The organism is Metallosphaera sedula DSM 5348 (assembly GCF_000016605.1).
GTDB lineage: Archaea > Thermoproteota > Thermoprotei_A > Sulfolobales > Sulfolobaceae > Metallosphaera > Metallosphaera sedula.
In genome coordinates, this window is the sequence record NC_009440.1 from 847,738 (window position 1) to 903,035 (window position 55,298).

Consider the following 55,298-nt stretch of genomic DNA (forward strand, 5'->3'; position numbering starts at 1 on the left):
AGGAAAAACTCAGTGGTATAGTAGACTACATGCTCTATCATGATAGAGAGATAGTGAACAGGGTGGACGATAGCGTCATTAAATTCGCAGGAAATCGTCTCCATATTCTGAGGAGAGGAAGGGGTTACGCACCTCTCTGGATAAGAATGAAAAGTAAGTTTAAAACCCCCGCAATAGCCCTAGGTGCTGAACTCCAAAATGCTGGCGCACTCATGTTTGACGACAAGGTTATATTAACTCAATATGTGGGCGACACTGATAAACTGGAAAATCTTCAAGAAATGGAGAAAATGCTCAACTTCCTAATGAGCACGTATGATGTAAGGCCTAGGGTAATCCTTGTGGACAAGAACCCTGGATATCAGACTAGATACGTTGCCAATAGGTTATCGGAGAAGTTCTCGGCTGAAATAGTCGAGGTACAACATCATTTTGCCCACGCACTAAGCGTGGCTGCAGATCATGGCTCAGACGAAGGTGTGGCTATCGCCATTGACGGTGTCGGATACGGAGACGATGGTAACGCTTGGGGAGGGGAGATTTTGCTATTTACAGGCAGCGAATACGAAAGGTCCTATCATTTGAAATACGTTCCATATCCTGGGGGTGACGTTAATGCGCTGAGACCTAGGAGAATGTTGGCCATATTCCTTTCTCAGGTAATGACATTAGAGGAGGCCGGGAAAATTGCAGGCCTCAATGAGAATGAGGTAATAATGCTGAGAAGCTCTCTGAGAGGAAATAGAATATACACCTCAAGTACCGGTAGATTCCTGGATGCTGTTTCGGCCTTCCTTGGCGTATGTGATAGGAGGACATACGAGGGAGAGCCTGCGATAAGGTTAGAGGCCTCAGCTAGCAATGGAAAGTTGCTGGACTTGGATATACCTGTAGTAGGTAACGAGATAGACACTCTCAAGGCGTTCGAGTGGCTTATCTCTGAAGAGGGTAAAGTAAACGACATTGCGTTAACAGTTCAGTATAGGCTAGGTGAAGCCTTAGCGAAGGCTGCATTGAAGCTAAATCCTCAAGTTATCCTGGTCTCAGGAGGCGCAGCTGTAAATGAGTATATTTTAAGGGGCTTAAGAGAAAATTCGGAAGGCATAGAGGTGATAACGCCAAGGAGAGTTCCATCTAATGATGGGGGGATTGCATTGGGGCAAGCCCATTATCTACTGCAGCGGGATAGAGCTAATTAATCTTAAAACACCATCATAATTCATGAGAGTGCTCATAGCTGGGGTTGGAAATATTTTCATGGGAGATGATGGATGTGGAAGTATCGTGGCTGAGGCCCTTAAGGGTTGCGTTAGTGGGGCTGAGGTAATTGATATTGGAACGGGTGGACTTCCGCTCACGGATTACTTGGAGAACTTTGACGTTGTTATACTAGTAGACGCTGCCGTAATTGATGAGGATGTTAAAGTTATAGAAGTTACCGATGAGATGAACCCAGATAGTGTAGGGGAAGGAGTTCTGTCCCTTTTATTCGGGGGATCGCATGGTCTGGGGGTAATGGATTTACTTAATTTCTTAAAGATAAGGGAGAGAAAACCCAAGGTCCTAATAGTGGGGTGTAGGCCCATAAGCGTGGAGGTTAGAATGGGTCTTTCGGAGGGTATGACAGCGAACTGTCTTAAGGCGTTGGATGAGATCGCAAGGTTAGGCTCAAAATTTAATGTGGAAATAGACCTGGAAAAAGCTAGGACAAAACTGTTGGGTTTGAAGGGTTAATCTAGATCTCTCTTCAGTTGATTTAGTAGAGATAGAAGGCTTTCTTCTATCTTATCTGGGCTTATCTTTTTAATGGCGTAACCGCCGTGAACTAGTACGAGATCACCTTTCTTAGCATCCACAAGCCCCAACTCTATTTCCCTTCTAATTCCACCGAAGTCAACCACTGCAGTCTCGCCGTTCGCTTCCACTATTAAGCCCACAATAGCCATGTCGTAGGGGTCGTACTCAGACATCTTGAACCACTCTCGCCAATTCTTCCTCATATTTGAGCATCTCTCTAAACTCTTCCTCGCTTATTTTCTCCATTATCATTCCATAACTAACCACGACATAATCTCCCTCTTTAATGTCTTCAAAACCGTTAAGTAAGACAGGTTCAATGACATTGTTTCCATAATCGACGAAAGCTATAGGATCCTCTACCTGTACCACTCTTGCTGGGAAACTTAGACACATTACTTTTTACTTCTAGTTTAAGGATAAAAGCTTTCTTTGAGGTTGTATCATCTGACATTGTTTTCAAATTTTATCTAGAGTCTAAAGTCGATTAACTACCTTTAGCCTGTCATTATGTATGAGACATAACTACGCTTATGACGGTGTTAAGGCCAGGAATATAATATAAATTTGCTGCACTATGAGAAGAATAGGTGTACAATTTTAGTCTCGTCGAATCTCATATAGAAAACGTTAATTTACCTTTTCGCCTAATGTTAATTCATGTCTATTTTTAGACCAATGATTCTAGGTAATTTGAAGAGGGGTCTTTTGGGCCTTGGAATAAGGAAATTACCCCTCATAGGCGGGCATAAGCTGTTGTACACTTGTAACCTTAGATGTGAGATGTGTCCCTTCTGGAGAAGAAAGGATGAGAAACTGCTCTCTCTAGAGGAGGAAATTTTAATGTTGAAATCGCTGGAGAGAGCCGGCGTCTTATTCATGGGGTTTGAGGGAGGGGAACCGTTATTGAGAAAAGACCTGGAGCAAATTCTGGAGGAGTCGTACATAAGGTTTCATACTTCTCTTGTGACCAATGGATGGTTACTAAAGGAAAGGGTTAGAAGCTTGAGTGAATATCTGGATCATTTATTCGTATCCATTGACGGAATAGGTGAAGTACATGATAAGATGAGAGGCATTCCAGGATCCTTTGAGAGAGCTGTAGAGGGTATAAGGGAGGCCAAAAGATATTTGCCCGTGTCAATTAGCTTCACAATAACCAAAAAGAACATAGATCAAGTCAGGGATGTCGTGGAACTCTCGAGAAAGCTCGGTGTGGGAATAAGCGTCCAGGTGGAGTATGACTATTCCACTGCTGAGAAGTTGAGCCCGGATAAGAGCCAACTTTACGACGCACTGAAGATGCTCATCGAGCTGAAAAGAAGAGGTTATCCAATAGTTGAGTCGCTAGACTACTTTGAAGCTATACTTAACTCTTGGTACAATCGAATACCGTGGAAATGTAAGCCTTGGCTGACCGTGAACGTGGATCCTCAAGGAAGAATAGTTCAACCATGTTACGTGCTAAACGAGTATAGTGGAAAATATAAGGTCTGGGAGATAGACATAGTTAAGCTGTGGAATACGTACCCCTGGAGTGAATATGAAAACTGTAACAAATGCGCTCTGGCCTGCTATCTTGAACCATCTCTGTTCAGTTGGTCTAACAGAGAAATGGTAAAGGAGAAAATAGTAAATAACATGGTAAGCTATGTTCGCGATCTTATACATATTTAGTTTTGTCACGAAGGCCACGCCTTACACTTATCTTTTTTAGCGTAAATATCGTAGTTAACGTTGAACATCTTTCTTCAGTACCTTTAAAACCAACTGTATAGTTTAGGAGATACTGGCGCCATTCCCAACATTTATAAAATAGTTCCCAAATAATACTTTAATGTTAAATCCATTAGCATTAGATACTATCGATCTAAAGGTGAAAATTAGCGATGGTAAGGTAGTATATGCCAAGTCATCTGGAAATAAACTGAGGGGATACGAAAGGATGTTTATCGGTAAGGATCCGAGGGAACTCCCAGATATTATCCCTAGGGTACTCTCTACATGCGCGCAGTCCCATACCTTTGCCTACATCAAGGCTGTGGGAAACAATAACTTGGATCTTATAGGAAATCTAATGGTGAGTCTAGAGATAATCGAAAGTAACATAAAACATCCCTACGCGTATTGGCTGCCGTATTTGGGTGGGGTAGAGTATGAGTTTCCAGGGGGGAAGAAATTCAGGAAGGTATCCCACGCAAGCAGAAAAATAAGGGCTATAATGGAGAAAATAGGCGGAAAATGGCCCTCAGTGGACTACGTCAAAAAGGGCACTAAGCTATCCTTTACCAGGGAGGAACTGAAGGATGTAATAAGTTTCCTCGAAAGCGACATGCTGGGCATGAGTCTCCAGGACTTCTTGGGTATTAAAGAGCTAGAGGAGCTTAGAGGGGATATTAGATATCTTAATGCGGAGTACTGGAGAGCCGGTTTAGGAAGATACGCGTCAGCGTGGGCCCAACTGGATGTCTCCAAGATAGATGACCAGGGTGATAGGGTATTGTATGACGGGACATTGGTTGAAGTTGGACCGCTGGCACAAGCTCTCACATTTGACGACATGATAGTTAAACTACATAGGGATATGGGACCATCGCCTCTATTGAGGGAATTGGCTAGAGTTAGGGTAGCAGCTAAATTGATACTTGGTTTACAGGATCTAGAAATTGAGTCCGAAGGATTGCATATACGCGGAGATGGAATTGGATATCTAGAGTCCATAAGGGGAGTTCTAGTTCATCAGGTGAAGGTAAAGGACAAGGTGGTTGAGTACAGAGTGATTCAACCCACAACATTTAATGCCTCTCCTGGAGGAGCGTTGGAAAATGCCGTTTTGGGAATTCCGGTTCGTAACTATAGAAATCCGTGGGAGATTTCCCTAGCCGTGAGCTCCTTGGATTCCTGTTTCATTACTAATGTTGAGGTTTATCTGGATGACAAATACCTATTTACCAAGAGAGTAGGAGGGTTTTGCTGACTTGTTGGATTACTCAGTTTAACTCTAGAATTTTACCTGAAATACAGGGTATGGGTCCTTGTTGCCTTTTTTTGGGGTGAAAATCTAGTGAGCCCTAGACATTTTCTCCACAATTCTCTGAGCAACCAGTTTAATACCCTCAAAGGTAAGCGTAATAGTGTTTTCATTTACCTCAATTAGTCCTGCCGAGAGTAAGTCCTTGAGGGTATTCTCTCCTATCTCTTCCTTTCTAGTCTCCTTATTAAATGCCATGTTCATATAGATGGTCTGTAACGCGTCAAGGAGACCATAGAGTTTTGAGAGTTCCCTAAGTCCCTTTTCGGTTAGGTATAAAAATTGGCCCTCTTGTTTTATTAATCCATCTTCTATCAACTTTTCCACATCTACCTTTTCCATGACTAGCTCCTCCCTCCTTCTAGGAGCCACATTTATTTCTTCGAGAGCAAGCAGCTCAGAAAGCATCTTGCCACCTCCCTGTACTCAGGGGAGAACGCTACTATTGTTATCGCTCCCTTCCTTCCCCTTAACCTTGCTCTAATTAAGTAGTCTTCCAACTCGGAGTAGGAAAGTATTCCAGGATAAAGGTCCTTGAGTCCCACAACTAAGAACTTAACTGACTTTGAGGAATCTACTATAATTACTTCATCGTCCATAAAACCTTCAAGGGCTTCCAAGTTAGATCCAACAAATGTACCTCCGAACTCTTCCACAATCTTCCCCGCATCGTCACCGAAGATCTCGTTTCCTATACCTACGAGCTTCATAGTCTCATCGAGAGTATCTCTTTTCCGCCGTCTAAGACATGAACGTTGCATACCATACATGCATCATGTGACCTGACAATATGAGCTACCTCTATGGGATTGTTGGGATTCTCCACCTCTGTTCCCTGAAGTGCTATGGATAAATGGCTTGGGTTACCGAAGGGATCTTCTGGCCCCATGTTAATCTGAGTTGGTGTAACGACCTGGTAGTTCTTAATTTTTCCCTCTTCTATCACGAGCCAGTGACCTAGGGAACCTCTGGACGCCTCAACCAGACCATAACCTCTTCCAGATAGTTTTTCCTCAGGTTTTATGTACGTAATTTCATCGTACTCGTAGCTTTCCAACTCCTCTCTCATGATCTCATGGATTCGGGCGAGTCTAACAATTCTAGCTATTTCCCTAGCGAGAACGCTGGTTCCAATCCTATAAACTAGATCTGTCATTAATGGGTCTCCTGCTACTACCATCATTGCTAAGGCTCCAACTTCCGGAGCCACGTACTTCCCACCTAGTTTATATCTAAAAGCCTTGGTAAAAGTGTATTTTCCCTTGGATTCCGGTGGTAGGGGCGTTGTTTCGCCATTATAAGGATGAAGCCCAACCTTATCTCCCTGTTCATAGGAGTAAAAAGAGTGGGAAACAAACTCCACTATGTTCTCCTCTTTAATTTGATGAATCTCGCGAGTCCTAAGATCCAGTAAACCCTCCCTAAACCTCTTTTTTTCTACGTGTGATGCGGGGTCATAATGTTCTGGAAGCGTCACATGTCCGTAACTCATGAGGTACTGTGAGCCACTACCTATCTTATCCCATTTCATTTCTAGCCCGTAGTTCCAGATCTTGGAAATATCTCCATTGGGATAGTCCTTGGCCCACTGGTCCAGATCCCTTTTGCTCTTCACTTGGAGAAACTGGTCTAGGGGACCTCCCAGAATCACTTTTTCCAGGAACTCTGCAGTAATAGATGCGAGAATAGATTTGGCCTTTATTATGTCATTGCTGAGCGGATCAGTGGTAACGCCTCCTGGAACCATAGCTGAACCATGTGGCCACTGTCCACCAAATATTGCATAGATCTCGGTGTATCTTTTAGACCAGGCTACTGCCTGTTTGTATGACTGACCTAGATATGGAGCCCATCTAAGCACTATGTCCCTGTAAAACCCCATCTTTTCATATTTCAGATTGACCGTATCTATAAGGAACATGAGGTAGGTATGTCTGACGTCATTTTGTCCCATTTCGGCTAACGTCATCACATTTCTCAACCTCACAGCGTTGGGCGGAACACTCGCCCCATAGGCCATCTCTAGGGCCTTCGCCGCAGAAAGCAGATGTGAACCCCCGCATATACCACATATTCTCGGGGTTATAACCAAGGAATCCATGGGGAATTTTCCCTTAAGGATTATCTCTATTCCCCTGAACAGCCTAGACATGGGAAAGGCCTTTACAACTTTCTTTCCCTCAAAAACTACCTTAAGGTCCAAGTCCCCTTCTACCCTATTGAGTGGACTTATTACTTTCTCATTCAATCCAATCTCCCTTCTTTCTTATCAGTGGTCTCTCCAAGAACTGTGGAGCAGCTCCCCGAGCTATCGCTGCAAAGGTTACATATGCCCCCTTGGAAACACCCAAGGGTAATCTCCTTGGAATTCCTGATCTGTTCTTCTCTGTTTTGAAAAAGTTAAAGGTTGGAAAATCAAATTCTGTACATCCCATACACGGTGTGCCAACCCTGGTCTTACTGCTCTGATTATTCCAGAGAATGTTATTGCACGAGCTTCTAGTGTATGATCCCCTACATCCTAGATCGAAGAACAGACATCCTTCTTTATGTCCAAATTCCTTAGTTGATATTTTATAAGTGAAATATGGTTGTCTGGGACAACCGAATTGAGTAGTTGTGGCGTAAAATATTCTAGGTCTATTAAATTCATCTAACATTTCTTGATTCATCTCTCCCCTTAGGATGAGTGTCAAGGTAGTGATAAGCCACTCAGGATGAACTGGACAACCTGAGAGATTTATAACTGGAAGCCCCGACTTACACCTGAAATCCTTTCCTAAGAAACCGCTCATCTCCTTTCTGTGAAATTGCAGCCCGGTTGATTCGGTTGGATTCGGATCTGCTGCAGGTATTCCACCAAAGCTGGCGCAGTCACCCACAGCCACAATGTAGTTTGCTTGGGGTGCAATTTCCCTGACCCACCACATCATTGGCTTTCCAGCAAACATATTAAATGTGCCCTTTCCTGCAGGTCCCCTCACAATAGAACCCTCAAAAAGGAGAATATCTAGATTTATTTTCCCCTCGATTATCGATTCTAATATTTTCTTTAAATCCCTGCCACATTCCTGTGAGAGCGACGGATGCCAGAGAAGTTTCACATTGTTCTGATAGAGGAAGGATAGTATATCGGGATCAGATGCGTTTAGGACAGAGAGAGTATTCCCTCCACACGCTCCCCCTTGTAGCCACAAGAGGTTCTTCATTATTATCTACTAACTCCTAAAAATAATAAGGTTTAGTTTAATGGGATGTTACCAGAATTTGGAGTGCATAAACTCAAGTGATTTTATGCGAATTAGTTTTTATCTAGATGTGAACTGCCTCATATCGTCTTTCTAATATTTTATGTATGTATAACGACAGGTGTGTTGGTAATTCACGCAATGATTTAAAAAGTGAAAATTGGCTGGGTGCGGTGAATAAACTATATCATTATTGAATACATTATCGCATCCCCATTAAATGTTTCAACTTTTATTCTTTTGACGAAAATTTTTAAATACTAGGGTTCGAATATATTTATATGTCAAATAGAGACGATGACTACAGGGAAGGAGTAGAAAAATTAAAGGAGATAGTTGCATACTTAAATTCGACAGGAATTCTAGATAGTGTATTGGATTTTGTTAGCGACGAGGAGAAAGTTAGATCTTTTCTGCGATCAAGTACATATAGGGCCATCGTCGAAATGCTCGGCACCCTTAAGGACATGATAGATAGGGGTGAGGTAGACTCTGAGGACTTTACCAACGGGTTAATCGCCATCGCTAAGCACTTAGACAAGATAGGAAAGGTAATAACAATTCTCGACAAGAATGGCGTACTAGATGTAATAACTTCAGGTCTCTCAAAGGCTGCCGAAGCTATGGTTAGGAGTAATAGACAATCTAACATTGTGGAATTCCTAGCGTCCCTTGATGATCCAGATGTTAAGAAGACCTTAGCCTATTTGAGGTACATGTTAAAGGAACTTGGTAGTTCGGCGGAACCAGTGCTTAATAACGGTCAACAGAAATAGTCCTTCGGGGAATTAGGGCTAATCAAGTTCGAGAGTTCCAAGAGAATTAACATCGCATTCTTAATTGCCCTTCCTTGGACAGTGAGAGAATAGATAGTGGCAACAGGCCTACTATTGACAACCTCTCTCTGCACAATACCGTTATGTTCTAGCTCCTTGAGTCTTATGGATAGAGCCCTTTGTGTCAATCCATCTACCTTTCTTAGTATTTCGCTAAATCTCATTTTTCCATATTTGTCTAGAAGTACTAAGATACTTAACGTATATTTCTTGGTTATCAAATCGTATACTGCGGGTGTATATGTGGTGCAAAGATCTCCGTCATCTTTGAGGCAACAATCCATAGGTTACAACTGGTTAACAGCTTAAAAATTATAGCTGAGAATGCTGGATATTGTTTGCATCAAGATCGGAGTATTTTGCAAAGATATTGTCTAACCTGTTTACTATTTCAGCGATTCTTTCCGTTTTCCCATTGGAAACTAATGAGAACATTTCGTCTAAGATATCAGAGAAAATTGTGTAAAGACCAGACTCTTCTATCAGTTTAACTACATCCTCCCTTAACTCGATTTCCGGATCTAGGATATCCATTATGGCCAAGGCTAATCTTATGACGCTACTTAGCAAGAATGATAAGGCGATAACTTCGTCATCGCTTTCCTTGGCAAATTGAAGAATGAATTTAGACAGTAAATAATTATATTGATCCATTGTTGCCTAGCCTCTTAATTCTTTCATTTATCTCCTTCCCCAAGAAATATCTCTCTACAATTACTTCAGCTCCCTGTATCCTCCTGGCTATATCCATTGCCACCTTTATTACAAGTATAGGTGGAACAAACGGAGACGGAGGAGTGTAAATAATCCTCAGCTTTTCAGATCTTTCTATCCTCAACAGTCCCAGTTTAACGGCAGGAACCCCGCTCTCAGGCTCTATTACATGACTCAAAGCTTCAATGAGATCCAGGTCTTCCCCCAAACTTCACCGCCCTTATATACCTAGCTCCAGGTTTTCTTAAATCTGTTTGCGAAAGCTTGTACTTAATTCCACCCAAGGCCAAAGACGCTACGTTAAATCGTGACCATTCTTCCATTATCTCTGCGAAGGCCCGCGCCTCATGAACACAAGCGCCCACTGAAATGATACCGTGATTCATCAGGATCACGATTCTAGGTACTTTGGCCCCCTCTCCTCTTACTGCCTCTCCCACATTTCTAGCCAACTCCACTGTCCCTGGATGGGAATACGGTATTATCTTTATATCTCCCAGTATAGCCGCAGCCTCGCCATGTGTAATTTCAAGATATCCGGAAAGGGCAGCTCCCATGGTATAGGGAGGATGGGCATGAATAACCGCATTGACGTCTGGTCTATTCTTGTAAACCTGGAGGTGCATATTTACTTCAATGGACGGCCTCAAGTCTCCCTTTATAACATTCCCATCCAAATCAATCTGTACTAGATCCTCAGGTTCAAGTTCAGATCTGGGATAACCCGAGGGGGTTATCCATATTTTATCCGAACCTGGTAGTCTGGCGCTTTGATTACCCCCCGCATTACTCACCATCCCCCTCCAATACATTGTCCTCACGCTGAGAACTAGGGCTCGTTTAAGCTGTTCATCATTAGTTTGGCAAAGTCTACAATACGTGTTACCTAACATGTATACCATTTTTTTACCTCCTACATCTAGGGCTAACATTAACAATTCTATGCGTTGCCCAGATCCAACAGGTTCCTTCCTGTGATACCATTGGAGCTCCCTTCGGATCCTCAGGCTTACATGTTTTCCCATACAATGGACACTCTGGAGGATCTATAAGTCCCATAACGACCTCTCCACATCTCGCGCCAGCTACATATTCGTCCTTAGATTTCGTCCTGTCCTTTAAGCCGTATTGAACTCTGGCATCCTTTTTACTGAACTCCTCCTTTAATCTGAATCCCGCCTTAGGGAAAACCGCAACTCCTCTAACATATCCGTCCTCTAGATCGAAAACTCTTTCCATAACCTGTTGTGCCTTCACATTACCTTCCCAAGTTACTGATCTGGTGTATTCATTCTCTATCTTTGGTTTACCCTCATCAATTTGCTTTAGAATCATGTAAATGGACATAAGTACATCTATGGGTTCAAACCCAGTAGCTACCATGGGTTTTTTAGATCTCAGGAAATACTCGTAATAAGGTCTAAGTCCAGTCACAGTTACCGAATGACCCGCAGATATGAAGGCATCTATCCCTAAGACATTCGAATCCATTACTGAGCCCTGAATAGCCGGGGTATATCTATAGGAAACAAGGAAGCTCAGGTTGTCCGGAACACCCTTCATCATTTCAAAGGCAGTGGCCGGGGCCGTAGTGTCCATTCCCACTGCGAAGAAAAGGAAATCCTTGTTTGGTTCCCTTCTAGCCATCTTCACCGCATCTTGCACCCCATATATCACTCTCACATCTCCTCCCATAGCTCTAGCCTCCTCTAGAGACATTTTTGTACCCCTGGCTCTGCTCATGTCACCATAGGTCGTTACCACTACGCCATCCATGGCGAGCTTGACAGCGTCATCTATGTCAGTAGCAGGCGTTATGCAGACAGGACAACCAGGGCCTGCCCTAACCTCCACGTTTTCAGGTAGGAGAGATCTTATACCATAGTGGGTTATTGTCCACTCATGGCTTCCACACACGTGCATTATCATTATGTTTTCCTGGATTTTCTTCGCCAATTCCTCTATTCTCAATCTTAGGGCTTTAGCTAGTGTCGGATCCCTGTAATACTTTAGCAATGACAAGTACTCGCTCATTCGCTACCACCTATAATTTCGTAAAAATCTTGTTTCTTCTTCTCGTGTGACAGATCCTTGGTCATTTCGTTCCATATCTCTATCGTCCTTCTGGCCTCGTCCTCGTCTATTACTTGTATGGCATAACCTGCATGAACCAGCACGTAGTCCCCTATCTGAGCATTAACCAGTGACAGGAGAATATTGTCCCTTATTGTTCCGTTTCCGAAGTCTATCTTCCCAAAATCACCTGATATTTCGATAACTTTTCCAGGAAAGGCAACACACATTTCACTCACCATAGACCGATTTAAGTTCCTCTTTCTCAGCTTCGCTAAGCTCGTAGAGGGGGAAGTAGTCCTCGTCAAAATATATCATCGGAGCGTGGCAATGTTTAGGCATCTCAATTTCCTTACCGCATACTTCACATCTCAATATTTCCTTCTTTCTGAAGTTACCCCTTTGAAGGTATTTCATGTTCATTCCACAATGCGTAGGGATCGGAAGTTCGGACTTGCATATAATGCATATCAACTTCTCCATTTCACTCACCTAGCATATTCTAGGAACTGGATCCCCTAAGGGTCTTCCAACATACCTGTTTCCCCCGACCACAGTCTCCATTATTACCCCCTCTAAATCCTTTCTGACCTCTCCTATTATTGTTGCGTCCTTCCCAAGCGGATCTGAATGTAACGCGTCCATAACGTCCTTAACATATTCAGGCGAAACTGCTAAGACGGCCTTTCCCTCATTACCCAACTCTAGAACGTCCATTCCTAGAAACTCGACGGCAGCTCTGACCTCATCCTTCACTGGGATGTCACTCTCCCTTATGAAGATTCCAAGTCCAGACTTTTCCGACCAGTCCTGAAGCAGATCTGCCAGTCCTCCTCTCGTTGGATCCTTGGCATCAGCTATTCCTCCTACTTCCAGTAGGTTCATGATCATCTTATTGAGAGGGGCAACATCGGACATGACATTTGACTCAAATCCCACTCCTTCCCTTGAAGATAGGACCGCTATGGCATGATCCCCAAGGGTACCGGTGACCACAATTTTATCTCCATCCCTAAGGTTAGTGGGAACTAACCAGCGGGAAGGTTGCCTACTTTTCCTCAAGGTCTCAATGTTGTGATCCAATTGCCTAGGTCTTGTACCTATTCCGGCGGTGTTAATGACAATTTTATCTAAGTTTCCCCTCTCCATGACCTTCGTGTCTCCAGTAACTACGTGGACGTTCGCTTCCTCAGCAGTCTTCTTAATGCTTTCAACTATCTTCTCCAACATATCCTTGGGGAATCCTTCCTCTAATACTACTCCAAGACTCAGGGCCTGAGGATCTCCCCCCATCATCGCTATATCATTTACTGTGCCACTCACGCTTAATCTTCCTATATCTCCACCTCTGAAGAAAATGGGCCTAATGACGAACGAATCCGTAGTGAACACTATTCCATTAACCACGGCTGCATCGTCCATCATTTCTAGTCCCACCTCGCCAAATCCATCATTTAGCTTCAAAAAGACGTCCCTTATCAGGGAATGCATGTACGTCCCTCCAGCCCCGTGGAGTAGGGTAATTACGTTCTTTCTATCGGGCAGTTCCATCAATAGATAGTTAATTTTGAGGATAATAAATGTATATAACCAATGACATACATCTCTTTTTTTAAAAAATATTTAATAAAGAAATGTAACTCTTTGTGAAGGTCATGTCCACACCACGGGCAATAATGAATAGCTATACTCAAATATACCGTAGGTGCTACTTTTGACTTCCATCAACGTATAAATAATGGGTAAGTCGATATTTGTTGAGCCTTAATGGTTTCACCTGTGGTGGGAGCGTATATTTTTTATGTTGTGGGAATGACAGTAATCCTAAGCATATCCTTTGAGAGAGCATATCATAGCGGCGGGTTGCATTTCTGGATATTAGTTCTTTCCTCCATATCCACAGCCACTTTTCTCGTAACCTTTTCCCTTAGCCTAGTCTCAGTGGCTATTTCCATCATTTTGGTCGTGATTCCTGTCAGCCTATATAACGTCGGCATGAGGTCCCAGGTAACCAGCGTTGTAGCTCTTCTTACCAGTGAACTTTTAATGAGTCTCCTTTACTACGTCCTTCTTAGGGGTCTTGGAAACGCGATAGTTACCCTAAAGGTTTACGGGACAGACATTCCCTCCATCTCCTTTGCTCCCTTGGATGTTATTTATGCAGTTATTGAACTTGCCAATTCCTTCATGTTTTTCCTTATGATCTTCCCAGAGATAATATATTTCTCTATAAAGAATAAAGATTATTTCCCATTAATTGTATCATCATTGGCCCTTGGAGGGCCCAACATAGCCTCGGAAATGACCCATTCAATTCTCCCTCTTCCCTATGATCCAATTAGGGAGGCCAGCGTGTTCATTGCCTTACTTTCCCTATCGCTTTCTATCTATATTTCCCGCGGGTTTATTACTGGCAAAGTAACCGAGTCCAGATACATGATATTCTTGGCTTCTGATTTTATCCTAAGTTTAGCCGGAATATTTTATTCAACTACCTTGAATGAGATTCCCTACGGGATGGCCACGTTAGTGACTCTCTTTATGTCGTTTCAGAATCCAAGGATAAATATCTCGAATAGAAAGTTGGTGATATTGTTATGTGTTCCACAATATCTGTGGGGAATGGCAATAGCCTATTGGTTCAACTTGACCAACTTAGCGTACCTGATGGGAACGGCCACATTCTTGATTTACACTGGGGTAATGCTTGCGGATATGTCATGGAAAAAGATGGGACGTCCAGGTAATTAGACGCGAATTTTCATGGCAACTCATTCGTTGCTACACCACGGCACAATGAATTATTTCAATAGATGAGATCCAATCTATTATACCAAAAGTTTATAAATGAACTAAAACACGACTATGTGATGGTAGCAATAGGTAAGGAATCCAATTCATACCTAGCTCGTTTTAGTTTAATTCAGTTCTTCTTTCTATTAGAATTATATCATCCATTAACATGCTCATTACTGAAGTAGGTGATCCCATGAATGTTCAGTGGCTGAAAAGGGAAGTGCTTCACTTTCTGGATCTCGTCCCTATGTCTACCTCCAGCGTCGCCCCCGCATTTAGTATTGCAGCGGCCTATGGAAGCATGGTGGCGTTAGTGGGTCCCCAGGCCATAATGTCCGTGGTTATTTCCTTTCCGTTTTTCCTTATGGCGTCTCTCATTTTCAGGAAGCTGAATAGGGTAGCTCCTCACTGTGGAGCCTCATATCATTGGGGAAGCAAGTTCATGGGAAAAAGGTATGGCGGGTTTCAGTTCTGGATCATAACTCTGGCATATTTCTTGTCCCTACCACCAATCATTATACCTGCGGGGGAATACACTTTGGATTTACTGTATAGGCTAGGTTTAATTGCAAGGTCACTGGAAATGAGCGTGTTCTGGGACTCGATAGTCGGAATGATTTGGGCAATCTTGGCAGCAATTCCCCTGGTCCTAGGAGTTAAACCTACAGCTAGAACCACCGAGGCTTTCTTGCTTATCGAATTAATAGTTATGGTGAGCTTCATAGTGATAGGGCTCATTTCTCTCCCTTTTCATACGGTGAATAAAATAAATCTCTCATGGTTCTTTAGTGCTAAGGATTTGACTTCCTTACCACTCTTCTTAGGCCTAGCTGCAAGTATGGTCATTGTGGCAACGATTCTAGATGGTTGGGAGATAGACAGTTACGCATCGGAAGAATCTAAGAGGCCAACTAGCTGGCCAGGTAGTGCTGGCGTGATAGGATTGATCTCAGTATTCCTCATCTACATGGTAGTGATGCCTCTCATGACCATAGAAACTCCACTATCTGCAATATCATCGTCAGTAGATCCATTGGCTCGTTGGGCCTCATATGTGATTCCCAACTATGCGTGGGCAATGGACATCGCAATAATTTGCTCCACCGCGAGCTCCCTCTGGCTTACTGCCTTCATCTTGAGTAGAGTTTGGTATTCAGCCTCCAGGGAGGGATTATTACCCTATATCTTTGGAAGGCTAAACAAATATGGAAGTCCGTGGGTGGCAGTGGTGGTGATGACGTCTCTCGAGATCTTAGTCCAAGGAGTGGAGCTAGGGCTCCCTTCCGTCGATAGTTTGTTCGGAATCGTGCTCACGGGTGCAGGGGCGTTTCTCCTCCTTGAGTTTGCTATGGATTCAATTACAGTCTCTAAAATAGCATGGGAAGGGAGAATAGAGTGGTATTATAGAATACTAGCTCCAGTCGCAGCAGGAGGAATGCTCTTTATTGTTATTATGGGGATAATTGATGCTGGTCCTGCATTTGGAATTCCTGCCGACATCTATGCTTTAACTATCTCAGTTTTAATTGTGATTGGTGGAATTTATTTTTCTCGTAGAGGCAATAGGGTCAATACCGTGGTTGCTCCTTGGCTAATGAGAGAGGAAAGACAAGGAAGACTACGTGAAAATGATTACATCGATCCACATCTGTCATGCTATTCTCCTCTATTCTTACTGATATATTTTCTCAGGATTAAAGCAGAAAACAAGGCTAACAATACAAAAGTTACATAAAAAGGCAGAAACGAAGAGATGACAGGCATTTGTGGAGATACCGTTGGAGACCTGATTATAGGTAAACTTACGCTCGAGTTTACCTGAGTGGGACACCCCTGCGAGATGATAGCTACGGTTCCATCGAAGAAATTACTTACAAAAACGTAATTGCTCACAGGATCAAATACTACATCTACGGGAGTTATTCCAACATTTATTTCTCCGATTGGTGATAAATTATTCAGCACCAAAACGTAGTCTTGGCCGTAAAGGCTATCCACGGCAGCATATACCAGATCATTATTACTGTCATAGGCCATTCCTTCTATCTTGCCACCGTAAAGCGATATATTCCCCACTATATTTAGGGCGAGGTTTATTTCCAAGATGTAGCCGTCTGTTCCCACAAGGATTTCATTCTCCTCTAAAAGGAGAGAGTTTGGGAACGTGTTCAACTCGAGGGAATAGGTCCTTCCCTGAAAGTTCATGAAGATATATCCTTTATTTTCAGTAAAATTATAAGTAGAGACGAGAATATTACCCGATGGGGAGACTACCATATCTGTAGGTACTCCAAGGAAATTAAATAACGGAACCAACTTAGTGGAGTTAAGGGCATACACTTCATTCCCTATCGCGATAAAGACCTTTCCAGTAGTTGGGTCAGTAGCTAAGGCAAGGGGATAAGCGGATACGGTCAGCTGTCGAATGACACTTAGATTCGCATCGCTTATTTCTGTTATGGTATGGATTGGAAGCGTGCCACTAGTTACGTATACTATGTTTGTTCTGTTGTCAAATGCTATATATTCCGCCCCACTTACGTTTATGTTTTTAATAACTGATCCATTGGGACTTAGCACGAATACCGTATTGACCGCAGCAACGAATATTCTCCCCTCATTGTCTGCTACCATTCGAGTGGGAGAAATTTGGGAAAACGTGTTATAGGGCCCACCATTTTCTATAGTGGACGTTGCCAAATTTACCGTATATTTAAGTACACCAACACATGAAGAACAGGTCAATGAACATGCTAAGAAAAACAAGACTAAAAGGGAGCTTCCTACACGCATATATACATCCCATTAGAAGTCCAACCAGTACTTATCATCCTCTTTAAACTGACGGTTAGGAGCCACTTTCATGAGTTCACCGTGAAGTTTAGTAACAGTTACTATTACTTGCCTTAGTTGATCTCTCGTTTTCACGTTATCCATTTCAAGTCTTCCGACAAGTGACCTCACTTTAGATAGGTTATCAGTAGCATCCTTCCAAAACCCTTCATCTGTAGAAACCTGTTCTATTACTCTTTTAATGTCAATGAGGTTAGCCTTCATGAGTATTGCTCCTATATCGGCGCTGTCTTTATCGGTGGGAAAATGCATCTGAAGTTTCGTGAGAAGAAGATCGGTCAAATTCATCGAAAATTCTTCATTCCAATTAATCACGAACTCATGGTTGAATTTTACCCTATCCATGTAGTAGGCCTTAAGTACAAAGCTCTCGTAAAAGAACATTCCAGCAATGTCCCCCATTAACCTCTCCAGATGGTAATAGGGGGTCCAGCCCTGCTCCCTCAGTATTTCCTTAAAAACATCTCTATACTTGGTTGGTACTAACACATTAACATCTTGAGGACCGGATTTCCTGTACAGTTTCAGGAGCTCTACAGCCTCCTTATTGTCCCCAACCCTATGAAATATCCCGATCGAACCATACAGAAGTGCTTTTGCATCCCTTTTTTTAAGTTCTGAATAGATCCTTTCATAAAGTTTTAGGTACTCTAGAGAAGTACTTTCAAATTTTATCCCCTTCTGTTGACTTACATCGAACGGAGTGATTCCCGACATTAATCAAATCTTGTATTTCATGATATTAATACTTGTCTACATGATTTCAAGATATTTATGTTAACGATAAAATGGACGTTAAGAATAATGTACAGAGATTGCGATTTCAAGCGTTATAAGATCAAGCTTCTCTAAAGAGAATACTTGTACAATGTCTGTAGTATCGACAGGGGTTCCATGTTCATTAATCTTGCGTCGATCCTCAAGTTCTAAATCCGAGGAAAGCAAGAAGTAGAAAGGTTTTTATTCAAAAGTTACAGGTTATTTTTGTGATATTGGAGTTAAGTGTTGGAACTAGTCATGACGTTGAATCTCTTAGAATTATACTTTCCGATCCATACTTCGTATTACCTGCAATATTCCCCTCTATAAAAGAATTAAAGATCCTAGGTGGCTCCTTTCAAGGCTACGCCAACTACTTAGGCATTGAGCACGAAGTTAGCGGAAACATCTATATCTCCAAGAACGAGGTAACCTATCCATTTACTTTGTCCAAGGGGAAGAATCTAGGTGCGGGTAAACTCACTTTCTATTTGACCCCGGGAAGAGTATTGATCAGGCTAGAATATGAAGGTTGGATGGAAAGGTTAGCCGGGGGCTTACTGAGAGGATGGGTAAAGAAATTTTCTAATGATCTTGAGGAAAAAGTTAGAATGGAGAGAATTAAAAGGAAAATATAACCAACTGTCCATCAGTCTTAGATGGAGAACTTTTCTAGCTATGGCTCTCTTGGGCAGGAGGCTGCCGGGATGAGGCATGCTCTATCTGATCATGTTAATGTGTTTATTACGGGATTACTTTACTCGTTACACATCTCAACTTTTCTTCAAATCCGATAGGGTTAGTCCTTGTATTAAGGTCAGGGATATATCGCCTAGATATCGATAATGAAAATATTTAAACGAAGAAATAGATTTATCTTTAATGAGATTTAGGGAGTGGAACGAGATAATCAAGGACAAGAGTCCGTTGAAGGTTATTTACTTTTGGACAGATTGGTGCGAGGAGTGTGGTGCCCAATACAAGGAGTTAAGCAAGATAGAGGATTGGGAAGGATTTGGATATGCGAGCGTTAATGCTGATGAGAGACCAGACATCGCCATTAGATATTCGCCACAGATTTACCCCAGCTTAGCCATAGTGACGGAGGGAAATGTTGTGGGTGGATTATACGGTTTCTCCGAAGAGTGGAAGATAAGAGAGACCCTTCTCATGGCACTAGACCTATCTCTTGGAGGAGGTAAGCTGGTTTCTCCTAAATTTAACAGGGACTTGCGTAAGGTCCCTAGATCTAACTATGTCTTGCAAAACGAGAGACATGAGAACATATTAAATGACATCAGGTCTAAATGCATCTCGTTTTTTGACATCTACCAGGGTGGATTTGAAAAAGAACCCAAGTATTATTTGCCCAACGTGCTTAGGTTTCTTCTCAGATTTAAAGACTCATATTCCATGGAGATTGTAAAATACACCCTCGACGCTGTAATTTACAATCTTTGGGATAATGGTTTTTATGCGTTCTCTAAAACCTATGACTGGAAAAACCCCTATAAAGTAAAGCTATTAGATCTGAACGCGGAAATGATAATAGCCTTACTCGAGACGTTTGCGAAAACCAAGGATACTTACTATCTCGATTACGCTGTGGAAACCGGCAAGTGGCTAATGAGAAGTAAAAAAGGAGACTTCTATCCAATAGCTGAAACCTCACAGGGAATGGTTGGGAAACCGCTGTTAACGGTTAACAGCTTAATAGGGGAGGCAATGTTTTACCTATATGAGTTCACGAACGATGAAAGTTTTAGAGACGAAGCTGAAAGACTATCTTCATTGCTCAAGCCTTCCCACGTAATAGGGGATGGGAATCCATTTCTATTAGACTTAGCGTATCTGATCAGATTCCTCTCTTCTCTAGGTAAGGGAAAAGAAGTAGTAAAGGTGGCCTTTGATCAGTTCTTCGGAGGGGACGCGTTTTATGACGTTAGTTTACCTCACGCGCTATCAAATGGAATAGGCAGGTTCAAGTTGATAACTGATAATTCTATTTTAGGCCAAGGGTTAGTGAAACTAGGTCTAATGGAACCAGCGAAGCAGATAGCTAATTATTTTTCGACTAGATACTGGAATTTTACATATTTCAATCAAGCAGATTTTGGTTTGTTGGTGTGGATGTTGAATGAACATACGTGACTTTTATTTGATATCCATCATCCTCGGTCAAGTAATATTTACACTTGAAGTCACATTGATCCTGTTTTATCCAAACATATTTGTTTCATTTTTTCAGTATTTCTCCTTCATTAACTATTTACTTGCATTTTTTATAGACATGATTGTTATTTTAAATTTCTTGCAATTTATCTCATCTAGATTAAAGTATCTACTGATTTTGCTCTTTGTACCAATATTGGGTCAGTTAACCGAGGCAGGACTGATATATTATTTATCTAAACAGAGAAAAATTGCCCTTACTGCCATATATCTAGCCCTTTTTACTGCTGGATTCCTTTCATCCACGTTCCTGCAGGTTCCTCAATCGCTATACGATGTACCTATTTTGAAATCCTTTACTCTAGGCTTGTCCATATCCGATGTCCTTAACGTACTCCCGTTAATCTATGTTTTCCTTCTCTTCAGAAAATGGAGTAAAGAAGAAATCAAGAGATGAAGTAGGGATGAGGGTCTCGTCTATATTTGCGGGATTGGTTTTACCATTAGCTGTAATTCCTTGGGAACTCCTCGCATACTCATTCTCAAGAAGCTTATACGCAGGAGCCATAGTTGTCGTGATAGGGGAAATGGTTGGTCTTTATGTTGCTAGGCTGATAACTCGCAGGAAAGCTAATCTTCGTATAAATAAGGGAATGACACTTTCCATTCCAGTTATATTACTCATGATCGCGTTTCCTCCTCCCTTACCAATAGGATTCAGGTATCCTCTCCTTGTAACCCCGGCAGTTATCGGAGGAATATGTGAGGAGCTTATCTATAGAGACTACATATTGGAGACTGGGAAGTATGATAACTATATTCAGGCCTTTCTATGGTCCCTAAATCACGCTCTCGATGGACCAGTGTTCGTTGCTTATACCTTTATACTAGGAATATTTCTTGGAATTATATCTAAAAGATTCGGTGTATTTCCATGCATAATAGCCCATGTTTCGTCCAACGTTCTAAGGTTATTTTTATGATAAGCCGAAAATCATCTCCTTTTAGCCTGTGAAGATAGAATAAAACAGGCTATCTGATTAGCTTCTTACTCTATTTCCATTTCAGAAATTGAGTGGTCCATGATATTTAGTAATTGTTTAGTCTTATTCTTCATCAATTCTAAGCACTCGCGACCCCAAGCGCTCAATTCAAATCCTTCGGTATTATTCACTTCGCACTCAACTACAGTAACCATATCAGGAAGCACTCCGAGCGAGCTTCCCACCTTAAGGAACGAATTTATATCCATATAATACCCCTTGACATTGGAATATATCTCTAGCCAAGTTTCCATAGCTCCCTTAGCTATTCTTGGTCTATAGACTCTCAATTCCTGTTTGCCTCTCTTTTCTGCGGCCATTAAAATAAGAGAACCTGGATTAAGGAACCCTAACTCAGAACTACCCTTTAGTGCACCGAGACTGAGGTCTAGGACATCTATTCCCTCTTTTCTCAGTTCCTCCATTGCCAAGATAGGTATTGCATAATCCCCTTGGTATAGATATCCCACAGCGGCTACCTTAGGAGGAGGGACTAACCTATTTCCCAATCCATTTAACGTCAAAGGACTTGGTGACCTCCATCATCTCTTCTGAGAAGAGTAGATTAAATGCCTTCATGGACATCTCGTCAGCACCCTTTATTACACCTACCTCCATCGTTATTCCCTTTTCTAGAGTTCTCCTGCTTAACTCCAAGCTCATGTTATCATGCGACCATATGACTCCCATTTCCGCCACTCCTTCGTAAATTGCTCTCGGTATCTCCCTGTAATCCTTTGCTATTATTACGTCCACGCTATCTTGGCATTTCCTTTTGATGTAATCAATTCCTACTTTTCCTAGAACATAATACTCTGGGTCAGGAATCATGAACTTCCCACATTTTTCAACATGTTTAAACACAAGTGCAGGTTTCACTTCCATGAAGGTTTTCCTAACAAGCAAGATATCCCATTCCTTGAGCACCTTCATATCCACAGAGGGGAGGGACACCATAGTGGGGCTTTTATCCAGTACCAGTCTTCCAATAGATATCTTCTCGTTGAGAATCTGTCGAAGCAATATTCCTGAGGGGAAACATTCTATGAATGCCTTCACATAGTTGCGTTTTAAAATATCAAGATATTTATCCATGAATGGATGGAAAAATGAATCAAATAATATAACAGCTCTAGCCCCAATCTCACCCGCTATATCAGAGAGTCTATTCCATTCTGATGTCACGTCCATTATAAGGCCCATGTTACATAAGGGGTTGATTCTTTATATCTCTTTCATTAATTTTGCTATAATGTTGATCTCGTTGTACACATGATTATCTTAATTACCATGTAAAAGATCTATTGAGAAGTTTAATGAAAAAAGTTTATAAATATGGTATAACAAACTATACCAGATAAAGTGGTATATATGGGTCTAACAAGAAGGGACTTCCTAAAAGTTTCGGGCGTGACAGCCCTAGGTACAAGTCTAGCCCTATCCGGCCTCTCATACGAAGAACTATTGTCTAAGGCTCAGGAAGCGGATCAACCAATAAACATAGTATGGACGGGTAATGGGTGGTGCGGAGGTAATACTATAGCTTTCATAGATGCAATGAACCCATCAGTGGAGGATGTGGTAACAGGAGTGTACTTCAACGGCAAGCCCATAACATTAAGGCAGCCAAGCATTCCGGATCTGGGAATGATAAACCTGGTTTATCACCCCATACTAATGCCTCAGGATAACATGGCATATGCAACCATGGAGATGGCATTAAATGGGGAGTTAGATCCATTCGTCCTGGTAGTCGAGGGGACTATGTTTGACGAATTCGGCGTTTACTATAAGAAGCCAAGTGGATCCTTCTGGTGTTCAGCGGGAAGGAAACCAGACGGAAGCGTTCTGCTATGCGACGAGTTTGTCTTCAATCTTATGAAGAAAGCTGCGGCTGTAGTAGCAACTGGGGCTTGCGCTACTTATGGTGGAATTCCAGCTACTACAAATGGGTTAGGGCAGAGAAGTCCCACATATGCCATGGGAATGCTTGACGACCCGTACAGAGGGATCTATGGCTTTCCATACTATGTTCACCAAGTTTATACACAGGATTTAGCACCAGATATAATCGACCAAGACATATACTCAGTCACGAATTCCCCAGTTAACACTTCTTGGCCTGGGCCCAGCTATCACTGGCTTTCTACCGCGGGTCTACCAATAATTTCCATAGCTGCAGATCCTCCTGCCGGAGATTGGATTATGCGTACACTTGTCTCCGCAGTGCTTTATCTGAGAGGTTTAGGTCCTAATCCTGCCGATGATCTTGACGTGTTCAATAGACCAAAATTCTTCTATGGAAATGAGACCCATCAGAACTGCCCTAGGGCGGGATTCTTCGCACAGGGCATTTTTGCCTATGAATTTGGAGACCCTCAATGCACATACAGCCTTGGGTGTAAGGGTACTGAGGCCAATAGCCCAGCACCTCTACTAGGATGGGTGGGTGGAGTTGGCGGATGTACTAGAGGCGGTGTATGTATCGCATGTACTGCTCCAGGATTTCCAGATCTATATGAACCATTCTATGCTCCACCAAACGCTCCCACAATTCCTAGTACTACGTTGTTCGCAGCTGCAGCAGCCGCAGGTATAATAGTAGGTGTGGGTAGTTATGCCTTCTCTAGGAGGAAGAGGCTACCTCAGATGCAAGGAGGCAAGAGGTGAGAGATATGGCAAGTAGTTCACCATATTATTTCACGTTTGATTGGACTAAACCAGTTCTCATAGAACCCATAGTGAGGATAAAGCCTGAGTTGGGAATACAAGTCACCTACGACTCCTCTAGTAACAGGGTTACGGACGCCTATGCAGCAGCAGGTATGTTCAGAGGTTTCGAGATATTCATGAGAAATAAGCCAGGACCAGACGTCATAATGCTTTCCAGTAGGGAGTGTGGAATATGTGGAGAACATCACCAATTCATTGAAAGAATTGCACAGGAAATGGCTCAGGGCGGTAACGCTCCTCCACCATTAGGTCTTGAAACCATTATCCTGGCTAATGACGCAGCTATGACCTACGATGCCACAGCCCATCTTACAGCTTTAGGAGGACCAGACTGGAGCTCCCTATTCTTCAAGGTTGCTGGGTATTTCCCAAGCCAAATTTACGAAATAGCTCAGCAGACACCTCTGAGTAAAGTGGCGCAAGAGTCTCAGGCATTCCCAATGGGCGCACCAACGCAACTGGAAATGGCCGGCGTCAAATTGAAGACTGTTTCGGATCTCATGGATGCGTTAGTTCCAATAATTGGCGCCTACTTCCTTGAGGGAGCCTATTCGTGGAGAATACTTCACGAGGCTGAATTGCTGTACTATCTCAGAGTACCTCATCCGATAACAATGGTACCTGGAGGAATTGGTGTACCTGCCACTGTGGAGAACCTACAAAGATATTTCCAACGGATGGTTGACGGAACGGCTTGGTTAATGAAACAGATGGCCGTCTATGAATATTTGACATTATTCCTTGCAGATTATAATAATACGTTCGGAATCCAGGCTCTATATGACAAATTGAATGGGACTCTTGGATTTGCTGAGGAGGGAAACAGACCTGGAAACTTCGTCTCCTATGGCCAGAGCGACGTTTCAGAAGCTCCCTCAGTTACGCCATCCAGTACATCGGTGATGCCTTATGATGGTACCTATGAGAATATGGGCGCTTGGGGTAGGGCTAGGGTCGTGAAACCAGGACTGGTTATTCAACCCAATTCCAATTCTCCTCCACAGCTTGTCACCAATAGCCTTATTGACATAAATCTCGGAATAAGGGAGTTCGTGGAGTCCTCTTTCTACACGCCGTGGTACGAAAATGGATCCTTCAATAGTGAAGTTCCGTCCTCAGTGAGCGGAATAGAGGAAGATCCAATCGGAAATAAGGTTAGTTACTACCATCCATGGAGAAAGTGGACTATGCCTAACCCGCAGCCTAGACCGGTTCCAATGGCCTATCCTGCACCCTATTCATGGGCGGTTTCACCTAGAATAGTTCCGTACCAGAATCACAAACCAATTACCAATCTCTTCTACAACGTTGAAGCGGATCCCATGGCCGTGATGTATGCTCAAGTTCTTCAGCCACAGGCCCCTACCCCCATATATACTTCCAGCTATCCCTCAGGCTTTGAAGTCTCATACAACAGCAACGAGATGAGTGCTACCTTCTACTTGCCCACTGTGAACAGTCCAAGGATATCACTGCCTCCTGAATTTCAGCAGGGGAGCGAAATAGAGTTTAAGTATGTGGCACCATACGCGCTTTCCGGTGGAAAGATAGTTACTAATGCCATAGAAAGGATGAGGGCCAGGGCATTTGAGGCGGGTCTAGATGGAATGGGAATGTGGATAGCCTGGATGTCCGCTATCACGTACTTGAAGAAGGGTATGACGCAAGTGAGTAGTATGCCTCCATCGAGCTGGACCTACAAGTCCAATACTAATACAGGGGTAGCATTAGGTGTGGGAATGAAGGAGGCCCCACGAGGTGCACAGTATCATTCAGAGGTGTTCGCCACTGGAACTGGCGTAAATGTCCCAGCAATTAACCCGCAACAAATGCAACCAACTACAGTGAACTCTGGTCCAAGGGTGAAGAATTCCTATGACGACGGCATTCAAACAATTAAACCTGCATCTCCAACACACGGCGCAGGAACTTTTGAGGAAGTGCTGATGGGGAACCCCGATTATAATATGCCTGGTACTCCTAGGTTAACAGTTATTCCTACGGAGCAGTGGGATGGCTTCGAGTTTGCCCAAACCCTACGATCATTTGATCCATGTTTTGTATGCGGAGTGCATATGGTATTGCCAAATGGAAGGGCTAGATACATTACCCTTGGAGCTCCCGTTGATTTAAGTAATGCGATTAAAGCATTCTACAGGTTTGCCATGAAGGTGAAGTAGATGCTACCAATAGTCCTTGCAATAGGTGCTTCGCTTAGCTCTGACTCCCTGTATTGGTGGGGACTAAATGTAATCTTCCCATTGGGATTGCTAATATTCGTGTTTGGTGCCATATATAGAATTTCTAGGTATTTTTGGGGAAGGAGAGTTCCAGCACCTACCATGGCCGGTTTCGGGACACAATTCAAGGAGGGAGTTTCAGCAATTCCCACACCCTTCGGAGCTGCCGCTAAGAGGGATCCCTTTATCATCGTTGAGACTATATTCTGGCATATTTTCATGTTAGGTGTAGTGGTCATCGTAGGTATACATATCCTAGCATGGAACTACATATTTGGTCAGATATTTGGCGTCTCCAATCCGCTATGGTTCCTCTTAAAGATATCCACTCCAGAGCAGTTTACCTCAGCATACCAGCTAGGATTGCTGGGGAGCAACTCCTACTCGCATGGGGGAATACTAAATCCATTAGGCGCATGGAACTCCGCAGAGGTTTCAACTTCAACATTTGATCCTTGGAGTTTCTTGGCTGTCTTAGTTAATGGAACAGTAATGGGACTACTTGCCATGGCAGGGATTTTAGGATATTTGGTAACGAGGATAGTAGATGATGTTACTGGGCATAAGAGGCTGAGCTCATCCGGGGACTATGTGTTCTTGATTCTTCTAGCTGCTATTGTGATCACGGGCCTTGCAGCAATGTACGATTTCCAGGTACCATATCTGGGTGTGCCAAATCAAGCCAATTGGTACGGATTGCATATTGCGCTGGTCGGAGCATTCATAGGTTACGTTCCATTTAGCAAGGGATGGCATATGTTCGGATACTATATTGGAAAGGGAATGAGGGGATACGGATACGGGAGAAAGAGAAAATAGAGTTTGCGGGGGATTTAGGGTGGAAGGTAAGAATGTGAAAATGGAGAGACGTATGGTATCCAGGGCACTGGATGAACTGTCTCCGTATGATGTATGGGGATTACAGGAATGTATGAGGTGTGGGATATGTAGATATGCATGTCCTTTCTGGCTGGATTCCCAAAAGGCAACCGATATACCCGCGTGGAGAACGTACGAGGTTAACAAAGTATACTCGATGTATTATACCGGGTATGGGAACGTCGCAAGATTATTAAGATTAAGAAGAGTTAAGTCATCAGAATTTCTAAAATGGAGAGAATCGTCCTACAACTGCACAGCTTGCGGGGCATGTACTGATGTTTCTCCGCTCGAAATACCTAACTGGTACACGGCCATTCTTCTCAGGAGAATGTTACATCTGGCAGGAATGAACCTTGAGGAAGTCGAGGAGTGGGCGAATAATACTAAGAAACTTGGAAACCCTCTTGGAATTTCCACTGAACAGTGGGAAGAGACAGCTAAATCTGCGGGACTCCCACTGAATGAAAAAGCTGACATCTTGTATGTACCGAGTGCTTTGGAATCAAGGGAAGGAGAGATCTTGCAACAGGTAGTTAACTCAATGATAGCTACTGGAGAGAAGTTCACTGCAAGTTCACAGATAAGTGATGTAGGATACTATTCCTACCTGGCAGGTGATTTCGAGACAGCCCGTGAGCACTTTACCAAGATCTTGGAGGTTGCCAAGCAGGTTGAAGCAAAGAAAATAGTGGTCTCGGACGGAGCTGGTCTCTTCTTCCTCAGATGGCAAGCACCCAAGACCTTGGGACATAAAATTGATATACCCATCTATCATCTGACAGAAATCATTTATGACGCTTACAAGAAGGGTAAGGTAAAAATAGAAGTTGCGGATTTCAAGGATCAAATTACAGTTCACGATTCAGAGTTCATGAGTAAACTGGGAGGCGTGGAAAAGCCTCCAAGGGAACTCATGAAAGCCTCAATATTCAATTACAGGGAACCAAAGTTCTCTCCGTCCTCCCATAACCTATTTACCTGCGGTCATCACCTAGAGTTAATAAAGGAGAAATCGGATACAGTGAAAAGGGCTAGAGCGTATTCAATAAAGCAACTGGCAAGTTGGGGCGAGTCTGTGGTTACGTTCGATCCAAACTGCCTACTATCCATGAGGAATGGTATAAGGGACTCACAGGGAATTAAGAACGCGTATTATTATACCAACATCCTAGACAAGGCGATAAAAAGATGAATCTCCTCAGATTCCTGATCAAGTACACGGGAATAGACTCTACAATAAAGGAGGCCATAAATGACGCTATAGGTTCCGATCCAGAGGCTCTTAAATTATTGTATCCTAGAAGAGCCCCACCCATTGACGGCACTTCGGAAATGCTAAAGATCGCAGAAAACTTAGGAATTAAGGTACAAAAGAGTGAAAGAAGTCAAGTGGACCTTAGAAGGTTAGCAGCAGCACAGGCTGCCAACGTAACTCCAATAGAGGTGAAAAATCCTGAAGATGTATTATGGGAAATTGCTCAGAGGTTCAGGGTGAAAAGAAGTGGAAATCATTAAAAGTGCAGTTGGCATAATTTTCGTAAGGCCTTATCCTGAAGAATTGCTTAACCCCATTATCGAGGAATCGAGAAGGTCAGGAGTGGAGATCTCGTTAGAGGAAGACGAGAGAGTACAAAAATATATTAAGTCGATTATTTTTTCTAGCGAGAAGGATAAATGTCAGGAATCCTTTGATTTTTTTATAAGAAGATTATCCTTAAAATCAGACCTTAAGGAAGTAGTCTGGGCCTACCAAGTGGAATGCGCGCTTAAATCTAAGGCCTTAAGACTGGGTATTCCATCTTCACTTCCCTTAGTGGGAAACGTATTACTTTCAGGACTAATATTTTCTAACGTGAAAAACATGGATTTGAATCAGAGGAAGTTATGCGTAGTTCAGTTTGATGATCAGATCCGCGTAATAAAGAGGGATGACAAATACTTCAGTGTCGTGGATGTGGTAAGGGAGGCGGAGAAATTAGAAAAAGTAATAGAAGAATTGGGAATGATTAGTATTAAGACAATAAATTTATCATCAATAAGACTTTAGGGTGAGAGTCTGATCGCGTTGTCTGTGCACAGTTTAAAGGGTGGAGTAGGTAAATCGGTAATAGCTATATCTCTGGCTAAGATCTTGGCCTCAAGGGGCCATCAAGTACTTTTCGTTGATAAAGATATTGCAGGATATGCATCCTACTTGGCGGGCATCGACGGTCCAGGTCTTATTGAAAGTTTGATAAGCCCAATGAGCATGGATGTGATGAGGGAAGTATACACAGAAAACGGAGGCATTGCAATATTAAAATACCCTGGAGACGGACCAAGGTACGGAGTTGATCTCGAGATAATCCATCGTGACAGTGAGTTAAAGGAAAGGTGGAGGAAATATTGTAACATTTTCCTATCTGGAAAGAAATACTCTTTTTTTATACTGGATAATCCACCTGCGGTAATACCAGATGAGGAAATAAAATACATGACGAAACAGGTCAGAGTAGGGCTATCTCAAATTTCAATGAAATGTATAGTTGTCTCCGATAGTATAGCTGATACAATAAGTAACAGCGTAACTTATGCCAAGCTGTTGGCATCTAAGGGTTATGAGATTTTAGCATTTGTAATAAACATGATTAAACCGTATGACATGCTTTCCTATCGGAGTAGGATAGAGGAAATTATGTTAGAACTAAACTGCAAACTTGGAGTGCTTATAGCCTTCCAGGAAGAACTATTCCAATTTAGCGGCGAAATTAAGGACTTTCCAGTACCTCAACAATTGGAGGAGTTTGTTTCCAAGATGGAAAGAGGAGAGTCGGGTATAATAACTTAGTTTTGTCTATAGTAATTCAATAATTTGAGTTCTATTTTAGTGTGTGGAGTCGAAAATTAACGTTCTCCTGGTCAGAACAATTAGTAGAACTGGCGTTAAGTAATCAAATACAACACGCTAGTTCTATTTCTGAAATATCTAGAGGGTCAACCTCAAGCTAGCGTAATATCCACGTGATTATGTCATCGGAGGAAAGGAGATACACAAGGATTGATCAAAGTACCACAAGAACCTTGTGACGAGGTACGAGATAATGTTTCCTTTCATAGTGCGCAAGTAACTGGTACTAGCTTATTTGAATGAGAGAAAATTCAAGCAAGTTCAATAATAGATCTTTATACATAGCAAACCATATCATCAGAGCTGACTCCGAACATGGTTCTCCACCAAGTAACGTAAATTCCAACTCCTGTTCACCTTTATTTCTTCTCCATTAAGCTCTGGGGAAAAGAAGCTCTTGTGGAAAAGGGAACAGTCGACAGAATTAACCTTCCATTCGTGTTTACCTTGGCGGTGCTTTGTTCGAATACACATACGATCATTATTTTGCTTTTTTGAATTGCAACAGAGATAGTATAGTAGACAAAGGAGATAAAATGGCTCATTGTTAAGATACTCTTTCCTCACCTTAATCATTTTATTTATATAAAGCAAATATCTCACCTTGGACATTTCATGTTAACTTTGATGAAGCAAAAGTGGTCTCTGACTGAGGATTCGTATTCTGAACGTTGTCATCCTTCTTCCTTCCCTGATGCCTCTACTAACTCAGGTTGAGAGAAGTTCGAGTAACAGTTGAAGAAGGTTTCTACTCCGTACTTTTCCCACATAAATATCATGGGAATGTAAGGAGAAAGGAAATAGAGAGCTGACACTATATTCAACATCTCTACGTCAATCAGTCTAGATAGCCCTTCACCTCACCCCTGTAACATGCCTGGTCATGGTTCTGAATATAAACTATAAAGCTACAACCTAGAAGTTCTGTAGATCTTCAGTCAAATTTTCCCGAACTTAGAGTACCTACCGTCATATACAAACACGTCCCTTAGGCTCTTCATAATGTCCTCTAGGTCACCAAAGTCTGAGTAATAACCCCCGTCTCTCGACTGCCACCTATGCATGAACTGCGTGATGAAAATCATCCACTCACTGTGCATCTATTCCATAGCCGCGCCACTCCTTCGGATTAACTATCCTTGGATCATTAAGGTCGCTCTCCACTATTACTATCTTTCTGCGGCTGTGAACCAGCTCAGCTATCTTCTCCCAAAATGTGTTTTGGGATTGTATCCACAATAGCGTGTACTGCGTCCAGTCTAAATCCGTCAATGTGGAACTCTCTAATCCGGTATTCCACGTTGTCTAATATGGACTTCCTTACCTCAACACTTCCATAGTCGTCATAATTGAAGGTCAAAACTCCAGGAAGTCCTGTACTTAGAGGAAAAATAGGGCCTAATGAGCCCCATTATTTCCTGTCCCAGTTTGAGCGAAACTCTAGAGCAGTGGGGTCCAAAGCATGAACTTGATTCCTTCCTCTGTGATTGTTGGGCCCAGACATAAAGAAAAATGACAGAAAAGGGTAAAAAGCGGACTAACATAAAGTTTGTCTTAATTACCTCTCGTTCAGTCAAGCCATGAAAACCGCAACGGAAGTGAGCTCATATTAGGCTCAAGGCTTCGTTTCTCCATCACTTCATCATAATCTTCTTGAGATCTGTGTAGTCGTTATATCCGTCAGTTAGAAATATTCCCTTCTCTTCACATTCCCTCTGAATGTACTTAGGTCTCATGGAGAATATCACTGGGATTATCTTTTTGCCCTCAAGTAGCTCTGGCCTATTTCTCCTGATTGACTCTATCGTACTCTCCAACTGCCGTATAGCGCTAGGTTCTGCCTTAATCTTTACCTCCCCTATGAGAACGTAATTGTCGAATACGGCAAATAGATCAGCCTTAGCCAGGGAGGGAATCTCGAGTTCCTCAACCTTTACCGTGTAACCAAGGTTCTTGAGCTTCCACTCCAGTGCTGTTTTAGCCTCCTCTTCTAGGCTCATGGAATATTTCATGATTACGCTCCTAATCTCAGCCTGCACAGCCTCAAATCTCCTCTTGAACTCCTCATTCCTCTTCTCGCTCTCTTCCCTCATCTTCCGGATCTCCTCCCAAAATTTCTTGCTCTTCTCCCTGAACTCCTCCTCCCTCTCCTCCCTCATCCCGTTCATCTCCTCCGTGATCGTCACTATCTACCTGGCTAACTGCTCTATCTTATTATCCCTCTCCTCCCCCTTCCTGATCTCTTCAACATCTCTAATAACTGTATTCATTTTTTCATTAAGTTGATTAATGTAGGAGATCACTATGTTTTGGCTCACTGACTCCGCAACTCTCTTTATGAACTCAGGGTCATTCTTCAGCTTATCGACGATGTCACTCATATGAGTAAATATGATCTTTCTAATAATAAATTTTTAATCATGTAGCAATAATCTTCTGTCATGAAGATCCACTGGATTTCACCGCTTGTTCCACATCCTTTTGTACCCAGATTTCAAGATGCACGCGTGCAGTTAACCCTCAGACTAGTTGAGGTACTCTCGTACCTTGAAGGACTCCTTTCATCCCCGGGGAGGACCCTCTTTATCCCAGGGATGTTGAAGCCGATCAAGGACATATGTCCTACCCTTTCCCGAGCACTTTCTTAGAACCCCCACCCACACCTCCTGATAAGCAACACGACAAATGTTTTCTTAATAAAACAACTTTAGAATAATTATAAAAATTTTCTAGTTTAAAACAAAGCTTAAATTTTACCGAAATTAGCTTTTCCAGGCCTGAGGATGAAGTGAATGGTGCCGATCTCAATCCTGCTTAACGTGGTTCACGGCTTCTCCTCACTCGTGTATTTCGGTGGAGTCATGTTGTTTGGAGCCGTCTTTGCACCCAAACTGGCGAAACTGTCAAACTCCACGGTATTTGAGTTGATGAGGGATGTGTTCCCCTCAGTTCTGAGTTTCGCTGAGGCTGTAGGCTTGCTAACCATGGTCTTTGGTGCGGGAGAGTTCCTCTATTACATGCTGGAGTTCTACAGGTCAGGGGGACTCTCTGAGGTTTATCGTGTGCTGTTTTCCACACCGTGGGGGGCCAGCGTGTTCTCAGGAGCGTTGATTGGGCTGGTCGGGTTCCTCGTCGGAGTGAAGATTGCCTCAATCTTTGAGAGACTTTTCAGGTTGTATAGATCCGTGGATCCGTCTAAGATTGACGAGATCAGGGTCCTGGAGATGAAGCTCAGGCTTTACTCGCTGGTGGGGATGGTTTTACTCACCACAACGGTCCTCCTCATGGTGTTGGCGGTCTCCTTTTTACCCCTACCGAGGTAGCTTCACGGCTCATGAAACAATTCATTTGGGATGTCTTGAGTTAGCGATGGATGAGCAGGGTAATATGTTCACGTTGAGGAGTTGGGGAGACCAACCGGAATTAGTGTGAGCACCTAACTCGGGCCAGGTCTGAGCTCGGTCTAGCTCCGCCACACCTCAGGGGAAGGGCGTGGAACCGGTTCCTACACATTCAGGATTAAGATCAGCTCAAAGCAACTGAATAATCACATGATGGGACTGTCCACATCCCGGTCACGCTCACGGCCGTTTGAACCGCAGGGTGAAAGAAATATTTAACGCGACCCAACATTTCCTCTCATGCTAGGCAAAATAGATAGGAAGGTATTCGACGAGGTAATCTATCCCCATCTTGGGAAGAGATTGGACGAGGTTATAGTTCCCCCTCTGACAGGGGTCGACACGGGAGCGATAGACCTGGGGGACAGGGTGCTCGTTGTGAAGACCGACCCCGTGTTCATTGTCCCCCAATTTGGAATGAAAAAGGCCTCCTGGTTCGCTGTTCACATCCTTGCGAGTGACGTTATGACCTCAGGGATCCCTCCCAGGTACGCCTTGCTTGACCTTAACCTGCCACCCTCCATGACAGATGAGGAATTTAGGGAGATGTGGGTGGGGATACACGAGGCCCTCCTTGAGATTGGGGTAATGGTGGTGGGAGGTCACACCGGTAGATATGAGGGCGTTAACTACCCCATGGTTGGTGGGTTTACCATGATAGGTATAGGGGAGAAGGAGAAACTTGGTCATCCCTCCAAGGTAAAACCTGGAGATTACGTTATAGTCACTAAGGGACCTGCAATAGAGGCCACTGGCCTACTTACGAATCTCTACCCCGAGTTTTTCAGGGAGAGGATGAGGTCTGACCTCTTCAAGGAAGCCCTGGACATGTATTGGAAGATGTCATGCTGGAAGGATGGGTTGATAGCGAGCCAGGTGGGGATTCACATGATGCATGATGCCACTGAAGGAGGCCTGTGGAACGCCCTCGTGGAGATCTCGGAGGTGACGGGTAAGAGGATAAACCTCGTCGGCGAGAGGCTCTTCATCAATCCAGCGGTGAGGGAGGTTACGAGGATTGTGGGGATCGACCCCTTCTCGTCAATAAGCGAGGGAACCATGGTCATTGTGACAGATAAGGAAAAGGTGAAGGAGGAGCTACTCAGAAACGGAATAGAGGCCGAGATAGTTGGAAGAGTGGAGAGCGGGGAAGGAGTGTATGTTGACGGAAAGAGGATCGAGAAGCCCAGCGAGGATCCCTTCTGGAGGGCATTCTTCGAGCTTGCCAACAGGAAATGATACGCTTGGAGGGGATTTGTGAGATATCTGTGACGCAGTGTCTATTTTGTATCCCTTCGCTCACATATCACGATTAAAATTACGCTATAATGCCGTGCTCTTCGGTCTTTATACGCTTTGCCAGTTCCTTCATCTGCTGTGGAACTGGGAAATCTTCTATACTACCGCTAAACTGAAAGAGCTCCTCGTTAAAGGGCATCAAGACTCCAATTCTACATTCTAGCTCATTTATTACTTTTCTTATAACGTCTTCATACTTTTTTAGATCCTGCGGTTTAATCATGTTTATGATGAAACCCAGGATCTGCTGTTCTGGAGACTCTATGGCCTTAGAGTATCTCACGTTATCCTCAATGGTCTGAGTTAAACTATCTGATACAATTAGATATCTCAGTGGAACGTTTGGAAACAAAGATCTAAACTGCCTATGTTCGTAGACATTAATCTCGTCATTGGGCATGACCATGGGAGCATTATCAACTATAAAGCAGGAGTATTTCCTCCTAGTCAAAAATTCGTTGTAGTACTTCCATCCAAGATTCATCAAGTCCTTATCCTTATGTATTTTCTCCAGATCTGGTCTAAACCTAGGCCCGTCCCCAAAGTACTTTAGAATTGTGATGCTCCCTCTCCCTATTGGGAATTCTCTGATGACGTCAACGTCTTTACCATCCGCAAGGCTGGCTACTAACCCCGGCCCGTTTATCCCAGCAAGGTAGGACGCATAACCTACGATGTCCCTATCCATGAGAAGTACGTGATGTCCTTCAGACGCGAAGACCTTAGCAAGCGATATCGCAACAGTGGACTTACCAACTCCACCCTTTGAGCTACGTATTGAAAGCCTCACGAGTTACCTTTCTGATGTAAGTACTTAAATATTCTTTTTAAATTGGAAAGTAATGTAAGGGTTTACTTTCAAATTAGCGTTAAACTCGAAGTCCACGTGATTTTAGTAATGTCTACTCCAGAGATCCTGTGATTTACGTTGTCTTACAAATATGTCTTTACTAATACCCTTATAGATAAGGGTACTTCCTTTTTTATGATGAAAGAGAGAGTTATTTGTGAACATACATGTCCGTTCAGATAATTGAAAAGAAATGGTTGCCCTTAGAGGAATTGAAGAGGGAAAAGGTGATAGGTAAATCCCTAGAAGTTCCAATAGGTGGTGTTACGTTCACTTTTGAGGTACCAGAAAATCCCATGGTTTACGTAAGTGAGACAGAAGGGGTTCTATACGTTAATGGTTCGGCCTATTGGGAATCTGAACTATATATCCTGGAAGATCTAAAGACGGAGTTCTTAGAACAGGTAGAGGAATTGGCACATGTGTTAGGTGATAGCATAAGTAAGGTTAGTGATGAGCTTGTGAGTTTAGATAGAGACAAGGAAGTGGAAAGGAGAAACTTCCACATAAGAGTCAACAATATGGATGTTGGGTTCTATTACGACCTTTTCAGGCCCAATGGACTAAGGAACGGGCTAATTAGAATAATTCCCTATCTGAAGAACAAGGGTTTGGAACATTAATACCTTGTAAAGGTCTAGCTGTTAGGTTAACATGATGGCGTCAGATATAAAGGTGGTCTAACTTCGTGAGACGAGTAGCTGATCTGTTTGAAGTCTAGAGCTATCCTGATGTAAATGACCGTCCTAAGATCTCACTTGTCAGTATTAGGATAAAATATCCTCATGATACCAGCTTTCCCCTAACAAAATCCATGCCTATCTTAACTGGAATCTCTAATGGCATGGGTTTAACCTTATCATCTCTTGCATTTTCATCGCATAGCTTTCTAGCAGGAAGATACCGAGTCCCGTTACTTAGGGAGTAGCTGATCTTCTGCATAAGTGAGAGAGGTTGTCAGTCTTATTGCTTTAATTTGCCTTGTTTAGGTCGTTAAACTCCCTTCTATCCTCTTTAAGTCTTCTCAACAAGTAATTATTGGCGTTAGAGACATCACCTAGCCCAGGTTGAAAATACCAAGTTCATGGTCTCATAGTTAATAATCTTCTATTCCAACTGGTACTTATGTATGTGGATCCCCACCTATGTATTGCCTGTAGGGGAGCCAAGTACCTTTGCGGTCTCAGTTATTGTCCTGTCCTAGTTAAGAACCTCTCCATGAAGGTAAAGGTGGGGAAGTTTGTCGAGGGAGATTCTCCTCCCTCCGTCTTCGTGGGAAGGTTTGGTTATCCCAAGATTACCGTATATCCTTCGACTCCCCCAGAGTTTGGAGACACTTCCATGTACGAGGATCCTAGAGCCTGGTTAGCCATGGACATCAACAGGTTCTTGGCCATGAGGATGTCCGTGGTACGAGGTGGAATTCAGTTCAAGGTCAGTGAGGCTAGAGCTCCTGGAAGGGAGTTGTACGACGTTCAGGTGGCCTCCCTCTCTCCTAGGCCTGTGGAAATGGAGCTTGACCTGGAGTCCGTTCCAAGGGGGAGAGTTCTAAGCGAGACGGTTCCCCCTCTAGGTCCCTCAGCTCCCCTGAAGAGGCTTAGGCTAGGCGCTCTACCCCCTCCTGAGAGGGTAGTGGAGAAAGTCTTCCAGGAGAGGGACATGAAGGCAGGAAAGGCAATAGAGAGGTTATACAGTGACGGTATTCCCGTGGAGAGGATAGCCCGCCTTCTCAGCGTGGGTAACCTAGGTGTGGAGAGGAAGCTTGTCCCCACCAGGTGGAGTATTACGGCAGTGGACAAGACTCTGTCGGACCTCCTCGTGAGGAAGATCAAGGAGTACCCCTCAATTGACCAGATAGAGGTATACGTGAGGAAGTTCAGGCTTAACACCTTCGTGGCAATCCTGGTTCCTGGTGAGTGGGCATTTGAGTGGGGAGAGGCGTGGTTCCCATCAACGACGTGGAACATGTGGGGGAGCTCGCCTCAGGTAGAGGTTGACTACGAGGGATATTTTGGGAGGAGAACATATCCTGATATAGGTGGATGTTATTACTCCTCTAGGCTGGCCGTAGCTGAACACCTGGAAAGGAGGAGGAGACAGGCAATTCCGATCCTGTGGAGGGAGATCTATCCAGGTTTCTACTTCCCTGTTGGAGTGTGGTTCGTCAGAGAAAACGTCAGGGAATTGCTGAGGGGTGAGAGCGTGAAGTTCGACACACTGAGCGAAGCGTTGAAGTTCCTTGAGGGAGTACTCAAGGTCAGTCCTCACGAGTGGGCTAAACATTCTGGATTGATTCCCATGATAAGGTCGAGGTTATTCCCATGATAAAGGAGATAGAGGTGAAAAGTGCTCTCAGTAAGTCCGGTTTAAGGGAACTTGACTACTCCCTGAATCCATACCTTGGATGCAGGTTTTCCTGTACCTACTGTTATGCCAGGTACTTTTCTCCTAAAGAGGTTGGGGATAGGTGGGGAGAGGTAATTCTAGTGAAGAAAAACCTTTTGGAGGTCCTCAGGAAGGAGGTAAAGGTGAAGAGGAAAGGCGTCGTGGGGATCTCCACAGTAACGGACCCCTACCAACCAGTGGAGAAGGACTTTGAACTAACTAGGAAATCCCTGGAACTGCTTCTAGAAAACGGTTTCAGGGTTTCCATACAGACCAAGTCTCCTCTGGTGTTAAGGGACCTAGACATACTCACCAGGTATAGGGAAAGAGTTGACGTCGGAATGACCGTGACTACCATGAATCCTGAAGAGGCGAGGCAGGTTGAACCCTTGGCTCCTCTGCCTCAAGCTAGGATTGAGACCTTGAAAAGGTTGAAGGAGAGCGGAGTGCAAGTTTGGATGTTCCTAGGTCCTGTTATACCTGGACACAACTTCTTGGGAGTACTCGAGGAGGCAGGGAAGATCGGGGTTAGGGTGATATATGACGTCTTAAACTATTATCCAGGCCTCCCGTTTAGGCCTGTTCCAAGGAACACGTGGAAAGTACTTGAAGACCAGATCAGGAGGAGGTGCGAGGAGCTAAGAGTCCAGTGTCACTCGGAGCAAGAAGACTGGATATACGAAACAAAAAGAAGATATAACACGTTATTTTAGATATGATATGGAGATTTACTCTATATAGATTAGGTCCTCGTTTTAATAGGTGAAGATGATGTTACTTATTAGCATGTCTTAATCTTTCTACACGAATCATAATCGCTATGAAACTGGTTTCTAATATATTCCTAAAAAATCATATGTCTTTTAGTAAATTCTCCATAAGTCCATAGAGTAACGAGAAAATTAATTTATAATTTAGAGTATTTAATAATTTATAATTTAAATTAAATCTATAAAGTCTATTTAATGTAAAATGATATTAAGGTTCGATGTGCACAGAATATATGTTTGCATACCTGATCGTTTCTCCAACAACAATTGTGATAGGAGGATCTAATCCCATAGCAATTAAGTCCAGATCCCTCAACTTACCTATCTTCATTTTCTCTTCCTCCATGGAGCCCTTGGAGATCACAGCAACAGGCTCATCTTCAGATCTCGCCTTCAGAAGTTCTCCTTTTAGTTTACTGATTACTTTTCCACCCATAACAATAACTAATGTCCCCTTTCTAGGAATAGCGTTGAAGTCAACTAGGTTTCCGTCCTTGGATATAGCGGTTATCACGGTAAACAGTGGAGTATCTGGGGAAGTGAGCGGAATCCCTGCACCAGAGGCTACTCCAGTCGAGCTAGATACGCCAGGAACTACCTCACAACTAACTCCCAACTTGAATAGTTCAGAACATATTTCGATACTTCCACCGAACACGAGGGGATCCCCGTTCTTTAACCAAGCAATGGTCTTCCCCTTCTTACTCGCCTCAGTTACGAACTGAACCACATCATCTATCGTGGTAATCGATATGCCCCTAAAGCTCCTGCACATCTCGTCCGGGATGAGCCTATCGCAGAGCACTATATCTGCTGATTGGGCAATTCTGTATCCCCTTAAGGTTAGGAGGTCAGGGTTTCCTGGGCCTGCTCCAATGAGATATACCTTCAATCCAAAGTCGCCCTTAGTTTTGATGGAGTCATAAGGTCAGATGTTTTGGGATTGTTCTTCAGATACTCTATGATTCTTTTATTTCCCAACTTCCTGAGGAACTGACCCATTCCCTCCCCATTGCCATGGGTCGAGTAAAGCTCGAATAGCGCGTCAGTTACATCCGCCAACCTGTTTCCAGGTACATGGGTAAGGTATACATCCCCTGTATCTGGATCAATTAGGGGATTCCCCTGGAATCTCCCCGACGAATCGCCTCCAACCTTGAGCATGTAGAGATTATATCCAGTCCCTACCCATCCTAAGGTCTTGGTCCCGGGCCTGGAACACTGAGCTAGACATCCTGAAATACCTATGGTTTCCTTCAGGTCTCCCCATCTCCTCTCGAGCTCCCCAATTAACCTTGGGAGAAATCTCTCGCTGTCAGTATACGATAGCTTACAGGTGGGGAAGCCAACACACGCAGTAGCATGCATCCTTAGGTTGGTCGGCTTTTTCAGAAATCTTGACATAAAGACCTCAAATTCCCTAAGGTCATCTATACCAGTCACAATAAGATGCTGGTTTGGCGTGATGAAAATCTTGGCATCTGGGTAGCTCCTCACCATCTCTAGGAGCCCAGTCTTATACTTGGAGTCTTCCCTATCTATTACTCTACCGTTTTCCACAAATATTCCGTAAGCCTCTACCTCTGTTCTAATAGGCCCCAGGTGAAGCATTCTATCCCCCACGTCTAGATCCAAGGGAGGCTCGGGTTCTAGACCTGTTTCCCTAATCTTTTCCCTCAACCACTCTATCCCCATTTTGTAGACTAGGTACTTCATTCTCGCCCAATGCCTGTTTTTCCTATCACCCCACTCCTGTTGTATGTTCACTAGAACGTCCAGGGCCCTCACCAATTCCTCTCGGTTAAATACCCCCAGAGGCTTTCCGAGAGTGGAAAAAGTGGAGAATCCCTGGTTCTCCCCCTGTCCCCCTCCTACGTATAACTGAAAGAGCTTTCCATCCACCGGAACAATACCTATGTCATTGGTGGTAGCCTCTACGCAGTTGTCCCTCACCAACTTTCCCTCCATCAAATGGAGGGCAGAGATCGCAATCTTGAACTTCCTATTGAGAAGACTTGCCGAGTAACGGAATCTCCCCTCATGCGTAATTGAGGTATCTAGATGCGAAACTGAGTCTAGCTCAAAGACCTGGATATATGGTCCAGTGGGCAACCTAAAGTAGTTGGCTATTTCCTTTGCTAGAGAATTGGAGTTAAATATTGAGGAAAAGAAGGATAAGGGACAGGCCACAACGTTTCTAACGTTATCCCCGCAACCGTTTAGGGTGAAAAATCCAGATCTAACTATATCTTGAATTGCGTTGAGCAGGTCCCTCTTCTTAACATGATGGAGTTGAATATCCTGCCTCGTGGTGAGCCTCAATGAGGGTTTAGGGTCCTTTGTGTATGCGTCAGACACCGTATATCTGTTGCTTATCTCATCTAGGATTTCCCACTGTTTCGCCGTTATTGGTCCTCCGCCCGGGATTACTATCCTTATCATGTAGATGTAGTCCTTCTCTCTGGTCTCCCTGAACTTATCCCTGTTGAACTCAAGGTATATTCCACATGACTTGGCTATAATCGAGGTTTCATAGCTCAACTCGTCCTTCTCGTCCTTCAATTCGTGGACGACCGAGTCAGGAATCTCGGTAAATCCCCTTGTTTTATACTTGATTTTCTCTTCCTCACTCCACCTATCCGGGGAAGTCCTAAACTCAGGCTCTATTAGCCTATCCCTTAATATCATAACCCACAACTCTCATTATCTATAAAAAAGATACCTTTACGTGCAATTTTTGCACTGCAAATTTTGCATATATCGCTAGATTTTAAGTTTTTCATCTTTCAATTAGCCTATGTCTAGATTCAAGGAAGAGGAGATAGCCGTGCTTTCTCGCGAAATGGAGACCATGAGTGCAGAACGCATCATAGGGTGGGCAGTAGAGAACTTTCAGGACAGGTTAGCAATAGCCTCTAGCTTTCAGGTGGAGGATATGGTAATCTTAGACATAGCCTCAAGGTACGGGAAAGTTAGGGTTTTCACCATAGACACGGGAAGGCTACCTCAGGAGACCTACGATCTTATCGATGTAGTCAGGGAAAGATATGGGATCAAAGTGGAGGTATTTTTCCCTAAACCTGAGGATGTAGAGAAGATGGTAAGGGAGCATGGGGTAAATCTGTTTTACAATAGCGTGAAGCTCAGGCAAATGTGCTGCTGGAATAGGAAGGTGAAGCCACTTAAGAGGGCCCTTGAGGGGATAGACGCGTGGATGACTGGTTTAAGAAGAGAACAGTGGGAGACTAGGAGTTCTGTGAGGAAGATTGAAGTGGACACAATTCACGGAAATATCGTCAAGATCAATCCGCTTGCGGACTGGACTTGGGAACAGGTGTGGAAATACGTAAAAGAGAAAGACGTACCATATAACGCCCTTTATAATAAGGGCTACATGAGTATAGGCTGCCTTCCATGTACAAGACCGGTCAGGCCTGGAGAGCATCCCAGGGCTGGAAGGTGGTGGTGGGAGCAAGGGAACAAGGAATGCGGGATTCATGTCGGAGGCGAGTGAGATGGTCGCATCTCCATATGGGGGTAGGCTAATTCAGAACGTGATAGAGGAGCCGCACGAGGATCTTCCGATGCTGGAAATTGGGAGAAGGTATGCATTGGATGCTGAAAAGATAGGTATTGGGGCATACTCTCCCCTGGAAGGTTTCATGGGATCCTCTGATTTAGAGAACGTGCTTTATAAAAACGAGCTAAATAATGGCCTGCCGTGGACGATACCTATAATTCTTCCAGTCATGGCTCCTCCAGAGGAGGGGGAGAGGGTATATCTCAACCTTAATGGGAACAGGTTTGGATTCCTTGAGGTCGAGGAAGTATTTCGTTTTAACAAGAAGGAGATAGCGGAGAAGGTATACTCAACCCTTTCTCCTGAACATCCGGGGGTAGCTCAGGTAATGAGTGAACCAGAAACGGCAGTCTCGGGCAAGGTGTGGATATTTAGAAGGGTTAGTAGAGATAAGACTCCTGCTGAAACTAGGGAGATCTTCAAGAAACTAGGATGGAGGGATGTTGCCGGTTACCAAACCAGAAATCCGCCTCATAGGGCACACGAGTATGTGATAAGGGTTGCCATGGAGTTTGTAGATGGAGTCTTTATTCATCCAGTGGTGGGGGAACTAAAGAATGACGACTTTCCACCAGAGGCAATTGTGGAGGCATATGACTACTTTGTGAAAAATTACCTCCCCAAGAACAGAGCTCTCCTGGACACTCTGACAATACCCATGAGATATGCTGGCCCAAAGGCCGCAGTATTCTACGCCATCATAAGGAGAAACTACGGCTGCACCCATTTCGTGGTGGGCAGGGATATGGCAGGTGTAGGCAACTTTTACGATCCCTATGGGGCACAGAAAATGTTAAGGGAGATGGATTTGGGAGTGGAGATAATACCTGTAGGAGAAGCATTTTATTGTGACATCTGCGAGGGAATTGTGAGTGAAAGGAGCTGCGACCATAACGCTCGCAAGAAGATATCCATGACTCTCATAAGAAAACTACTAAGTCAGGGCGAAGAGCCTCCAAGGGAAATCATTAGGCCACAGATAGCTTCCATACTAAAAAGATATTACAAAAATACTGAAAGCCTCGCCTCTTCGAGGCGAGGATGATATTCGCAATATTTTAAAACATGAATAGAAATTTTTCATCATGCCACGGGCTCGAGAGCGAGCCACCCGCGAGGGTAGTTCCATCACGGAGATGACCTTAACGCTTAGGATGAAGCTCAGCTCCGCGGCCCTCGGGCCTGTGGCTGATCGTTATATGGGGGCAAAGAGACGTTCTTCAATGGATCCACGAGAATAAGAAGACGTTCTTGAAGGACGTCCACCGTGGAGTGTACAGGGCAATAAGGGAGAAGTTTCAGTTGCCTTCGAAGCTTGCGCAGAACTGCTATCGCGACGCGATCTCCCTTTACAAGGGATGGGAGAGGAACCGAGGACAGGGAGATTCCCCGTGATGCAAAGCGTGTTGCTGTGGTTGACTCGAGGGGCTAGTTACGACGTCGATTTCGAGAAGATGACCGCGATGGTTCTAAGACATGAGGTCAAGGTAGTCGGGTAAAGGAACTTATGCGAGTACAGGGACTTCAAGGTGAGGGAGGCCAGGCTCGTGAAGAGACACGAGTGGTACCTCAACGTAGTGATGAAGAGGTAGATTCAAAACACGCAAGCCAAAGTCGTCGTAGCCGTGGACTCAACATGGACTTCATCACCGTCGGTAACAATGCACAAGTTGTTGAAATACCCACGCGTCTTCACGAGGCTCTTCACCACAGGAAACTCGTTGGGCGCCTGCAGAGAAACGCGAGGAGGTGGTGGCAGAACCCGAGGATACTCAACAGGATCAGGGGTTACCACACGAAGGGAAAGAGAATTCTCACGGACTTCGCCCGAAAGGTCGGGAAGTGGATCGTCGACGTTGCCGAGACGTTAGGCGCGAACTACATCGTCCTTGAGGACCTCAACAAGATGGTCTGCGCGTGAAGTCGTTGAAGAGGAGTAGGGACAAGTTGTACCTCATGCAGTATGCTCGCCTTCAGTACTGGGTCGAGTAGCAGGCGAGAAAGCGTGGCCTCAACGTGATTTGCGTGGATCCAGCTCAGTCGTCCACGACGTGCCCCAGGTGCGGACACGCGATGAAGGAGACTGGACACCGCACCCTCAAATGCCCTCAATGCAGTTTTGAGGTTCATCGTGATCATGTGGCGGTGTACAAGCTATGTGGGAGGGGTTCTCTGAGCCTCTCGACTGCCCCTCAGATGAGAGATGTAGTCCCGAATCGATGAGGGGAACCCTCGCCCTTTGGGGGAAGTCAGATGAGATAATAGTTATTTTGTTAGATTGTTAGAATGGCTACGATTACGGAGCTTAAGGATACTACCTGTTAATGCGTAATAGCGATTCCAAGTTTATCTTCTAAATTAGATTCTCTGACGCAGTGCGAGGATTCCAGATATTAAGAGAAGAATGAAAGAGATAATTCCTATAAAACCTGCTATTAATGAAAACACCGAAGCCAGAATAAGAAGTATGCCTGCGGTGGTTTCGTCTGAAATTAGCGAGCCCACGACGCCCAGTGCGAACGGTATTACTAGGAAAAAGGCCATTCCGGGCATCATTCCAAACCCCATCATACCTCCGAACATCATGGCAGGAGCGTATCGTGGGTAGAAGAAGAGTGGAGTTACAATTGCCATGACTAGCAACATGGAACCTATTAGTCCTAGAATTTGATAGGTCTCCATTTTTACGTCACCACGATCTCCCCGTACATTCCCATTTCGGCGTGACCAGGATACTCGCATACATAGTAATAGGTTCCAGGTTGAAGGGACACGCTGAAACTTGACTCATAAGCTTGCCCATCATTGTAATTCGCGTAGGGGATCATTGGCGTCATTCCCATCACATTCATTCTAATATACATCATGGAATAGTAGGGATATGGAGGAGGTACTGGAGTTATGGCTAGGTTATGAAAATCTCCGGCATCTAGGTTTATGAGCTCTATGTTCAGGACTGACCTACCTGGCATAATTAAGGTAGGATTGATTAGTCCATCTATAACAAAGACGTTGTCCTGAGCATGGGCTGAGAGAGGTGCTGTATAATTGGTTAAATTGAATGCCCTTTGGTGTCCCATGGATAAGACAACTAGGTTGATCTGGGTTGAGTAGAATACTATTGTGTCGTTTTGTGGGAATACTCTGGCATATGGTTGGACGCTCCTTATTGCTTGCACTGCTTGAGGGATGGAGGTAGATCCAAGATATCCGTAAGCGTATCCCTCATGATATCCCATCATGCGATATCCACCCATCATTCCTCCCATCATCCCTTGTGAACCTTGAGGACCGTACCCCATCATGGATAGTTGTCCGTTATAGTACGCGACAGATTGCTGAGAGTAGTAATTGGGAAGGTAAATATTAGCGTACGTGTATGTGACTATACCGACCACCGCTATTATTCCAATAATTAAAATTACAAGAACTCTCTTCATGTGTATTATTTTAGTAAGGAAGTTATTAAGTATGGTATGTGCATTTACATGCAATTATGTGATGGTCAATGATAGGGAATGACGTAATCTCCCTTATATCTTAAAGGCCTCCTGTTAAGGCCTCCTGTTATAGTAGGAGTAATCTTGATAATATTATTATAAAGTGTGTAGAGAATCTAGTACGAAGTATTTACTTATACATGGGAAAGAAAATTAAAATGCACGTTAGTCTCCATCAGTAGTATTTCGCGTCAACGAGAGAGGTGATCATTTCAATGCTAATCAAAAAGCTGAATTTTGTGCCCGGACACTCTCTCCGAGAGTTACATAATTTTATAACACATGTTTATTAGATAATGATATATACATCATTTAATGGGAATACTGCCACCATTCAGGAGGGATCCAACGTTCTATCCATCCCCAAGGATGGCCATGAACTCTCCCCCAGAGGATTTGGCATACGTGGCATCACTTTACACGGGTACTGGTATTAACAGGCCAGATTTTCTAGCTGTAGTAGATGTTAATCCGAAATCCGAAACTTACTCTAGGATTGTGGGTAAAGTGGAAATGCCTAATCTCAACGATGAGCTCCACCATTTCGGCTGGAACGCGTGTAGTTCCTCTCTCTGTCCCAACGGCAGGACAGACTTGGAAAGAAGGTTCCTAATAGTGCCAGGTCTGAGATCGTCAAGAATTCATGTCATAGACACAAAGGATAATCCCAGACAGCCCAAGATAGTAAAGGTTGTGGAACCGTCAGAGGTTAGTAAAGTAACAGGCTACACGAGGCTTCACACCGTACACTGCGGTCCAGATGGTATTTACATAAGCGCATTCGGGAACGAGATAGGTGAAGGGCCTGGAGGAATACTTTTACTAGATCATTTCACCTTTGAACCCCTGGGAAAGTGGGAGATAAACAGAGGAGACCAATACTTCGCGTATGATTTTTGGTGGAATCTCCCCAATGAGGTCATGGTCACCAGCGAATGGGCAGTTCCGAACACCATCGAGGATGGCCTAAGGTTGGAACATCTGGAGAAGGGCTACGGAAACAGAATTCACTTCTGGGACTTACGGAGAAGGAAAAGGGTAAGTTCCATAACCTTGGGGGAAGAAAACAGAATGGCATTGGAACTAAGACCTCTCCACGATCCCACAAAGTTGATGGGTTTCATTAACATGGTTGTAAGCCTTAAGGATTTAAGTAGTTCCATATGGCTTTGGTATTTTGAAGATGGAAAGTGGAACGCCGAGAAGGTGATAGAGATTCCCGCTGAACCTGGTGAAGGATTACCCGAGATAATTAAGCAGTTTAAGGTTGTACCGCCTCTCGTGACCGATATCGATCTATCCCTTGACGATAAGTTCCTTTACGTAAGTATGTGGGGCATAGGAGAGGTTAGGCAATATGACGTTAGTGACCCATTTAGACCTAGACTCGCAGGAAAAGTTAGGCTAGGGGGAATTCTTCATAGGGCCGATCATCCCTCAGGTTTCAGGTTAACTGGTGGACCGCAGATGCTCGAGGTAAGTAGGGATGGAAGAAGGATATACGTGACTAATTCCCTATATAGCACATGGGACAATCAGTTCTACCCTGAAGGGTTGAAGGGCTGGATGGTAAAGATAAATTCAAGTCAAGACGGTGGACTAGAAGTTGACAAGGAATTTTTAGTGGATTTCGGAGAAGCTAGGGCACACCAGGTGAGGCTTAAGGGTGGAGACGCTTCCTCTGATTCCTATTGTTATTCTTAGTCTAGTGGAGGGGATGGATCCACACAGGGGTATTCTTTTTTCATTGTTCTTCAGGTCCTTCGGAAGGGGAAAGCTGGCATTTGCACTGCCTCCTCTCGTGACCTTACTTTACTACTCGATGGGTATGCCACTACTAGTAATACCACTAAATACAAATATTATAAAATATATTATCATTTACCTACTTATTGTTCACGCGTTTTTAAAGGTTATCATGGGAAGGTTTCTGCACTACTCTGGAAGCTTCAGGCCATCAATATTAGAGCTAAGCAAGTGGACAATTATTAACTCAATAACGCAAATGAGCTTCATACTACCCATGGGTATTTACGCGGTGAATGTCATTGACATGATAATTTTTCTAATGATTTCGGTTGTAGTTAAGGAAATGGTGACAGTTCTGTGCTGTAGGAGTTCTAGGGTACTGCTGATGATTACGTCATATAACTTCGACTACATTTATATTATAGGTATATCGAGCTTGATTACTGCAATATTATTAAATACATTTTCTTGAAACTTGATTAAAGTTTCCAAAATCTCGTCATGTCGTCATGGTAATACATCATGGGTCTGAAATTAAGTTTGCATCTCTTTTCTCGTAACCCTCATTTACGATTTTTAGGTAGGCAAATCACCGGTTCGTCTAGGATGCCACAATTGACCTGAGGTAGCCCTCTGTCTTTTTATTCCTACTTCTCAACACATCTGGCATGAATAAGGAAGTGGGAAGAAACGCGGAGAGGGAACTTGTCTCAATTTTCAGGGAGGCCGGATTTAACGCGGTGAGGATACCCACCTCCAACTCTTCGAGTAATCCCCTACCCGACCTATTTGCAACGAAGGGAAACCTACTGGTGGCAGTGGAGGCTAAGAGCACGTGGGAGAACAAGGTTAAGGTGAGATCTCTTCAAGTCGAGAAATTACTTAACTTTTTAGCAATGTTTCCCATGAAGGGTATTCCCATCATTGCCGTAAAATTCAAGGGAATAAGGGAATGGAGATATGTCGTGGTGGAGAAGGCAGGTGACGTAGTGGTGGACATTATAAATTCGAGACCAATAGAGGAAATCCTTAACATGTCCTTCCCTAGGGAAGTCTCAAGCCATATACAGGAAGAGATTCAAGCCTAGCCATTCGCTTGGAGGGCACGTCTGTCCTTACAACCTCAGCTCCTCTCTAGGCGAGACTCAAACTTGTTGCGCATTCCATGCATTTCTAACGTCAATGCATTATCATCTTGATAGTCCCATCTAGGCCGTACTAGGTTAAGGCCCTTTTCTGTATGGTGTAAAGTACGTCGTGGAGGGTGATGACACCATCTACCTTCTTTCCCCTCATCACTACTACGCAGTCAAGTTTGTTCTTAACAATCAAAGACAATAAGTCCAGGCAGTCTTCATTGCCCGTCACCGTGAGTATATTTGTGCTCATGATCTCCCTGACTGGTACGTCATGCCCCGTGGAAAGAGCCCTCTCTATCCTCTCCCTAGAGAGGCTCCCAATTACCCCCTTCTCCCCCATAACCAAGGCGATAGACTTGTTCTCCCTTTTCATACGCTCTAGTACGTTAGAGGCTAAAGTGACCTCCTTCACCATAATAGGCTTAGTAATCCTCACGTAGCTAACTTCAGAGGACATAGATAGTTATCGTAATATTTGATTAAAGCCATTTCCCACTCTATTTGCGTAAAAACTAAACGAAGAACAAATTCAACAAATGAAACTCCTTTAAATAGTTGTATAAGGTTCTCATTATAGAAAAAGACATATAGAACTATAATGATAGTTACTGAATTCTATAACGGGGTTTATTGATTCATATAAAAATTCTGCTATTTAAGAGTAATCTATGATACTGAGTTAGTGTGTGTATGATCTGAATTCACTCTTGATAGATTATATATTTGCTTCACAAAATTTCGCCCAAATGATCTGATTCACAAAATCACTTCACGCCACGCGGTTCGCGTGGACCTCCCCCACAAGGAAGTCGGCCTTCCTTCTCATGTGGTGATAGAGCCAGAACTTCTGGAAGGCAGCCAGGCCCTGGAAGACGCCCCTCGCCCCTATCCCGTCTGAACATCCTCTTGATCGCGGATATCACGATCTCGACCCTCCACCTCTTGCCGTAACCCCTTTTCCTGCTCCAGTAGTGTGACTCCCCATACTCGAGAGATTGTCCCTCCTCTGCGGGTTCGTCTTATCGGCGTTGGCCGACTTCTTCGGCGGAATCACGACCTCAGGGACGAGGTCGTGGATCGCGTTTAAGTCTAGGCCTTGTCACCGTAAAACTTCGCGAGTGTCCACCTTCCTCGCATCCTTGATAGCCTCCTCACGGAATCAAGCTCGGAGTTCTCAACCTCAGCCTTTACGAAAGGACTTAGCGTCAATGTGACGACCTTCAGGAACCTCCCCCTCCACACTTGTCCTTATGTGCTCCCTGCTCCGCTTATTCCCATCGCTCACGAGCTCAATCTCTTTCTCGTCTCGAAATTCAGTGGCTTCCTCAACCTCAGGTCTGTAATCGAGGTAGACCGGTATCCCCATCCCGTGGAGCGCCCTATCCCCTCTCCCCTATACGTGAACGCGTAAAGGAAGGTGAGGAACTCGTTGACGGGCGCCCTATACGGCCTCGTCTTCCCGTCCTGTCCTCCTCAAGAAGTACCAGTGCTCAAACATGTGAGGGGAATAATCTCGTACTGGTCATGAGTTTCGTACTTCGCACAATCCCTGGTGTATCTCCTTATTCTCAGGGGAGATTCGTGGATATTATGTGGTCTCAAGGTTGACCTCGAGAAACTCCACAATCTAGAGATAACGAAATATCAAGCAATATTTGCAAGAACCGCCTCGACGCTTCGTCTCAAGCTTACGAGAATCCAGTTTCACTCTCGATCCGACCTGTAGTTGGAAAGGTTTCCACTAAGGATCTTACTCAAGACCACCAGTGACGCTATTCCTATGGCGCAACCCGTGTCTAGCCCCAGAACCGAAAGCGTGAAGCTCTTGGTTAAATAGAGAATAATACCAATGAAGACTGGAGCTATCATGGTACCTACCTGGGAAACCGCGTTCGCGTAACCTATTGACGTTGCAGCACTTCCGCTCCCAGCTATTTTCATGATGAGGGAATCGGTGGGAGGTCTATATGAGAACGAGAATATGCCCAGAAGGAGTGCCTCTCCTATCACCGCTATCTCAGGGGAAAACACTATGGAAAGGCTTATGATGATGAATCCAACCAAACTGAGGAAGATCAAGTTTATGTCACCTATCCTCTTGACAGCCTTCTCCACTGAGATTATTCCTACCAGCTGACCTAAACCAAATAGTCCGAGGAAGAGCGTTGAAAGTGTTGAGGGAAAGTGCCTGTATAACACGAGCATGGAGAAAATCCAGGTGGTAGTTCCCCATGTGGCCCAGAGCTCACCAAGGCGAAGAAGCGTGGCCAGGAAGATTTCCCTTCTAAGTATTACCCTAAAGGATCTCCTTATCTCACTGGACTCGATCTTCATTCTGAGGGACAGGGTCAGCCCTGCAAATACCAGGAACATCGCCGTCATCCCTAGGAAGAAAAATCTCCAGAAGTTCAGAAGGAGACCTGCCACTAGACTTAGGACCAGTATGGTGATTGGAGATGCCGTCTCAAGTAGTGCCACGTAAAAGGTTAGTCTTTCATCCTTACTGTGAAGGATAGACACAATTTTCATGGCAGAGGGAAAGATAGCTGAAGCAATAAGCCCCTCCACGAGGTAGACGCCTAGCAGAATCGGATAACTCAGATAGAAGAAGAGGAAGAGATTCAAGATTGCGAGCGGGAAGGAGGCGATTAGCATGGCCTTGACTGGGCCCACTTTGTCAATCATTAGCCCCCAAGGAACAGAGGAAGCAACGTAGCCCACATAGAAGAACGTGGCAACGAGCCCCATCTGCACAGGATTAAGGTGAAGGAGAGCCGAAATGGGTACCACGATGATCCCCCAGCTTAATCTTACCGTGAGTTGCAGGAAAGTTCCAAACCATCCCACCGCCGTCCCTTTCATAACCATTGAGATAATACAGAATAATTAAAAGATTGTCTTAGGACGTCTAAACGAGGGGCTAAACTGGTCAAGGTCGCCAATTCAGTTGTTAAAGCATGAGGATCTCGAAGATTGAGAGGACGTAGGCTATTTTACTTAGCGCTTCTGATACTGAGGAAGCAGATCTTAAGGGATCATGTTGGCAGTGAGGAAAGATACTCCTTGATATTGACCATTTTCGCCGTAATAACCAAGGATGCAAGATAGCTAAATCTACCCGCTCTAGGAAGGTATTGAAGAGAGTCCTCAACAAAAGCACTGGCAGTCTCGCCTCTATGCGGGTAGGAAGTCAGTCGTCTTTTCCCCGTTCAACTTCCCTGAGCCCTACACATACTTCGTTCAGCGAGTATATCCTGGATCTAGTATCGCCTAAACATGGTTCCACGCTAAGCAGTTCTGCATCTCTCAATATCCTTAAAGCCTCCCTTAAGGTCCTATCTGGCATGTACGTCTCAGTTTTTAACTCCTGGAAAGTGGCCTTTCCCTTCATCTCGAGTACCTTATACACTAACTTTGCGGAGCATGGAAGATCCTCTATTCTGGGCATATGTCTCGTTAATATAGCAACCTTTTAACTTTTCTTTCCAAACGTGTAATAGGCTATCCCAAAACAATTTCAATTTGTAGTTGATTTTACGACATGGCGTAATCTTTTAAGCCTTCTAGCAATACTAGCTTGATAGAGCATGAATCAGCTTCTTCAGCTACTATTGATGTCAGTACTAGTGGCATACTCCATTTTCCTCACATTCCCCATAGCGTTTAAGGGTTTGTCTCCAAGAGGAGTTCAACTGTTAACCGGAGTGGGACTTGGGATACTTATCTACTTAATTATGGACATTTTCTCCGGAACATATCCTTTGGCTGAGGGTAACATTTCCCTTTCCCTTCTACTAGTAATGCCCTTTGTGCTCTCGTATCTCGGATTCCATTTTTACTCAAACTTGAGACTTGGGAAAACAACGGAGGAGAGTTACGCTAGAACCCTATCCCTTGTCATCTCGTTAGGAATAGGTCTGCAGAACTTCACCGAAGGGCTAGCGATCGGTGGATCCCTAAGAATAGGATTAAGTTCGGTGGTAATACCACTAGTGACAGGGTTAACGTTGCAGAACGTTACAGAGGGTTTTCCAATCCTCTCTCCCTTCCTGAGGAGCGGTAAGGTAAATTACTCCTACCTCTTCGCCATGTATATTCTAGGGGGGACACCAACTCTTGTGGGGTCGATGTTGTCGTATTTCGTGGCATCTATACCTCTAGTAATAGTTTTCAACTCCTTAGCTCTTGGAGGGATACTCTTCGTCAGTCTGGAAATGTACAAGGGTATAGTGAGGCATGGAAATGTCTCTGGGAAGAACCTGGCAGAGTTGGGATTGGCTCTAGGTATAATCCTGGCATTTCTCGTTAACCTTCTTCCATAACTGAGACTTTAAGTTAGGCGAGGAACATGTATGGGCCGGAATGCTTTTAACTTGAATCCTTAACTCGATCCCATGAACGGAAGGATAGTTTCCCTGGTACCGTACTGGGTTCTACTCTTCGTTATAGGTTTCGGCTGGTTCATAATAGCTCCTTTGGTACCGTCTGTGATATCCACTTTCCACGCCTCATTATCAGGGGCAATACTACTCATCTCCATTTACGGATACGCTGTCGTGATAGTAGGACTGATTGCCGGATTCATTTCAGCAAAGTTTTCAGTGAGGCTCTCCCTCTATATCTCTGCAATTCTCACGACACTAGGGTTCTTAGGTAGGATTTTCTCCACAAACTATCAAGAGCTACTAGTATTTCAAACAATATCTGCCATAGGCTATCCCATGGCCATAGCCCCAGTGGGCGGAGTGGTAGAGAGTGTCATGCAGGGAAGATCCCATACCCTCATAGGAATAAGCGTTGGAATCCTCTTTGGGGGAATGTCAGCTGGATCCCTGATTGGCCCATACTTCTCAGGACTGAGTCAAGCGTTCCTTGCGTCATTTATTCTCTCCATAATCTCCTTGATACTAGTGTTTACATTTGTAAGGAAATACGAGAACGTCAAGGTTCAAAGATCCTTGAGAGGTAGTTTCAATCCGAGAATGATAATGAATTGGTACATTGGACTTGCGGTCGCGTCACTCTCCGTAGGGTTGGGCGGAATAGCCTCTGCAGTGCTGGGTTCCCATCATCTGGCTAACTCAGAAGTTATTGGTGGAGAGGCTAGCAGTTTAACCTTCATTGGATCTGCCCTAGGAGCCATAATACTACCCACGGTCTTCGAGAACTTGCACGCGGTCAGGATAGGGTTAATAGTTAATGGGTTTCTCACCATGCTTTCAGCTGTGCTTATTGCTTACACGTTAATCAATCCCTTTAACGTGATAATTCTCCTGGCTTCATACCTACTGTACGGTCTGTTCGGTAATGCCCTTTGGTCCATGGCCATGGCCTCTCTGAATAAGTATGTGAACGATCCTAGCAGGTCAGGTTTTGCTACTTCAATGTTCAGCGTGGTGTCAAACCTTGGTGTAGCGCTTATCCCAGGCTATCTCGGAGGATTATTCGTGGGAGGAGGAGAGGCAGGTCTAGCGTTCGTCGGCGTGGTTGAGGCTTTGGCTTTCATCTTATCATTTTTTATATAAGATTAAGTTATTGTTGGTTTTTGTATGAAGTTACCCAGTTGATTCAACACGAAAAAAATTACCAGTGGTAAACAGAGGTCAACAGGAATTGTTGAACATGATGCGTGTTAGACCTTCTAAAATCAAAGGTCATTACGAGGTCCAATTGTTTATTGGCTTGAGAATTAACCAAACCAAGACAGTTCGAAAACTTGAGTCAAAGATCTAACCTTAAACCACTCCTTCTAAGCAAGTCCTTTAACACGTTAACTCCTATCTTATCACCAGTAAAATTACTCTCGTAGTTATTCTCTTCCACCCATGTTCTTAGATCCCTGTAGCCAAGCCGCTTCAACGCTTCGTCTATCTCCTTGATATGGTCGCTTACGCTGACGAGCTCATCTCTCATGAACGTGGACTCCCACATGTTAACAAGCTCCTCCAATTTCCTCAATGGTTCAGGATCATCATCCACCCTTAGATCCACGTATCTCCCTACAGCCATGGGCCCTGTCTCCTCGTCGCTATTCTTCACCACCAGGATCGCTGCGCTCTGTTTACCTCTCCTATCACCACCCTTTGCCTCTCCAGCCTTTAGGGCTTCCAGCAGTCTCCTGTGAATGGGGCCTCTCGACTCCGCTACCCTGGCCATGGCTTCCAGAACGTCCTCTCCCGTCAAGATATTTCCCTGGACAGTGAAATAGGTTCCAACTATGTGCCCAGCGTACTTATGACACTGCCTTCCCGTGAATGCGTAGGATCCACCCCTTGAGTCAATTACACCTAACTGTCTAACCTCCCTCTTTGAGTCGGCCTCGGTGAGCCTCCTCACCACTTCCTTCGCGTCGTACCTCTCCAGGAGGGAAAGGCCCTCTGGTCCATATCTCGTGTTCGCGAAAGCTTGAGTAGCTATAGCGCCAACTCCAGGTCTAGCCCAGGGAACCACTGATCCTACCGCGAGGTATTTGCTCGCTACTCCTATTCCCCACGCTTCCAAGTTGGGATCGTAGAGGACTATGGAAAACGTCATGGGATAAACTGGATTCTATGCTTAAAA

General features: G+C 44.0%; 64 protein-coding genes and 1 pseudogene (1 of these 65 running past the window's edge). 32 read left to right on the forward strand and 33 right to left on the reverse strand.

The features are described from left to right. Together hypF and MSED_RS04660 are read left to right on the forward strand one after the other, a co-directional pair. Nucleotides 1–1,199, forward strand: the 3' portion of a protein-coding gene (hypF, locus tag MSED_RS04655) for a carbamoyltransferase HypF (protein WP_012020874.1). 1,033 nt of this gene lie to the left of the window's left edge; 1,199 of the gene's 2,232 nt are visible here — the last part of the coding sequence; the start codon falls outside the window, past its left edge; it ends in the stop codon at nt 1,197–1,199. Nucleotides 1,200–1,221: 22 nt separating this feature from the next. Next, nucleotides 1,222–1,734 carry a hydrogenase maturation protease gene (locus MSED_RS04660; RefSeq protein WP_012020875.1) on the forward strand — a complete coding sequence of 171 codons (513 nt, stop codon included), beginning with the start codon at nt 1,222–1,224 and terminating at the stop codon, nt 1,732–1,734. Here MSED_RS04660 and MSED_RS04665 read toward each other — a convergent pair. Together MSED_RS04665 and MSED_RS04670 are read right to left on the reverse strand one after the other, a co-directional pair. Beyond that, nucleotides 1,731–1,970 (reverse strand): HypC/HybG/HupF family hydrogenase formation chaperone, encoded by a 240-nt coding sequence (locus MSED_RS04665; protein ID WP_012020876.1) that lies wholly within the window; start codon nt 1,968–1,970, stop codon nt 1,731–1,733. The genes MSED_RS04660 and MSED_RS04665 overlap by 4 nt on opposite strands. Further along, entirely contained in the window at nt 1,963–2,193 is a 231-nt protein-coding gene (locus MSED_RS04670; RefSeq protein ID WP_012020877.1) for a HypC/HybG/HupF family hydrogenase formation chaperone, read from the reverse strand. The genes MSED_RS04665 and MSED_RS04670 overlap by 8 nt, the downstream gene beginning before the upstream one ends. 264 nt (nt 2,194–2,457) lie before the next feature. On the opposite strand from MSED_RS04670, the gene MSED_RS04675 reads away from it, so the two are divergent. Both MSED_RS04675 and MSED_RS04680 read left to right on the forward strand, forming a co-directional pair. Further along, complete coding sequence (locus tag MSED_RS04675; protein ID WP_012020878.1) at nt 2,458–3,474, forward strand: PTO1314 family radical SAM protein; 1,017 nt, start codon at nt 2,458–2,460, stop codon at nt 3,472–3,474. Nucleotides 3,475–3,634: 160 nt separating this feature from the next. Next, complete coding sequence (locus MSED_RS04680) at nt 3,635–4,774, forward strand: nickel-dependent hydrogenase large subunit (RefSeq protein WP_012020879.1); 1,140 nt, start codon at nt 3,635–3,637, stop codon at nt 4,772–4,774. A gap of 84 nt (nt 4,775–4,858) precedes the next feature. Here the strand turns inward: MSED_RS04680 and MSED_RS04685 are convergent, their stop codons facing one another. From MSED_RS04685 to MSED_RS04700, 4 genes are read right to left on the reverse strand one after another with little or no spacing between them, the layout of a single operon-like run. Then, entirely contained in the window at nt 4,859–5,236 is a 378-nt protein-coding gene (locus MSED_RS04685) for a hypothetical protein (protein WP_048060028.1), read from the reverse strand. After that, complete coding sequence (locus MSED_RS04690; RefSeq protein ID WP_012020881.1) at nt 5,203–5,538, reverse strand: hypothetical protein; 336 nt, start codon at nt 5,536–5,538, stop codon at nt 5,203–5,205. The genes MSED_RS04685 and MSED_RS04690 overlap by 34 nt, the downstream gene beginning before the upstream one ends. Further along, a complete protein-coding gene (locus MSED_RS04695) occupies nt 5,535–7,076 on the reverse strand; it encodes a nickel-dependent hydrogenase large subunit (protein ID WP_012020882.1) in 1,542 nt (513 codons plus the stop codon). Before MSED_RS04695 ends, MSED_RS04690 begins: the two co-directional genes overlap by 4 nt. Continuing rightward, nucleotides 7,069–8,037 carry an NADH-quinone oxidoreductase subunit B family protein gene (locus MSED_RS04700; RefSeq protein WP_012020883.1) on the reverse strand — a complete coding sequence of 323 codons (969 nt, stop codon included), beginning with the start codon at nt 8,035–8,037 and terminating at the stop codon, nt 7,069–7,071. The genes MSED_RS04695 and MSED_RS04700 overlap by 8 nt, the downstream gene beginning before the upstream one ends. Before the next feature lie 320 nt (nt 8,038–8,357). On the opposite strand from MSED_RS04700, the gene MSED_RS04705 reads away from it, so the two are divergent. Further along, on the forward strand, nt 8,358–8,852 hold the full coding sequence (locus MSED_RS04705) for a hypothetical protein (RefSeq protein WP_012020884.1): 495 nt from the start codon (nt 8,358–8,360) through the stop codon (nt 8,850–8,852). Here MSED_RS04705 and MSED_RS04710 read toward each other — a convergent pair. From MSED_RS04710 to hypE, 8 genes are read right to left on the reverse strand one after another with little or no spacing between them, the layout of a single operon-like run. Further along, on the reverse strand, nt 8,840–9,196 hold the full coding sequence (locus MSED_RS04710) for a winged helix-turn-helix transcriptional regulator (protein ID WP_012020885.1): 357 nt from the start codon (nt 9,194–9,196) through the stop codon (nt 8,840–8,842). The two genes, MSED_RS04705 and MSED_RS04710, sit on opposite strands and share 13 nt — an antisense overlap. Before the next feature lie 28 nt (nt 9,197–9,224). After that, nucleotides 9,225–9,566, reverse strand: a complete 342-nt coding sequence (locus MSED_RS04715) for a hypothetical protein (protein WP_012020886.1) — start codon at nt 9,564–9,566, stop codon at nt 9,225–9,227. Further along, the gene (locus MSED_RS04720; protein ID WP_012020887.1) at nt 9,553–9,834 is read right to left on the reverse strand and encodes a hypothetical protein; all 282 of its coding nucleotides are present in this window, start codon (nt 9,832–9,834) and stop codon (nt 9,553–9,555) included. Before MSED_RS04720 ends, MSED_RS04715 begins: the two co-directional genes overlap by 14 nt. Beyond that, complete coding sequence (locus tag MSED_RS04725; protein WP_012020888.1) at nt 9,809–10,528, reverse strand: class II aldolase/adducin family protein; 720 nt, start codon at nt 10,526–10,528, stop codon at nt 9,809–9,811. Before MSED_RS04725 ends, MSED_RS04720 begins: the two co-directional genes overlap by 26 nt. A gap of 4 nt (nt 10,529–10,532) precedes the next feature. Then, nucleotides 10,533–11,660, reverse strand: a complete 1,128-nt coding sequence (hypD, locus tag MSED_RS04730; RefSeq protein ID WP_012020889.1) for a hydrogenase formation protein HypD — start codon at nt 11,658–11,660, stop codon at nt 10,533–10,535. Beyond that, on the reverse strand, nt 11,657–11,929 hold the full coding sequence (locus MSED_RS04735) for a HypC/HybG/HupF family hydrogenase formation chaperone (RefSeq protein ID WP_012020890.1): 273 nt from the start codon (nt 11,927–11,929) through the stop codon (nt 11,657–11,659). The genes hypD and MSED_RS04735 overlap by 4 nt, the downstream gene beginning before the upstream one ends. 1 nt (nt 11,930) lies before the next feature. Beyond that, nucleotides 11,931–12,182, reverse strand: a complete 252-nt coding sequence (locus MSED_RS04740; protein WP_048806915.1) for a hypothetical protein — start codon at nt 12,180–12,182, stop codon at nt 11,931–11,933. Between the two features lie 9 nt (nt 12,183–12,191). After that, complete coding sequence (gene hypE, locus MSED_RS04745; RefSeq protein ID WP_012020892.1) at nt 12,192–13,250, reverse strand: hydrogenase expression/formation protein HypE; 1,059 nt, start codon at nt 13,248–13,250, stop codon at nt 12,192–12,194. A 216-nt stretch (nt 13,251–13,466) separates the two neighbouring features. On the opposite strand from hypE, the gene MSED_RS04750 reads away from it, so the two are divergent. After that, on the forward strand, nt 13,467–14,450 hold the full coding sequence (locus MSED_RS04750) for a hypothetical protein (protein ID WP_012020893.1): 984 nt from the start codon (nt 13,467–13,469) through the stop codon (nt 14,448–14,450). A 238-nt stretch (nt 14,451–14,688) separates the two neighbouring features. Further along, nucleotides 14,689–16,230, forward strand: a complete 1,542-nt coding sequence (locus MSED_RS04755) for an APC family permease (RefSeq protein WP_012020894.1) — start codon at nt 14,689–14,691, stop codon at nt 16,228–16,230. Here MSED_RS04755 and MSED_RS12150 read toward each other — a convergent pair. Both MSED_RS12150 and MSED_RS04760 read right to left on the reverse strand, forming a co-directional pair. Continuing rightward, complete coding sequence (locus MSED_RS12150; protein ID WP_144418748.1) at nt 16,152–17,129, reverse strand: YncE family protein; 978 nt, start codon at nt 17,127–17,129, stop codon at nt 16,152–16,154. The genes MSED_RS04755 and MSED_RS12150 overlap by 79 nt on opposite strands. A gap of 171 nt (nt 17,130–17,300) precedes the next feature. Then, complete coding sequence (locus MSED_RS04760; protein WP_012020896.1) at nt 17,301–18,065, reverse strand: hypothetical protein; 765 nt, start codon at nt 18,063–18,065, stop codon at nt 17,301–17,303. Between the two features lie 269 nt (nt 18,066–18,334). On the opposite strand from MSED_RS04760, the gene MSED_RS04765 reads away from it, so the two are divergent. The 3 genes from MSED_RS04765 (at nt 18,335) to MSED_RS04780 (ending at nt 21,262) form a co-directional block, all read left to right on the forward strand. Next, nucleotides 18,335–18,745 carry a DUF3211 domain-containing protein gene (locus MSED_RS04765; protein ID WP_012020897.1) on the forward strand — a complete coding sequence of 137 codons (411 nt, stop codon included), beginning with the start codon at nt 18,335–18,337 and terminating at the stop codon, nt 18,743–18,745. A 244-nt stretch (nt 18,746–18,989) separates the two neighbouring features. Further along, nucleotides 18,990–20,258, forward strand: a complete 1,269-nt coding sequence (locus MSED_RS04770; protein WP_012020898.1) for a thioredoxin domain-containing protein — start codon at nt 18,990–18,992, stop codon at nt 20,256–20,258. Between the two features lie 428 nt (nt 20,259–20,686). Then, nucleotides 20,687–21,262, forward strand: a complete 576-nt coding sequence (locus MSED_RS04780) for a CPBP family intramembrane glutamic endopeptidase (protein ID WP_225938863.1) — start codon at nt 20,687–20,689, stop codon at nt 21,260–21,262. A 65-nt stretch (nt 21,263–21,327) separates the two neighbouring features. Here the strand turns inward: MSED_RS04780 and MSED_RS04785 are convergent, their stop codons facing one another. Together MSED_RS04785 and MSED_RS04790 are read right to left on the reverse strand one after the other, a co-directional pair. Next, a complete protein-coding gene (locus tag MSED_RS04785; protein ID WP_144418834.1) occupies nt 21,328–21,831 on the reverse strand; it encodes a hypothetical protein in 504 nt (167 codons plus the stop codon). Beyond that, on the reverse strand, nt 21,821–22,345 hold the full coding sequence (locus MSED_RS04790) for a hypothetical protein (protein WP_148305096.1): 525 nt from the start codon (nt 22,343–22,345) through the stop codon (nt 21,821–21,823). The genes MSED_RS04785 and MSED_RS04790 overlap by 11 nt, the downstream gene beginning before the upstream one ends. 348 nt (nt 22,346–22,693) lie before the next feature. Here MSED_RS04790 and MSED_RS04795 point away from each other — a divergent pair, with 348 nt between their 5' ends. The 7 genes from MSED_RS04795 to MSED_RS04825 are packed head-to-tail and all read left to right on the forward strand — an operon-like array spanning nt 22,694 to nt 30,004. Next, nucleotides 22,694–23,992 carry an NADH-quinone oxidoreductase subunit B family protein gene (locus tag MSED_RS04795; protein ID WP_012020903.1) on the forward strand — a complete coding sequence of 433 codons (1,299 nt, stop codon included), beginning with the start codon at nt 22,694–22,696 and terminating at the stop codon, nt 23,990–23,992. Between the two features lie 5 nt (nt 23,993–23,997). Continuing rightward, a complete protein-coding gene (locus MSED_RS04800) occupies nt 23,998–26,235 on the forward strand; it encodes a nickel-dependent hydrogenase large subunit (protein WP_012020904.1) in 2,238 nt (745 codons plus the stop codon). Further along, nucleotides 26,236–27,114: a hypothetical protein gene (locus tag MSED_RS04805; RefSeq protein WP_012020905.1), complete on the forward strand. Its 879-nt coding sequence runs from the start codon at nt 26,236–26,238 to the stop codon at nt 27,112–27,114. 19 nt (nt 27,115–27,133) lie between these two features. Further along, nucleotides 27,134–28,369 (forward strand): (Fe-S)-binding protein, encoded by a 1,236-nt coding sequence (locus MSED_RS04810; protein ID WP_225938862.1) that lies wholly within the window; start codon nt 27,134–27,136, stop codon nt 28,367–28,369. Next, nucleotides 28,366–28,692, forward strand: coding sequence for a hypothetical protein (locus MSED_RS04815; RefSeq protein WP_012020907.1), 327 nt, complete (start codon nt 28,366–28,368; stop codon nt 28,690–28,692). Before MSED_RS04810 ends, MSED_RS04815 begins: the two co-directional genes overlap by 4 nt. Beyond that, nucleotides 28,679–29,224 (forward strand): hypothetical protein, encoded by a 546-nt coding sequence (locus MSED_RS04820; protein ID WP_012020908.1) that lies wholly within the window; start codon nt 28,679–28,681, stop codon nt 29,222–29,224. The genes MSED_RS04815 and MSED_RS04820 overlap by 14 nt, the downstream gene beginning before the upstream one ends. A gap of 24 nt (nt 29,225–29,248) precedes the next feature. Continuing rightward, nucleotides 29,249–30,004 carry a ParA family protein gene (locus MSED_RS04825; RefSeq protein ID WP_012020909.1) on the forward strand — a complete coding sequence of 252 codons (756 nt, stop codon included), beginning with the start codon at nt 29,249–29,251 and terminating at the stop codon, nt 30,002–30,004. A gap of 998 nt (nt 30,005–31,002) precedes the next feature. Here MSED_RS04825 and MSED_RS12570 read toward each other — a convergent pair. The 3 genes from MSED_RS12570 to MSED_RS04840 form a co-directional block, all read right to left on the reverse strand. Then, on the reverse strand, nt 31,003–31,149 hold the full coding sequence (locus MSED_RS12570; RefSeq protein WP_155464928.1) for a hypothetical protein: 147 nt from the start codon (nt 31,147–31,149) through the stop codon (nt 31,003–31,005). 549 nt (nt 31,150–31,698) lie between these two features. Next, a complete protein-coding gene (locus MSED_RS04835; protein WP_048060031.1) occupies nt 31,699–32,250 on the reverse strand; it encodes a hypothetical protein in 552 nt (183 codons plus the stop codon). A 3-nt stretch (nt 32,251–32,253) separates the two neighbouring features. Further along, nucleotides 32,254–32,445 carry a hypothetical protein gene (locus MSED_RS04840; protein WP_012020911.1) on the reverse strand — a complete coding sequence of 64 codons (192 nt, stop codon included), beginning with the start codon at nt 32,443–32,445 and terminating at the stop codon, nt 32,254–32,256. A gap of 411 nt (nt 32,446–32,856) precedes the next feature. Here MSED_RS04840 and MSED_RS04845 point away from each other — a divergent pair, with 411 nt between their 5' ends. After that, nucleotides 32,857–33,387 (forward strand): hypothetical protein, encoded by a 531-nt coding sequence (locus tag MSED_RS04845; RefSeq protein ID WP_012020912.1) that lies wholly within the window; start codon nt 32,857–32,859, stop codon nt 33,385–33,387. A 318-nt stretch (nt 33,388–33,705) separates the two neighbouring features. Then, nucleotides 33,706–34,704 carry an AIR synthase family protein gene (locus MSED_RS04850; RefSeq protein WP_012020913.1) on the forward strand — a complete coding sequence of 333 codons (999 nt, stop codon included), beginning with the start codon at nt 33,706–33,708 and terminating at the stop codon, nt 34,702–34,704. A gap of 79 nt (nt 34,705–34,783) precedes the next feature. Here MSED_RS04850 and MSED_RS04855 read toward each other — a convergent pair whose 3' ends face one another. Beyond that, the gene (locus MSED_RS04855; protein ID WP_012020914.1) at nt 34,784–35,554 is read right to left on the reverse strand and encodes a tyrosine-protein kinase family protein; all 771 of its coding nucleotides are present in this window, start codon (nt 35,552–35,554) and stop codon (nt 34,784–34,786) included. A 227-nt stretch (nt 35,555–35,781) separates the two neighbouring features. On the opposite strand from MSED_RS04855, the gene MSED_RS04860 reads away from it, so the two are divergent. Further along, on the forward strand, nt 35,782–36,237 hold the full coding sequence (locus MSED_RS04860; RefSeq protein ID WP_012020915.1) for a hypothetical protein: 456 nt from the start codon (nt 35,782–35,784) through the stop codon (nt 36,235–36,237). Nucleotides 36,238–36,397: 160 nt separating this feature from the next. Here MSED_RS04860 and MSED_RS12285 read toward each other — a convergent pair whose 3' ends face one another. Then, nucleotides 36,398–36,556 (reverse strand): hypothetical protein, encoded by a 159-nt coding sequence (locus MSED_RS12285; protein WP_155464930.1) that lies wholly within the window; start codon nt 36,554–36,556, stop codon nt 36,398–36,400. 183 nt (nt 36,557–36,739) lie between these two features. On the opposite strand from MSED_RS12285, the gene MSED_RS04865 reads away from it, so the two are divergent. Continuing rightward, nucleotides 36,740–37,939, forward strand: coding sequence for an Nre family DNA repair protein (locus tag MSED_RS04865; protein ID WP_012020916.1), 1,200 nt, complete (start codon nt 36,740–36,742; stop codon nt 37,937–37,939). Continuing rightward, nucleotides 37,936–38,712, forward strand: a complete 777-nt coding sequence (locus MSED_RS04870; RefSeq protein ID WP_012020917.1) for an SPL family radical SAM protein — start codon at nt 37,936–37,938, stop codon at nt 38,710–38,712. The genes MSED_RS04865 and MSED_RS04870 overlap by 4 nt, the downstream gene beginning before the upstream one ends. Nucleotides 38,713–38,977: 265 nt before the next feature. Here the strand turns inward: MSED_RS04870 and MSED_RS04875 are convergent, their stop codons facing one another. Together MSED_RS04875 and MSED_RS04880 are read right to left on the reverse strand one after the other, a co-directional pair. Then, the gene (locus MSED_RS04875) at nt 38,978–39,661 is read right to left on the reverse strand and encodes a uroporphyrinogen-III C-methyltransferase (RefSeq protein ID WP_012020918.1); all 684 of its coding nucleotides are present in this window, start codon (nt 39,659–39,661) and stop codon (nt 38,978–38,980) included. Then, nucleotides 39,658–41,457: a nitrite/sulfite reductase gene (locus MSED_RS04880; protein ID WP_012020919.1), complete on the reverse strand. Its 1,800-nt coding sequence runs from the start codon at nt 41,455–41,457 to the stop codon at nt 39,658–39,660. Before MSED_RS04880 ends, MSED_RS04875 begins: the two co-directional genes overlap by 4 nt. Nucleotides 41,458–41,566: 109 nt before the next feature. Here MSED_RS04880 and MSED_RS04885 point away from each other — a divergent pair, with 109 nt between their 5' ends. The 5 genes from MSED_RS04885 to MSED_RS12450 all read left to right on the forward strand — a co-directional run bounded on the left by MSED_RS04885 (nt 41,567) and on the right by MSED_RS12450 (nt 44,572). Further along, on the forward strand, nt 41,567–42,283 hold the full coding sequence (locus MSED_RS04885; protein WP_012020920.1) for a phosphoadenylyl-sulfate reductase: 717 nt from the start codon (nt 41,567–41,569) through the stop codon (nt 42,281–42,283). A 1-nt stretch (nt 42,284) separates the two neighbouring features. Beyond that, on the forward strand, nt 42,285–43,394 hold the full coding sequence (locus tag MSED_RS04890) for a sulfate adenylyltransferase (protein ID WP_012020921.1): 1,110 nt from the start codon (nt 42,285–42,287) through the stop codon (nt 43,392–43,394). Nucleotides 43,395–43,600: 206 nt separating this feature from the next. Next, the gene (locus MSED_RS12290) at nt 43,601–43,744 is read left to right on the forward strand and encodes a hypothetical protein (protein WP_155464932.1); all 144 of its coding nucleotides are present in this window, start codon (nt 43,601–43,603) and stop codon (nt 43,742–43,744) included. A 241-nt stretch (nt 43,745–43,985) separates the two neighbouring features. Further along, on the forward strand, nt 43,986–44,270 hold the full coding sequence (locus tag MSED_RS12445) for an IS200/IS605 family element transposase accessory protein TnpB (protein WP_048806954.1): 285 nt from the start codon (nt 43,986–43,988) through the stop codon (nt 44,268–44,270). A 104-nt stretch (nt 44,271–44,374) separates the two neighbouring features. Further along, the gene (locus MSED_RS12450; RefSeq protein WP_230842406.1) at nt 44,375–44,572 is read left to right on the forward strand and encodes a zinc ribbon domain-containing protein; all 198 of its coding nucleotides are present in this window, start codon (nt 44,375–44,377) and stop codon (nt 44,570–44,572) included. A gap of 135 nt (nt 44,573–44,707) precedes the next feature. On the opposite strand, the gene MSED_RS04900 is transcribed toward MSED_RS12450, so the two are convergent. After that, nucleotides 44,708–45,031, reverse strand: a complete 324-nt coding sequence (locus tag MSED_RS04900) for a hypothetical protein (protein WP_012020922.1) — start codon at nt 45,029–45,031, stop codon at nt 44,708–44,710. A 2-nt stretch (nt 45,032–45,033) separates the two neighbouring features. Then, nucleotides 45,034–45,795, reverse strand: a complete 762-nt coding sequence (locus MSED_RS04905; RefSeq protein WP_144418836.1) for a plastocyanin/azurin family copper-binding protein — start codon at nt 45,793–45,795, stop codon at nt 45,034–45,036. Between the two features lie 369 nt (nt 45,796–46,164). Here MSED_RS04905 and MSED_RS04910 point away from each other — a divergent pair, with 369 nt between their 5' ends. The 3 genes from MSED_RS04910 to hjc all read left to right on the forward strand — a co-directional run bounded on the left by MSED_RS04910 (nt 46,165) and on the right by hjc (nt 48,686). Further along, complete coding sequence (locus MSED_RS04910) at nt 46,165–47,553, forward strand: selenium-binding family protein (RefSeq protein ID WP_012020924.1); 1,389 nt, start codon at nt 46,165–46,167, stop codon at nt 47,551–47,553. Then, a complete protein-coding gene (locus tag MSED_RS04915; protein WP_053094450.1) occupies nt 47,516–48,070 on the forward strand; it encodes a hypothetical protein in 555 nt (184 codons plus the stop codon). The genes MSED_RS04910 and MSED_RS04915 overlap by 38 nt, the downstream gene beginning before the upstream one ends. Nucleotides 48,071–48,266: 196 nt before the next feature. Further along, nucleotides 48,267–48,686: a Holliday junction resolvase Hjc gene (gene hjc / locus MSED_RS04920; protein WP_012020926.1), complete on the forward strand. Its 420-nt coding sequence runs from the start codon at nt 48,267–48,269 to the stop codon at nt 48,684–48,686. A 130-nt stretch (nt 48,687–48,816) separates the two neighbouring features. On the opposite strand, the gene MSED_RS04925 is transcribed toward hjc, so the two are convergent. From MSED_RS04925 to MSED_RS04935, 5 genes and pseudogenes are all read right to left on the reverse strand, one after another. After that, nucleotides 48,817–49,194, reverse strand: a complete 378-nt coding sequence (locus MSED_RS04925) for a CBS domain-containing protein (protein WP_012020927.1) — start codon at nt 49,192–49,194, stop codon at nt 48,817–48,819. A gap of 439 nt (nt 49,195–49,633) precedes the next feature. Then, nucleotides 49,634–49,741, reverse strand: a pseudogene (locus MSED_RS12455) (IS5/IS1182 family transposase); the annotation flags it as partial. A gap of 176 nt (nt 49,742–49,917) precedes the next feature. Continuing rightward, entirely contained in the window at nt 49,918–50,103 is a 186-nt protein-coding gene (locus MSED_RS12155; RefSeq protein WP_144418751.1) for a hypothetical protein, read from the reverse strand. Between the two features lie 338 nt (nt 50,104–50,441). Beyond that, on the reverse strand, nt 50,442–51,605 hold the full coding sequence (locus MSED_RS04930) for an MFS transporter (RefSeq protein ID WP_012020928.1): 1,164 nt from the start codon (nt 51,603–51,605) through the stop codon (nt 50,442–50,444). A gap of 322 nt (nt 51,606–51,927) precedes the next feature. Continuing rightward, the gene (locus MSED_RS04935) at nt 51,928–52,185 is read right to left on the reverse strand and encodes a hypothetical protein (protein ID WP_012020929.1); all 258 of its coding nucleotides are present in this window, start codon (nt 52,183–52,185) and stop codon (nt 51,928–51,930) included. A 139-nt stretch (nt 52,186–52,324) separates the two neighbouring features. Here MSED_RS04935 and MSED_RS11805 point away from each other — a divergent pair, with 139 nt between their 5' ends. Both MSED_RS11805 and MSED_RS04945 read left to right on the forward strand, forming a co-directional pair. Then, entirely contained in the window at nt 52,325–53,059 is a 735-nt protein-coding gene (locus MSED_RS11805; RefSeq protein ID WP_012020930.1) for a ZIP family metal transporter, read from the forward strand. A 72-nt stretch (nt 53,060–53,131) separates the two neighbouring features. Then, nucleotides 53,132–54,262, forward strand: a complete 1,131-nt coding sequence (locus MSED_RS04945; RefSeq protein ID WP_012020931.1) for an MFS transporter — start codon at nt 53,132–53,134, stop codon at nt 54,260–54,262. A 196-nt stretch (nt 54,263–54,458) separates the two neighbouring features. Here MSED_RS04945 and MSED_RS04950 read toward each other — a convergent pair whose 3' ends face one another. Continuing rightward, nucleotides 54,459–55,271, reverse strand: coding sequence for a DUF1028 domain-containing protein (locus MSED_RS04950; RefSeq protein ID WP_012020932.1), 813 nt, complete (start codon nt 55,269–55,271; stop codon nt 54,459–54,461). Between the last annotated feature and the right edge of the window lie 27 nt (nt 55,272–55,298).

What these genes read in the sequence shown, in the direction of transcription:
- MSED_RS12570 (WP_155464928.1), bottom strand. Translation starts at nt 31,149, where the DNA reads ATGATTTTCATCACGCAGTTCATGCATAGGTGGCAGTCGAGAGACGGG.
- MSED_RS04800 (WP_012020904.1), top strand. Translation starts at nt 23,998, where the DNA reads ATGGCAAGTAGTTCACCATATTATTTCACGTTTGATTGGACTAAACCA.
- MSED_RS12155 (WP_144418751.1), bottom strand. Translation starts at nt 50,103, where the DNA reads ATGGGGATACCGGTCTACCTCGATTACAGACCTGAGGTTGAGGAAGCC.
- hypD (WP_012020889.1), bottom strand. Translation starts at nt 11,660, where the DNA reads ATGAGCGAGTACTTGTCATTGCTAAAGTATTACAGGGATCCGACACTA.
- MSED_RS12285 (WP_155464930.1), bottom strand. Translation starts at nt 36,556, where the DNA reads ATGCAGAAGATCAGCTACTCCCTAAGTAACGGGACTCGGTATCTTCCT.
- MSED_RS04715 (WP_012020886.1), bottom strand. Translation starts at nt 9,566, where the DNA reads ATGGATCAATATAATTATTTACTGTCTAAATTCATTCTTCAATTTGCC.
- MSED_RS04660 (WP_012020875.1), top strand. Translation starts at nt 1,222, where the DNA reads ATGAGAGTGCTCATAGCTGGGGTTGGAAATATTTTCATGGGAGATGAT.
- MSED_RS04845 (WP_012020912.1), top strand. Translation starts at nt 32,857, where the DNA reads ATGGTGCCGATCTCAATCCTGCTTAACGTGGTTCACGGCTTCTCCTCA.
- MSED_RS04710 (WP_012020885.1), bottom strand. Translation starts at nt 9,196, where the DNA reads ATGGATTGTTGCCTCAAAGATGACGGAGATCTTTGCACCACATATACA.
- MSED_RS04900 (WP_012020922.1), bottom strand. Translation starts at nt 45,031, where the DNA reads ATGGAGACCTATCAAATTCTAGGACTAATAGGTTCCATGTTGCTAGTC.
- MSED_RS04770 (WP_012020898.1), top strand. Translation starts at nt 18,990, where the DNA reads ATGAGATTTAGGGAGTGGAACGAGATAATCAAGGACAAGAGTCCGTTG.
- MSED_RS04910 (WP_012020924.1), top strand. Translation starts at nt 46,165, where the DNA reads ATGGGAATACTGCCACCATTCAGGAGGGATCCAACGTTCTATCCATCC.
- MSED_RS04760 (WP_012020896.1), bottom strand. Translation starts at nt 18,065, where the DNA reads ATGTCGGGAATCACTCCGTTCGATGTAAGTCAACAGAAGGGGATAAAA.
- MSED_RS04750 (WP_012020893.1), top strand. Translation starts at nt 13,467, where the DNA reads ATGGTTTCACCTGTGGTGGGAGCGTATATTTTTTATGTTGTGGGAATG.
- MSED_RS04705 (WP_012020884.1), top strand. Translation starts at nt 8,358, where the DNA reads ATGTCAAATAGAGACGATGACTACAGGGAAGGAGTAGAAAAATTAAAG.
- MSED_RS04840 (WP_012020911.1), bottom strand. Translation starts at nt 32,445, where the DNA reads ATGAGTGACATCGTCGATAAGCTGAAGAATGACCCTGAGTTCATAAAG.
- MSED_RS04925 (WP_012020927.1), bottom strand. Translation starts at nt 49,194, where the DNA reads ATGTCCTCTGAAGTTAGCTACGTGAGGATTACTAAGCCTATTATGGTG.
- MSED_RS11805 (WP_012020930.1), top strand. Translation starts at nt 52,325, where the DNA reads ATGAATCAGCTTCTTCAGCTACTATTGATGTCAGTACTAGTGGCATAC.
- hypE (WP_012020892.1), bottom strand. Translation starts at nt 13,250, where the DNA reads ATGGAACTGCCCGATAGAAAGAACGTAATTACCCTACTCCACGGGGCT.
- hjc (WP_012020926.1), top strand. Translation starts at nt 48,267, where the DNA reads ATGAATAAGGAAGTGGGAAGAAACGCGGAGAGGGAACTTGTCTCAATT.
- MSED_RS04935 (WP_012020929.1), bottom strand. Translation starts at nt 52,185, where the DNA reads ATGCCCAGAATAGAGGATCTTCCATGCTCCGCAAAGTTAGTGTATAAG.
- MSED_RS04880 (WP_012020919.1), bottom strand. Translation starts at nt 41,457, where the DNA reads ATGATATTAAGGGATAGGCTAATAGAGCCTGAGTTTAGGACTTCCCCG.
- MSED_RS04815 (WP_012020907.1), top strand. Translation starts at nt 28,366, where the DNA reads ATGAATCTCCTCAGATTCCTGATCAAGTACACGGGAATAGACTCTACA.
- MSED_RS04950 (WP_012020932.1), bottom strand. Translation starts at nt 55,271, where the DNA reads ATGACGTTTTCCATAGTCCTCTACGATCCCAACTTGGAAGCGTGGGGA.
- MSED_RS12445 (WP_048806954.1), top strand. Translation starts at nt 43,986, where the DNA reads ATGGACTTCATCACCGTCGGTAACAATGCACAAGTTGTTGAAATACCC.
- MSED_RS04740 (WP_048806915.1), bottom strand. Translation starts at nt 12,182, where the DNA reads ATGGAGAAGTTGATATGCATTATATGCAAGTCCGAACTTCCGATCCCT.
- MSED_RS04860 (WP_012020915.1), top strand. Translation starts at nt 35,782, where the DNA reads ATGTCCGTTCAGATAATTGAAAAGAAATGGTTGCCCTTAGAGGAATTG.
- MSED_RS04805 (WP_012020905.1), top strand. Translation starts at nt 26,236, where the DNA reads ATGCTACCAATAGTCCTTGCAATAGGTGCTTCGCTTAGCTCTGACTCC.
- MSED_RS04690 (WP_012020881.1), bottom strand. Translation starts at nt 5,538, where the DNA reads ATGAAGCTCGTAGGTATAGGAAACGAGATCTTCGGTGACGATGCGGGG.
- MSED_RS04700 (WP_012020883.1), bottom strand. Translation starts at nt 8,037, where the DNA reads ATGAAGAACCTCTTGTGGCTACAAGGGGGAGCGTGTGGAGGGAATACT.
- MSED_RS12150 (WP_144418748.1), bottom strand. Translation starts at nt 17,129, where the DNA reads ATGGTAGCAGACAATGAGGGGAGAATATTCGTTGCTGCGGTCAATACG.
- MSED_RS04735 (WP_012020890.1), bottom strand. Translation starts at nt 11,929, where the DNA reads ATGTGTGTTGCCTTTCCTGGAAAAGTTATCGAAATATCAGGTGATTTT.
- MSED_RS04890 (WP_012020921.1), top strand. Translation starts at nt 42,285, where the DNA reads ATGGTCGCATCTCCATATGGGGGTAGGCTAATTCAGAACGTGATAGAG.
- MSED_RS04795 (WP_012020903.1), top strand. Translation starts at nt 22,694, where the DNA reads ATGGGTCTAACAAGAAGGGACTTCCTAAAAGTTTCGGGCGTGACAGCC.
- MSED_RS04680 (WP_012020879.1), top strand. Translation starts at nt 3,635, where the DNA reads ATGTTAAATCCATTAGCATTAGATACTATCGATCTAAAGGTGAAAATT.
- MSED_RS04850 (WP_012020913.1), top strand. Translation starts at nt 33,706, where the DNA reads ATGCTAGGCAAAATAGATAGGAAGGTATTCGACGAGGTAATCTATCCC.
- MSED_RS04870 (WP_012020917.1), top strand. Translation starts at nt 37,936, where the DNA reads ATGATAAAGGAGATAGAGGTGAAAAGTGCTCTCAGTAAGTCCGGTTTA.
- MSED_RS04930 (WP_012020928.1), bottom strand. Translation starts at nt 51,605, where the DNA reads ATGGTTATGAAAGGGACGGCGGTGGGATGGTTTGGAACTTTCCTGCAA.
- MSED_RS04780 (WP_225938863.1), top strand. Translation starts at nt 20,687, where the DNA reads ATGTTTTCCTTCTCTTCAGAAAATGGAGTAAAGAAGAAATCAAGAGAT.
- MSED_RS04685 (WP_048060028.1), bottom strand. Translation starts at nt 5,236, where the DNA reads ATGCTTTCTGAGCTGCTTGCTCTCGAAGAAATAAATGTGGCTCCTAGA.
- MSED_RS04865 (WP_012020916.1), top strand. Translation starts at nt 36,740, where the DNA reads ATGTATGTGGATCCCCACCTATGTATTGCCTGTAGGGGAGCCAAGTAC.
- MSED_RS04945 (WP_012020931.1), top strand. Translation starts at nt 53,132, where the DNA reads ATGAACGGAAGGATAGTTTCCCTGGTACCGTACTGGGTTCTACTCTTC.
- MSED_RS04675 (WP_012020878.1), top strand. Translation starts at nt 2,458, where the DNA reads ATGTCTATTTTTAGACCAATGATTCTAGGTAATTTGAAGAGGGGTCTT.
- MSED_RS04665 (WP_012020876.1), bottom strand. Translation starts at nt 1,970, where the DNA reads ATGTCTGAGTACGACCCCTACGACATGGCTATTGTGGGCTTAATAGTG.
- MSED_RS04755 (WP_012020894.1), top strand. Translation starts at nt 14,689, where the DNA reads ATGAATGTTCAGTGGCTGAAAAGGGAAGTGCTTCACTTTCTGGATCTC.
- MSED_RS04885 (WP_012020920.1), top strand. Translation starts at nt 41,567, where the DNA reads ATGTCTAGATTCAAGGAAGAGGAGATAGCCGTGCTTTCTCGCGAAATG.
- MSED_RS04725 (WP_012020888.1), bottom strand. Translation starts at nt 10,528, where the DNA reads ATGGTATACATGTTAGGTAACACGTATTGTAGACTTTGCCAAACTAAT.
- MSED_RS04670 (WP_012020877.1), bottom strand. Translation starts at nt 2,193, where the DNA reads ATGTGTCTAAGTTTCCCAGCAAGAGTGGTACAGGTAGAGGATCCTATA.